Source organism: Rothia sp. HMSC069D01 (genome assembly GCF_001810135.1).
Taxonomy (GTDB): Bacteria; Actinomycetota; Actinomycetes; order Actinomycetales; family Micrococcaceae; genus Rothia.
Genome location: NZ_KV800108.1, coordinates 280,465 through 337,303 on the forward strand (window position 1 = coordinate 280,465; position 56,839 = coordinate 337,303).

57 protein-coding genes (1 of these 57 cut by a window edge) are annotated in these 56,839 nt (G+C 60.9%); 52 read left to right on the forward strand and 5 right to left on the reverse strand.

Annotation, left to right across the window (positions count from 1 at the left end; genetic code table 11):
* Window positions 1–121 precede the first annotated feature (121 nt).
* From HMPREF2710_RS05550 to nusB, 13 genes are all read left to right on the forward strand, one after another.
* Window positions 122–1,636, forward strand: coding sequence for a replication-associated recombination protein A (locus HMPREF2710_RS05550; RefSeq protein WP_070599975.1), 1,515 nt, complete (start codon window positions 122–124; stop codon window positions 1,634–1,636).
* 697 nt (window positions 1,637–2,333) lie between these two features.
* Complete coding sequence (gene rpsD, locus HMPREF2710_RS05555; RefSeq protein WP_005508739.1) at window positions 2,334–2,966, forward strand: 30S ribosomal protein S4; 633 nt, start codon at window positions 2,334–2,336, stop codon at window positions 2,964–2,966.
* Between the two features lie 305 nt (window positions 2,967–3,271).
* A complete protein-coding gene (locus HMPREF2710_RS05560; RefSeq protein ID WP_070506242.1) occupies window positions 3,272–3,718 on the forward strand; it encodes a DUF948 domain-containing protein in 447 nt (148 codons plus the stop codon).
* Window positions 3,718–4,212 (forward strand): peptide chain release factor 4, encoded by a 495-nt coding sequence (locus HMPREF2710_RS05565; protein WP_070506243.1) that lies wholly within the window; start codon window positions 3,718–3,720, stop codon window positions 4,210–4,212. Before HMPREF2710_RS05560 ends, HMPREF2710_RS05565 begins: the two co-directional genes overlap by 1 nt.
* 132 nt (window positions 4,213–4,344) lie before the next feature.
* Complete coding sequence (gene alaS / locus HMPREF2710_RS05570; protein WP_070599978.1) at window positions 4,345–7,032, forward strand: alanine--tRNA ligase; 2,688 nt, start codon at window positions 4,345–4,347, stop codon at window positions 7,030–7,032.
* 2 nt (window positions 7,033–7,034) lie between these two features.
* Entirely contained in the window at window positions 7,035–7,598 is a 564-nt protein-coding gene (ruvX, locus tag HMPREF2710_RS05575; protein ID WP_012903482.1) for a Holliday junction resolvase RuvX, read from the forward strand.
* Window positions 7,595–8,788 (forward strand): endolytic transglycosylase MltG, encoded by a 1,194-nt coding sequence (mltG, locus tag HMPREF2710_RS05580; protein WP_070599980.1) that lies wholly within the window; start codon window positions 7,595–7,597, stop codon window positions 8,786–8,788. The genes ruvX and mltG overlap by 4 nt, the downstream gene beginning before the upstream one ends.
* Before the next feature lie 273 nt (window positions 8,789–9,061).
* Window positions 9,062–9,997, forward strand: a complete 936-nt coding sequence (locus HMPREF2710_RS05585) for a shikimate dehydrogenase (RefSeq protein ID WP_049343756.1) — start codon at window positions 9,062–9,064, stop codon at window positions 9,995–9,997.
* A gap of 119 nt (window positions 9,998–10,116) precedes the next feature.
* The gene (gene aroC, locus HMPREF2710_RS05590; RefSeq protein WP_049343754.1) at window positions 10,117–11,334 is read left to right on the forward strand and encodes a chorismate synthase; all 1,218 of its coding nucleotides are present in this window, start codon (window positions 10,117–10,119) and stop codon (window positions 11,332–11,334) included.
* Entirely contained in the window at window positions 11,334–12,761 is a 1,428-nt protein-coding gene (locus tag HMPREF2710_RS09255; RefSeq protein WP_246824536.1) for a shikimate kinase, read from the forward strand. The genes aroC and HMPREF2710_RS09255 overlap by 1 nt, the downstream gene beginning before the upstream one ends.
* A 39-nt stretch (window positions 12,762–12,800) precedes the next feature.
* Window positions 12,801–13,922 carry a 3-dehydroquinate synthase gene (aroB, locus tag HMPREF2710_RS05600; protein WP_070599982.1) on the forward strand — a complete coding sequence of 374 codons (1,122 nt, stop codon included), beginning with the start codon at window positions 12,801–12,803 and terminating at the stop codon, window positions 13,920–13,922.
* Between the two features lie 227 nt (window positions 13,923–14,149).
* Complete coding sequence (efp, locus tag HMPREF2710_RS05605) at window positions 14,150–14,713, forward strand: elongation factor P (RefSeq protein WP_005505932.1); 564 nt, start codon at window positions 14,150–14,152, stop codon at window positions 14,711–14,713.
* Window positions 14,713–15,123: a transcription antitermination factor NusB gene (nusB, locus tag HMPREF2710_RS05610; protein ID WP_005505934.1), complete on the forward strand. Its 411-nt coding sequence runs from the start codon at window positions 14,713–14,715 to the stop codon at window positions 15,121–15,123. Before efp ends, nusB begins: the two co-directional genes overlap by 1 nt.
* A gap of 370 nt (window positions 15,124–15,493) precedes the next feature.
* On the opposite strand, the gene HMPREF2710_RS09555 is transcribed toward nusB, so the two are convergent.
* Together HMPREF2710_RS09555 and HMPREF2710_RS05620 are read right to left on the reverse strand one after the other, a co-directional pair.
* Entirely contained in the window at window positions 15,494–16,216 is a 723-nt protein-coding gene (locus tag HMPREF2710_RS09555) for a hypothetical protein (protein ID WP_070599985.1), read from the reverse strand.
* A 177-nt stretch (window positions 16,217–16,393) separates the two neighbouring features.
* Complete coding sequence (locus HMPREF2710_RS05620) at window positions 16,394–17,134, reverse strand: hypothetical protein (protein ID WP_070599987.1); 741 nt, start codon at window positions 17,132–17,134, stop codon at window positions 16,394–16,396.
* A 292-nt stretch (window positions 17,135–17,426) separates the two neighbouring features.
* On the opposite strand from HMPREF2710_RS05620, the gene pyrR reads away from it, so the two are divergent.
* The 19 genes from pyrR (at window position 17,427) to rpsT (ending at window position 39,640) form a co-directional block, all read left to right on the forward strand.
* A complete protein-coding gene (pyrR, locus tag HMPREF2710_RS05625; RefSeq protein ID WP_070599989.1) occupies window positions 17,427–18,095 on the forward strand; it encodes a bifunctional pyr operon transcriptional regulator/uracil phosphoribosyltransferase PyrR in 669 nt (222 codons plus the stop codon).
* Window positions 18,092–19,093, forward strand: coding sequence for an aspartate carbamoyltransferase catalytic subunit (locus tag HMPREF2710_RS05630; protein WP_070599991.1), 1,002 nt, complete (start codon window positions 18,092–18,094; stop codon window positions 19,091–19,093). Before pyrR ends, HMPREF2710_RS05630 begins: the two co-directional genes overlap by 4 nt.
* A gap of 30 nt (window positions 19,094–19,123) precedes the next feature.
* The gene (locus tag HMPREF2710_RS05635; RefSeq protein ID WP_070599994.1) at window positions 19,124–20,425 is read left to right on the forward strand and encodes a dihydroorotase; all 1,302 of its coding nucleotides are present in this window, start codon (window positions 19,124–19,126) and stop codon (window positions 20,423–20,425) included.
* A 141-nt stretch (window positions 20,426–20,566) separates the two neighbouring features.
* Window positions 20,567–21,106, forward strand: coding sequence for a PH-like domain-containing protein (locus HMPREF2710_RS05640; RefSeq protein WP_005508722.1), 540 nt, complete (start codon window positions 20,567–20,569; stop codon window positions 21,104–21,106).
* A gap of 165 nt (window positions 21,107–21,271) precedes the next feature.
* Window positions 21,272–22,459 carry a glutamine-hydrolyzing carbamoyl-phosphate synthase small subunit gene (gene carA / locus HMPREF2710_RS05645; RefSeq protein WP_070599996.1) on the forward strand — a complete coding sequence of 396 codons (1,188 nt, stop codon included), beginning with the start codon at window positions 21,272–21,274 and terminating at the stop codon, window positions 22,457–22,459.
* A complete protein-coding gene (gene carB, locus HMPREF2710_RS05650; RefSeq protein WP_070599998.1) occupies window positions 22,460–25,780 on the forward strand; it encodes a carbamoyl-phosphate synthase large subunit in 3,321 nt (1,106 codons plus the stop codon).
* A complete protein-coding gene (gene pyrF, locus HMPREF2710_RS05655; RefSeq protein WP_070600000.1) occupies window positions 25,780–26,655 on the forward strand; it encodes an orotidine-5'-phosphate decarboxylase in 876 nt (291 codons plus the stop codon). Before carB ends, pyrF begins: the two co-directional genes overlap by 1 nt.
* Before the next feature lie 409 nt (window positions 26,656–27,064).
* On the forward strand, window positions 27,065–27,445 hold the full coding sequence (gene mihF / locus HMPREF2710_RS05660) for an integration host factor, actinobacterial type (RefSeq protein ID WP_005505949.1): 381 nt from the start codon (window positions 27,065–27,067) through the stop codon (window positions 27,443–27,445).
* A 41-nt stretch (window positions 27,446–27,486) separates the two neighbouring features.
* Window positions 27,487–28,044 carry a guanylate kinase gene (gmk, locus tag HMPREF2710_RS05665; RefSeq protein WP_005505951.1) on the forward strand — a complete coding sequence of 186 codons (558 nt, stop codon included), beginning with the start codon at window positions 27,487–27,489 and terminating at the stop codon, window positions 28,042–28,044.
* Window positions 28,045–28,332: 288 nt separating this feature from the next.
* Window positions 28,333–28,791 carry a DNA-directed RNA polymerase subunit omega gene (gene rpoZ / locus HMPREF2710_RS05670; protein WP_005508713.1) on the forward strand — a complete coding sequence of 153 codons (459 nt, stop codon included), beginning with the start codon at window positions 28,333–28,335 and terminating at the stop codon, window positions 28,789–28,791.
* Window positions 28,792–28,821: 30 nt separating this feature from the next.
* Complete coding sequence (locus HMPREF2710_RS05675; protein ID WP_070600002.1) at window positions 28,822–30,246, forward strand: bifunctional phosphopantothenoylcysteine decarboxylase/phosphopantothenate synthase; 1,425 nt, start codon at window positions 28,822–28,824, stop codon at window positions 30,244–30,246.
* 338 nt (window positions 30,247–30,584) lie between these two features.
* Window positions 30,585–31,499: an RNase adapter RapZ gene (gene rapZ / locus HMPREF2710_RS05680; protein ID WP_012903502.1), complete on the forward strand. Its 915-nt coding sequence runs from the start codon at window positions 30,585–30,587 to the stop codon at window positions 31,497–31,499.
* Between the two features lie 108 nt (window positions 31,500–31,607).
* Window positions 31,608–32,660 (forward strand): gluconeogenesis factor YvcK family protein, encoded by a 1,053-nt coding sequence (gene yvcK, locus HMPREF2710_RS05685; protein WP_070600003.1) that lies wholly within the window; start codon window positions 31,608–31,610, stop codon window positions 32,658–32,660.
* A 108-nt stretch (window positions 32,661–32,768) separates the two neighbouring features.
* A complete protein-coding gene (whiA, locus tag HMPREF2710_RS05690) occupies window positions 32,769–33,734 on the forward strand; it encodes a DNA-binding protein WhiA (protein ID WP_005505961.1) in 966 nt (321 codons plus the stop codon).
* Between the two features lie 221 nt (window positions 33,735–33,955).
* On the forward strand, window positions 33,956–35,200 hold the full coding sequence (locus HMPREF2710_RS05695) for a ComEA family DNA-binding protein (protein ID WP_070600005.1): 1,245 nt from the start codon (window positions 33,956–33,958) through the stop codon (window positions 35,198–35,200).
* A complete protein-coding gene (locus tag HMPREF2710_RS05700; protein ID WP_070600007.1) occupies window positions 35,200–37,263 on the forward strand; it encodes a ComEC/Rec2 family competence protein in 2,064 nt (687 codons plus the stop codon). Before HMPREF2710_RS05695 ends, HMPREF2710_RS05700 begins: the two co-directional genes overlap by 1 nt.
* Window positions 37,264–37,417: 154 nt before the next feature.
* The gene (holA, locus tag HMPREF2710_RS05705; protein WP_005505965.1) at window positions 37,418–38,452 is read left to right on the forward strand and encodes a DNA polymerase III subunit delta; all 1,035 of its coding nucleotides are present in this window, start codon (window positions 37,418–37,420) and stop codon (window positions 38,450–38,452) included.
* Window positions 38,453–38,467: 15 nt separating this feature from the next.
* Window positions 38,468–39,115 carry a type II toxin-antitoxin system PemK/MazF family toxin gene (locus HMPREF2710_RS05710; protein ID WP_049360827.1) on the forward strand — a complete coding sequence of 216 codons (648 nt, stop codon included), beginning with the start codon at window positions 38,468–38,470 and terminating at the stop codon, window positions 39,113–39,115.
* A 261-nt stretch (window positions 39,116–39,376) separates the two neighbouring features.
* Complete coding sequence (gene rpsT, locus HMPREF2710_RS05715) at window positions 39,377–39,640, forward strand: 30S ribosomal protein S20 (protein ID WP_049360830.1); 264 nt, start codon at window positions 39,377–39,379, stop codon at window positions 39,638–39,640.
* A 162-nt stretch (window positions 39,641–39,802) separates the two neighbouring features.
* On the opposite strand, the gene HMPREF2710_RS05720 is transcribed toward rpsT, so the two are convergent.
* The 3 genes from HMPREF2710_RS05720 to HMPREF2710_RS05730 all read right to left on the reverse strand — a co-directional run bounded on the left by HMPREF2710_RS05720 (window position 39,803) and on the right by HMPREF2710_RS05730 (window position 41,880).
* Window positions 39,803–40,900 carry a tyrosine-type recombinase/integrase gene (locus HMPREF2710_RS05720; protein ID WP_070600008.1) on the reverse strand — a complete coding sequence of 366 codons (1,098 nt, stop codon included), beginning with the start codon at window positions 40,898–40,900 and terminating at the stop codon, window positions 39,803–39,805.
* A gap of 152 nt (window positions 40,901–41,052) precedes the next feature.
* Complete coding sequence (locus HMPREF2710_RS05725) at window positions 41,053–41,400, reverse strand: ImmA/IrrE family metallo-endopeptidase (protein ID WP_168163101.1); 348 nt, start codon at window positions 41,398–41,400, stop codon at window positions 41,053–41,055.
* An 81-nt stretch (window positions 41,401–41,481) separates the two neighbouring features.
* The gene (locus HMPREF2710_RS05730) at window positions 41,482–41,880 is read right to left on the reverse strand and encodes a helix-turn-helix domain-containing protein (RefSeq protein ID WP_070600013.1); all 399 of its coding nucleotides are present in this window, start codon (window positions 41,878–41,880) and stop codon (window positions 41,482–41,484) included.
* A gap of 102 nt (window positions 41,881–41,982) precedes the next feature.
* Here HMPREF2710_RS05730 and HMPREF2710_RS05735 point away from each other — a divergent pair, with 102 nt between their 5' ends.
* The 20 genes from HMPREF2710_RS05735 to HMPREF2710_RS05825 all read left to right on the forward strand — a co-directional run.
* On the forward strand, window positions 41,983–42,213 hold the full coding sequence (locus HMPREF2710_RS05735; protein WP_070600014.1) for a helix-turn-helix transcriptional regulator: 231 nt from the start codon (window positions 41,983–41,985) through the stop codon (window positions 42,211–42,213).
* Between the two features lie 57 nt (window positions 42,214–42,270).
* The gene (locus HMPREF2710_RS05740; protein WP_070600493.1) at window positions 42,271–42,492 is read left to right on the forward strand and encodes a helix-turn-helix transcriptional regulator; all 222 of its coding nucleotides are present in this window, start codon (window positions 42,271–42,273) and stop codon (window positions 42,490–42,492) included.
* A 10-nt stretch (window positions 42,493–42,502) separates the two neighbouring features.
* Window positions 42,503–42,775, forward strand: coding sequence for a hypothetical protein (locus tag HMPREF2710_RS05745; protein ID WP_070600017.1), 273 nt, complete (start codon window positions 42,503–42,505; stop codon window positions 42,773–42,775).
* Window positions 42,776–42,801: 26 nt separating this feature from the next.
* Complete coding sequence (locus tag HMPREF2710_RS05750; protein WP_070600018.1) at window positions 42,802–43,353, forward strand: hypothetical protein; 552 nt, start codon at window positions 42,802–42,804, stop codon at window positions 43,351–43,353.
* 14 nt (window positions 43,354–43,367) lie between these two features.
* On the forward strand, window positions 43,368–43,574 hold the full coding sequence (locus tag HMPREF2710_RS05755; RefSeq protein ID WP_070600019.1) for a hypothetical protein: 207 nt from the start codon (window positions 43,368–43,370) through the stop codon (window positions 43,572–43,574).
* Window positions 43,567–43,860, forward strand: coding sequence for a hypothetical protein (locus HMPREF2710_RS05760; protein ID WP_070600021.1), 294 nt, complete (start codon window positions 43,567–43,569; stop codon window positions 43,858–43,860). The genes HMPREF2710_RS05755 and HMPREF2710_RS05760 overlap by 8 nt, the downstream gene beginning before the upstream one ends.
* Window positions 43,861–43,896: 36 nt before the next feature.
* Window positions 43,897–44,232 (forward strand): hypothetical protein, encoded by a 336-nt coding sequence (locus HMPREF2710_RS05765; protein WP_070600024.1) that lies wholly within the window; start codon window positions 43,897–43,899, stop codon window positions 44,230–44,232.
* Window positions 44,233–44,234: 2 nt separating this feature from the next.
* The gene (locus HMPREF2710_RS09465; RefSeq protein ID WP_168163102.1) at window positions 44,235–44,408 is read left to right on the forward strand and encodes a hypothetical protein; all 174 of its coding nucleotides are present in this window, start codon (window positions 44,235–44,237) and stop codon (window positions 44,406–44,408) included.
* A gap of 258 nt (window positions 44,409–44,666) precedes the next feature.
* Window positions 44,667–45,161, forward strand: coding sequence for a hypothetical protein (locus HMPREF2710_RS05770; protein ID WP_070600026.1), 495 nt, complete (start codon window positions 44,667–44,669; stop codon window positions 45,159–45,161).
* A 24-nt stretch (window positions 45,162–45,185) separates the two neighbouring features.
* Complete coding sequence (locus HMPREF2710_RS05775; protein ID WP_070600028.1) at window positions 45,186–45,932, forward strand: hypothetical protein; 747 nt, start codon at window positions 45,186–45,188, stop codon at window positions 45,930–45,932.
* Window positions 45,933–45,975: 43 nt separating this feature from the next.
* On the forward strand, window positions 45,976–46,692 hold the full coding sequence (locus tag HMPREF2710_RS09490; RefSeq protein ID WP_070600030.1) for a hypothetical protein: 717 nt from the start codon (window positions 45,976–45,978) through the stop codon (window positions 46,690–46,692).
* Window positions 46,693–46,807: 115 nt separating this feature from the next.
* Window positions 46,808–49,351, forward strand: a complete 2,544-nt coding sequence (locus HMPREF2710_RS05785) for a phage/plasmid primase, P4 family (protein ID WP_070600032.1) — start codon at window positions 46,808–46,810, stop codon at window positions 49,349–49,351.
* Between the two features lie 671 nt (window positions 49,352–50,022).
* Complete coding sequence (locus HMPREF2710_RS09395; protein WP_096740620.1) at window positions 50,023–50,418, forward strand: hypothetical protein; 396 nt, start codon at window positions 50,023–50,025, stop codon at window positions 50,416–50,418.
* Window positions 50,419–50,445: 27 nt separating this feature from the next.
* Entirely contained in the window at window positions 50,446–50,934 is a 489-nt protein-coding gene (locus HMPREF2710_RS05795) for a hypothetical protein (RefSeq protein WP_070600035.1), read from the forward strand.
* Window positions 50,935–50,946: 12 nt separating this feature from the next.
* Window positions 50,947–51,510, forward strand: coding sequence for a DUF7340 domain-containing protein (locus HMPREF2710_RS05800; protein WP_070600038.1), 564 nt, complete (start codon window positions 50,947–50,949; stop codon window positions 51,508–51,510).
* Between the two features lie 387 nt (window positions 51,511–51,897).
* Window positions 51,898–52,221, forward strand: coding sequence for an HNH endonuclease (locus tag HMPREF2710_RS09265; RefSeq protein ID WP_083303501.1), 324 nt, complete (start codon window positions 51,898–51,900; stop codon window positions 52,219–52,221).
* 446 nt (window positions 52,222–52,667) lie between these two features.
* Complete coding sequence (locus HMPREF2710_RS05810; RefSeq protein WP_070600041.1) at window positions 52,668–54,119, forward strand: hypothetical protein; 1,452 nt, start codon at window positions 52,668–52,670, stop codon at window positions 54,117–54,119.
* Window positions 54,116–55,558 carry a phage portal protein gene (locus HMPREF2710_RS05815; protein ID WP_070600043.1) on the forward strand — a complete coding sequence of 481 codons (1,443 nt, stop codon included), beginning with the start codon at window positions 54,116–54,118 and terminating at the stop codon, window positions 55,556–55,558. Before HMPREF2710_RS05810 ends, HMPREF2710_RS05815 begins: the two co-directional genes overlap by 4 nt.
* Window positions 55,559–55,562: 4 nt before the next feature.
* Window positions 55,563–56,639 carry a VG15 protein gene (locus tag HMPREF2710_RS05820; protein ID WP_070600045.1) on the forward strand — a complete coding sequence of 359 codons (1,077 nt, stop codon included), beginning with the start codon at window positions 55,563–55,565 and terminating at the stop codon, window positions 56,637–56,639.
* Between the two features lie 17 nt (window positions 56,640–56,656).
* Window positions 56,657–56,839 carry the 5' portion of a hypothetical protein gene (locus HMPREF2710_RS05825; RefSeq protein ID WP_138187120.1) on the forward strand. It continues 99 nt past the right edge of the window, so the window shows 183 of its 282 coding nt (coding positions 1–183); its start codon is at window positions 56,657–56,659; the stop codon falls past the right edge of the window.

The following is a 56,839-nucleotide window of genomic DNA, read 5'->3' on the forward strand; positions in this document are numbered from 1 at the left end:
AAAACCCACGGCGAAGACACTAACCTATCGAAACCCCATCGAAAACCCATGTGGCTTCACGCCGCGAGCTAAATCCGCACCCCGAACCCACCTCAAGCCTTTGAAACGATAGAGTAAGACTATGGCTGATTCCCTCTTTGATCTTGAATTGCCCGATGACGGGGACCGCGTGAGCTTGATTGGCGCGCCCGCTGAGGAGTCCGCCTCCTCGCGTGCCTCTGCGTCGCGTGCGCATTCTGCGCGTTCGGCGTCTCGTGCACCGTTGGCGGTGCGGATGCGTCCGCGCACGATTGATGAGGTCCTCGGCCAGGAGCATCTGCTGACTCCGGGTGCGCCTCTGCGCGTGTTGGCGGGGGAGAACGCCGGCCCGGCTGGCCCGTCCTCGGTGATTTTGTACGGCCCTCCGGGTACGGGTAAGACCACTCTGGCGCATGTGATTGCGCGCGCGCCGGGTCGTAAGTTCGTGGAGCTTTCGGCGATTACCGCGGGCGTGAAGGATGTGCGCGCGGTCATGGATCAGGCACTGCTCGACCGCGACATGTACGGCACGACCACCGTGCTGTTCCTCGACGAGATTCACCGTTTCACCAAGGCTCAGCAGGATGCGCTCCTGCCCGGCGTGGAGAACCGCTGGGTGATTCTGGTGGCGGCTACGACGGAGAACCCGTCGTTCAGCATTATTTCGCCGCTGCTCTCGCGCTCGCTACTGTTGCGGGTTCATTCGCTGGAGCAGTCCGATATTGAGCATCTGATTGACCGTGCGCTGGCTGACCCGCGCGGTTTTGACGGTGCGGCGGTCATTGACGCGGATGCGCGCGCCCACCTCGCCGCGGTTTCTGGAGGCGACGCTCGCCGCTCCCTGACCTCCCTAGAGGCGGCGGCGGCGATTGCGTTTAGCGAGGCTGAAGCTGCGGGAAATGCCCCTGCAGAAACTGGCCCCGCAGAAACCGGTGCCGAAGAGGCTGACCCTGCCGCGCCCGTGCGCATCACCCTGGCGCATGCTACGGAGGCAGTGGACCGCGCCGCGATCCGCTACGACCGTTCGGGCGATCAGCACTATGACGTGGTGAGTGCGTTCATTAAGTCCATGCGCGGCTCTGATGCGGACGCCGCGGTGCACTATCTGGCGCGCATGCTGGAGGGCGGCGAGGATCCGCGTTTTGTGGCTCGGCGCATCATGATTTTGGCGAGTGAGGATATTGGCCTGGCTGATCCGCAGGCGCTGCAGGTGGCGACGGCTGCGGCGCAGTCGGTGGCGCTGGTGGGCATGCCGGAGGCGCGTATTATCCTGTCGCAGGCGGTGATTTATTGTGCGCTCGCGCCGAAGTCAAACGCGGCGTATAACGCGATTAACCGTGCGATTGCGGATGTGCGTGCGGGTGCTTCGGGTCAGGTTCCGGTGCATCTGCGTGATGGTCATTATGCGGGGGCTAAGCAGTTTGGTCACGGCGTGGGGTATGTGTATGCGCATAATGAGCCGGGGCATGTGGCGGCGCAGCAGTACCTGCCGGATACTCTGCGCGGTACGGTCTACTACGAGCCGACTCAGCACGGTTTTGAGCGTACGTTGACGGAGCGTCGTGAGCGTATTCGCCGTATTTTGGATGCGGCTCCGGTGCAGGATACGACCCGTTAGCTTACGTGGCTCCCATCGAGCCGTCTACTACTTTGAGTGCTGACCACCGGGGGAGTGGTGCGCCTCGGCAGGAAAGCAACCGTATAGAGCAAGCAGCCGTATAGGGATGAGCGCAAACAGAAAGCGGTGCGTAGTACCTCGGTAGTACTGCGCACCGCGTCAGAGTTTTGAGTTGTGATAGACGTCTTGACTATCGGCCTTCCCGGAAGGGCGGACGCCAAGCTTGTTATGGTTTCTAGTCTAGGCGATATGGGGGTCTGATTCAAGCTAATCCCATAGATTCACAGGTTAAAAATAACGAAATGATTACAATCCAACATCTCGACCCCGCAATTTTTCGGGAAAGGTGCACCTAAATAGCGCTGACGGGTGCAAATATTTTCTATTGGGGTCGTGTGGGTAACCATCAAAAACCCACATGTGCCGTGATTTGAACCAAAGAATCCCCAAAAGGCTGGTAAAGCCCGGGCGCATCCGGTAAGCTTGACGGGTCTGGCAATTACTATGCCCGCATTTGTGCGAGCGTCAGTAATGTAGCTGCGGGGTACTCTGCCCCGAGCTCTCCGCCCCACCGCCGTACAGCAACGACCGAACCGGTCGCGTACGGATTCCGGCGGGGTCAACCGAGGAGGCCAGTATTCAACAGACCGAGGCCCCACCCGTGAGGGTGCAGGAGCCTCACATAGAAAGGTAGATTGTGGCTAAGCACAACCGCACCCGCCGTACCGTGCGTCAGTCCCGTGCCCTGGGCATTGCACTGACCCCGAAGGCAGAAAAGTACCTCGAGCGTCGTCCTTACGGCCCCGGCCAGCACGGCCGTGCCCGCAAGAAGGCTGACTCCAACTACGCTACCCAGCTGAAGGAAAAGCAGCGTCTGCGCGCTCAGTACAACATCCGCGAGGCACAGATGCGCCGCGCATACCTCGAGGCAAAGCGTACCGAGGGCCAGACCGGTAAGAACATGGTCGAGCTGCTCGAGACCCGCCTCGACGCTCTGGTTCTGCGTGCAGGCTTCGCCCGCACCATTGCACAGGCACGTCAGATGGTTGTTCACCGTCACATCATGGTTGACGGCGTTCGCGTGGACCGCCCCTCGTTCCACGTCAAGCCCGGCCAGCTGATCCACGTTCACCCCAAGGCTGAGAAGACCACCCCCTTCCAGGCTGCGGCTGCAGGTGAGAACCAGGCAGTTCTGCCCGAGGTTCCCGCATACCTGAACGTTGAGATCGAGAAGCTGCACGCAAAGCTTGAGCGCAAGCCCAAGCGCGAAGAGATCCCCGTGATCTGCGACGAGCAGCTGGTCGTTGAGTACTACTCGCGTCTGGCATAATCTCGATTTTTCGAGAAGCAACCCGTCCTGCACCGTTCGGTGGGGGCGGGTTGTTCCCGTTTAACGCGCGGGTTTTTGGGGTATATACACTACAGGGCAGTGATGCCGCTGAACCTGTGAATCTTCCGTCGCTGGGAGTTTCATGAGAGTTTAGGGGGCGCTTGAAGGATTTTTCGACTAAAATAGGGGATTGAGCTGTGTATACAGTCCTGAACTGTATGCACGATCCGGCTGTACGCCACGGTGGCGTCCAGCCTTGTACGACTATTGATAAGCATCATGCATTGAGCGGAATGGGGTTATAGATGACCGGCGGAGATATTGCGGGCCTGATTGCAGCAGGAGTTTTTGCGATTCTGGTGGCTCTTCTTGCGTTACCCATTATTCGCCTGACTAAGGTGTTTGATGAGCTTATCGTGACGATTCGTTCGCTGAACCAGAGCACCGGCCCTCTCATTGAAGAGGTGACCCGTACTGTGGTGACCACCAATGAGCAGCTGGAGAAGGTTGACGACATCACCTCGAACGTTTCGGATGCGTCCGCGAACGTTTCTGCGCTGTCCTCGCTGGTGACCTCGACTGTGGGTCAGCCGCTGATTAAGGTTGCGTCCTTCTCGTACGGTGTGCGTCAGGCGTTCCGCGGCGGCAAGACCGGCGATGCACACGGCACCGCTGGCAACACCGGCAACACCCACACTGGCGGCCAGTACGGTTCGGCTCAGTCCTCTTACTCTGCAGGCGGTGAGAACTAATGGGTCTGCTTCGTTCAGCTCTTCTGCTCGGCGCCGGCGCGGCGGTTGGTTACTTCGCTTCCAGGCGTGCCACCTCCGAACCTGCTCAGCGTACCCCCGGCAGCGCCCTGCTCATGCGTGAGCACGGTGAGCTTGCCCTCAACCCGGAGTCTCATATGGGAAAGTTCTTCGATTCGCCGATTGGCAAGCCCCTGCAGCCGTATGCGTTGCGTGCTGTTGAGTTCGCCGCCCGCGTGCGTGAGGGCATGCAGGAGAAGGAGATGGAGCTCAACGCTAAGGTGGAGCGCCAGAAGCAGGATCTGCGTCCTGGCTCCCTGGATACATGGGACCGCCAGATGAGCTCGGCTGAGATTGAATCCACGAACCGCCGCCTGGCTGAGCGTGAACTCATTGAGGTGGAGGCTGAGATTGCCTCCTTGGAAGAGGCTCAGAAGCGAGCGCGTGAGCAGCGTATTGCGCGTGACCGTCAGCTCGGCGACGGCTTCTTCAACTAGGTTTTTAAAGGTGGTGTTTTTGTCCGTTAACCACGGTACGAGGGTGGCTCGATTAGCCATTTTGCTCTCGGACAGGCACCATAGGTCAGTAGACTAATTTAGAATTTCGCACAGATTACTCTAAGGAACGAGATGCTCTCACAGGAGATTTCTAAGCGTTGGATCGATTTCTTCGCTTCCCGCGGCCATACTGTGGTGCCTTCGGCATCGCTGATTTCGAACGAGCCCGGCGCTATGTTCACCATCGCCGGTATGGTGCCGTTCATTCCCTACTTCCTGGGCCGTGAGACCCCTCCGTTCTCCCGCGCGACCAGCGTGCAGAAGTGCATCCGCACCCTGGATATTGAAGAGGTCGGTAAGACTGCGCGTCACGGTACCTTCTTCCAGATGGCTGGTAACTTCTCCTTTGGTGATTACTTCAAGGAGAAGGCGATTCCTTTCGCTTACGAGCTGCTGACCACCCCTCAGGATAAGGGCGGTTTCGGTCTGGATCCGGAGCGCCTGTGGGTCACCATTTATGAGGGTGACGATGAGGCCTTCGACATTTGGCACAACAAGGTGGGCTTCCCGGCTGAGCGTATTCAGCGTATGGGCATGAAGGAAAACTACTGGTCCACCGGTCAGCCCGGCCCCGCAGGTCCCGACTCGGAGATCTTCTACGACCGTGGCCCCGCGTACGGTAAGGAAGGCGGCCCGGCGGCTGACGATGACCGTTACATTGAGATTTGGAACCTCGTGTTCATGCAGTACCAGCGTGGCGAGGGCATCGGCAAGGATGACTTCGAGATTCTGGGTGATCTGCCGAAGAAGAACATCGATACCGGTCTGGGCGTTGAGCGTCTTGCCATGTTGCTGCAGGGTGTTGAGAACTTCTACGAGACCGACCAGGTTCGCCCCGTTCTGGACGCTGCTTCTAAGCTGTCCGGTAAGAAGTACCACGGCTCTGAGTCCGCTGAGGACGAGGGCTACGAGGACGACGTGCGTATGCGCGTGGTGGCTGACCACATCCGTTCCTCGCTGATGCTGATTGCTGACGGCGTGACCCCCTCCAACGAGGGTCGCGGCTACATTCTGCGCCGTCTGATGCGCCGTGCGATTCGCGCGATGCGTCTGCTGGGTGTGACTGAGCCCTGCCTGCCCGTACTGTTCCCGGCTTCGCGTGATGCGATGAAGGGTGCTTTCCCGTACGTTGCTGACGACTTCGAGCGTATTTCCCGTATTGCGTACGCTGAGGAGAAGGCGTTCCTGCACACCATTGAGACCGGTACTGAGCGTCTGGAAGAGGCTGTTGCTGCGGCTAAGAAGGACGGCTCCAACGCTGTTTCTGGTGCTGAGGCGTTTGCTCTGCACGACACCTACGGCTTCCCGATTGACCTGACCCTGGAGATGGCTGCTGAGGCTGGCGTGAAGGTTGACGAGAAGGCTTTCCGTGAGCTGATGGCTGAGCAGCGTCACCGTGCGCAGGCTGACGCTAAGGCGAAGAAGGGTGCGTTCGCTGACCTGTCCGAGCTGCGTAAGCTCGTGGACGAGCGTGGCTCCATCTTCACCGGTTACACCGAGCTGCGTACTGAGACTAAGCTGCGCGCAATCCTGGTGGATGGCGTTTCCGTGCCCGCTGCTAAGGCTGGCGACAAGATTGAGGTTGTCCTGGATGAGACTCCGTTCTACGCGGAGGCTGGTGGCCAGGCAGCTGATACCGGTGTCATTACCGGTAACGGCTTCGTCATTGACGTTCAGGACGTTCAGCAGCCCGTGAAGGGTCTGAGCGTTCACCGCGCCGTTGTGCGTGAGGGTGAGGTTCACACCGGTGCCGATGTTGTGGCACAGGTTGATGTTCAGCGCCGCCGCGACGGTGAGAAGGCACACTCCGGTACCCACATCATTCACGCTGCCCTGCACCAGGTGCTCGGCAACGAGGCTACTCAGCGTGGCTCTTTCAACAAGGAAGGCTACCTGCGCTTCGACTTCGCGTGGGGCGAGGGCCTGTCCGAGTCCGCTAAGCGTGAGGTTGAAGAGGTTGCTAACCTCGCGATCCGCGATAACCACGAGGTGATTACCCGTGAGATGCCGATTGCTGAGGCTAAGGCTCTGGGCGCTATGAGCCTCTTCGGTGAGAAGTACGGCGACGTGGTGCGTGTTGTTGAAATCGGCGGCGAGTTCTCCCGCGAGCTGTGCGGTGGTACCCACGTTGGTTCGTCCGCTGAGATTGGTTCGCTGACCCTGCTGACCGAGAGCTCTGTTGGCTCCGGTAACCGCCGTGTTGAGGCGCTGGTGGGTCTGGATTCCTTCAACCACCTGGCTGCTGAGCGTACCCTGGTGAACCAGCTGACCGGCCTGATGAAGGTTCAGTCCTCCGCTGATCTGCCCGAGAAGATTAACCAGACTCTGGCTAAGCTGAAGGCTGCTGAGAAGGAACTGGCTCAGTTGCGCCGCGAGAAGCTGCAGGCTGAGGCTGGCAAGCTGCTGGAGAACGCACAGACCATCGGTTCTGTTCGCGTTCTGGCGCATGACGCTGGCGAACTGGACGCTAACGGCGTTCGTGAGCTGGCTCTGGATCTGCGTTCGCGCTTCGGCTCCGAGGCCGCTGTTGTCGCCGTGGTGGGTGTGGCTAATGGCCGCCCCGTCGTCCTGGTGGCAACCAACGAGGGTGCTCGTGAGGCTGGCGTGAAGGCTGGCGCTCTGGTCCGCGTTGCTGCCGGTGTTCTCGGCGGCGGTGGCGGCGGTAAGGACGACGTCGCTCAGGGTGGTGGCCAGGACGCATCCAAGATTGGTGCTGCACTGGACGCTGTCCGCGACGCTATCGCACAGGCTCAGGCCTAAACATGGCAGAATTCCAGCGCGGAGTGCGGATGGGTGTCGATGTGGGTAATGCCCGCGTCGGCACCGCCCTCAGCGACCCCGACGGCATTCTTGCCACCCCGCTCAAGACGTTGCGCCGCGACGCGAAGAAGAACTCTGACCGCCGCGTTTTGCGCAAGCTGATTGAGGTGAACGAGGTGGTGGAGGTGTTCGTCGGCCTTCCGAAGACCATGCGTGGTGGGGATTCTCCCTCCACGGAAATGGCTCGGGAGTACGCTCAGGCTCTGCGCTCCGAGCTGGATGCCGAAGAGAAAACACACATTAACATTTGGCTGGTGGATGAGCGACTCACCACCGTGAGCGCTCACCGTGCACTGCACGAGGCTGGGGTTTCCAGCCGAGATTTCAAGACTATGGTTGACCAGGTGGCGGCTGTGAACATTTTGCAGTACAGCCTGGATGCCCTCAAAGCGGGGCAGTCCGTAGCCGGGTACAAGGTGAGCGATCCGGCCCACGAAGAAAACCGACCGTCCGAGTCAGAAGGGACCACGGTCGGTGCCGTCAACGAAACGGAGAACCTTCAGTGACCGAACAGAATAAACATCCCGAAGAGAGCGGGCTCGACCTCTTTAGGCCGACAGCCGAGGATGAACGTAAGGGCATCACCGGCATCACGATGGAACAGGAAATCGTGTCGGTGGCTACGTTGCGTGCGCGTAAGCGCCGCCGCCGCGCCATCATGCTGAGCGCTATTTCCTTGTTTGTGGTGGCTCTGGTCATCATTTCGGGTGCCTTGATTACTCGCTATGACCCGTTCAAGACTCGTGACTACTCGGGTGGCGGCAATGGTACGACCGTGACGTTCACGATTCGTTCTGGCCAGTCCACCGCGCAGGTGGCGCAGGAGCTTGAGGCGGCGGGCGTTATTGCTGATGCTGATAAGTTCGTTGAGGTGTACACCAAGGAGAGCAAGGGCAAGTACCTGCAGCCTGGCACCTACGAACTGCAGCAGCACATGAGCAGCTCGAGCGCGATTACGACCATTATCGAGGCGAACAGCAACGTACTGTACCTGGCGATTCCGCAGGGTAAGCGCGTGAGCGAGACCATCGATTTGATTGTTTCTGGCTCCGATGGCGCGTTCACCCGCAAGCAGGTTGAGGACGCGGTCAGCAACTACACCCAGTACGGTGTGCCGAGCAACTTCCCCTCGATTGAGGGTTGGCTGCACCCGGGCGAGTACCGCTTCCCGAAGGACACCGACATCAAGAAGGTCATTCAGACCATGGTTGATAAGACCAAGGCTGACCTGAAGGAAGCCGGCGTGAGCGGCGACCAGAAGACCTTCGAGGTTCTGACCATCGCCTCCATCGTGGAGCTTGAGGCTCAGCCGAAGGACTACGTGGCGGTTGCAGGCATCATTGAGAACCGTCTGAACAACCCCGATGGTGAGACCTCGGGTCTGATTCAGTCGGATGCGACCGTGACTTACGGTCTGGGTGTCCGTTCGTACCACCTGACTGAAGAGCAGAAGGCCGATAAGAGCAATAAGTACAACACTTATGCGAATAAGGGTCTTCCGAAGGGTCCGATTGGTTCCCCGCAGCTGGCTTCGATTAAGGCTGCTGCGGCTCCTGAGAAGAACCCGTACTACTACTGGGTGACCGTCGACCTGGATTCCGGCGAGACCAAGTACTCCCGCACTTACGCTGAGCACCAGCGTTACGTGGAAGAGTACAACCAGTGGTGTTCTAAGCACCCGAACCGCTGTAGCTAAGTTGTAGCTCATTGGTTTAGCTGGTAGCTACGATTTGGTAGCTTTGGACTGAAGGTTCCTTGCTGAGGCGGGTACCGCCTCCACGAGAGTGGGGGAGGTGCCCGCCTTTGCCGTACCCGAATGCTGGGCTGGACTTGGCTGTTGGGCTGTACCTGATTGTTGGTGTCCCTTAAAATGGGTAGAGTGCGCCTATGAACTTGGGTTCGTGGTGTGCATGTCCGCAAGCCCCAAGCGTTGAGAGCGTTCCCCAGCGTTGAGAGCGAAAGAGTATCGATGAAGACTGAACCGTACCGCGAAGCCTCGTATCTTCGCCGCGCCTACGTGCTGGGCCACCCGATTGCCCATTCGCTCTCGCCCGCGCTGCATCGGGCCGCGTACGCGTACCTGGGCGAGGCGAACCTCGAGTACGATCGTCGCGATACCCTGCCCGATGACCTGCCGGCGATTATGCGCGGCGTGCGTAACCCGGTTGGCACCGAGGAAGCCCCGTATATTGCGGGCCTGTCGGTGACGATGCCGTTGAAGACCGCGGTCATCAAGTATTGCGATGAGCTGAGTGAGACCGCCCGCGTGACCGGTGCGGTGAACACGGTGTACCCGCGCGGCGAGAGGGTGCTGGGCGATAACACGGACGTGATTGGCATTGTGAACGCGCTGCTGCACGCGGGTTTGGAACCGGAACCGCTTAAGGATTCTGCCGCGATTGTGGGCGGGGGAGCGACCGCGATTTCCGCCCTGACCGCCCTGCATCAGCTGGGTTACCGCCGCGCGAGCGTGTACGCCCGTTCGCTGCATAAGCTGGGTAGCGTGCAGGAGGCGGCGGACCGCCTGGGCGTGCAGCTGTCGACCGTTGCCCTGGCCGAGCTGCCGCAGAATCTTGCGGAGCGCGGTCATCACCCGGTGGTGTCTACTCTTCCTGCCCATGCGGCGGATGAATGGGCGAGCCAGCTGAGCGGACTGAAGGGCGCCTCCGCGACGCACCGGCCGGTACTGCTCGATGTTGCGTATAACCCGTGGCCTTCGGTGCTGGCGAGCGCCTGGGAGGCTAACGGCGGCACGGTGGTTTCTGGCCTGGAGATGCTGCTGTATCAGGCGGTGGAGCAGGTGCTGCTGTTTACCGGCCGTGAACTGCAGCCCGCCGAACTGCTGGGTCTAATCAATGCGATGTGCGCGGCGGTTGATCTTGCGCCTCGTGCTTCCGTTTCGTGAAAAAAGCGTGCTTTCACTCGCTCAGTAAACAGGCATTTTATACACTATTTATACACGTGAAGAATTATTATTCCTTCCACCTGCGCGCCGGTGCGGGTGACACGAAAAGAGGTTAACCTATGGCTCTTCGTTGGCTCACTGCCGGAGAATCCCACGGCGAGGCGCTCGTCGGCATTATTGAGGGCGTTCCCGCCGGTGTGGAACTCACCAGCGACATGGTGCGTGACGCCCTGGCTCGCCGCCGTCTCGGCTACGGCCGCGGTGCCCGCATGAAGTTCGAGGAGGACCGCGTGCGCATCCTGGGCGGTGTGCGTCACGGCCTGACTCAGGGCGGCCCGGTCGCGATTGAGATTGCGAACACCGAGTGGCCCAAGTGGACCGACGTAATGAGCTCCGACCCTGTGGATCCGAAGCTGATTGAGGGTCGTGCGCGTAATGCTGCGCTGACCCGTCCGCGCCCCGGTCACGCCGATTTTGCGGGTATGCAGAAGTACAACTTCTCTGAGGCTCGCCCGGTGCTGGAGCGCGCCTCCGCACGTGAGACTGCGACCCGCGTGGCTCTTGGCGTGGTTGCCGCCCAGATTTTGAAGGCTCTGGGTGTTGAGCTGGTTTCTCACACCGTGGCTGTGGGTGGCGTGCACGCTCCCGAGGGTGCCCCGGTGCCTTCGCCCCGCAACGTTGACCAGCTGGACGCTGACCCGCTGCGCTGCTTCGACAAGGCAACTTCCGACGCGATGGTTCAGCGCGTGGACGAGGCGCACAAGGACGGCGAGACTCTCGGCGGTGTGGTTGAGGTGCTCGCGTACGGTATGCCTCCCGGACTGGGTTCGTACGTGCACTGGGACCGCCGCCTGGACGCGCGCCTTGCCGCAGCGCTGATGGGTATTCAGGCTATTAAGGGCGTTGAGGTTGGCGACGGTTTCGCGACCGCTGACCGCCCGGGCACTGCCGCTCACGATGAGATTTCCATTGGCGAAAACGGTGTAACCCGCGATACCAACCGTGCAGGTGGTATTGAGGGCGGCATGAGCATTGGCGACCTGCTGCGTGTGCGCGCGGCAATGAAGCCCATTGCGACCGTGCCGAAGGCCCTGAAGACCATTGACACTTCCACCGGTGAGGAGGCTCGCGCCCACCACCAGCGTTCGGATGTGTGTGCTGTTCCCGCCGCCGGTGTGGTGGCGGAGGCTATGGTCGCCCTGGTGCTCGCTGAGGCGGCACTGGAGAAGTTTGGCGGCGACTCCATTGGCGAGACTCGCCGCAACATGGATTCCTACCTGGAGGCCATTCCGGCGTCTCTGGCGTGGGAGTCTAACGTGGCTGGTTGGGACGCGTAGTGCCCCTTCCGGTTGAGCCTGCGGGCGTTCACCCCGTCGCGTCGAGCCCCCTGGCGCGTATTGCTGCGGCTGCGCAGCGTGCGCGAGGGGGCGCTTCGCCGCGCCCGGAAACCGGCGCAGAATCCGGTGCGGAACCCGGTGTATCTGCCGCGGCTGAGCGGGTTGTTGAGGCTGCGAGCGCTGAGGTTCGTGAGACTGTTGCGCGTGAGGCCACCGCCTCGGTTTCTTCCGCGTCAGTTTCCTCTGCGCGCACGGCTTCTCGCGTGCCGACCCCGGCCGACCTGATGCGTTCGGGTGTTCGCCCCCTGCCCGCCGCTCCCGTGAGCGCGCGGGGCGTGCGTCTGTACGCCTCCTCGGTGTCTGAGGATGCCGACCCGGCGCTCGGCCTGGACGAGGACCTGCGCCTGAAGCTGCTCAGCGCCCTGCAGGGCATGGCTGAGGAGGAGCCTCGCGAGGAACCCGCGAAGGCGGAAGTTCCCAAGCCCGCAGCTCCAAAACCGGCCGCGCCCAAGCCGACTGTGCCTAAGCCGGCACCTCCGAAGCAGGCTCAGCCCGCGGCGGGGGAGAGCGCAACCTCTGCCCCCGTTCCTGCTCCCGCGCAGAAGGCCGAACCCCAGCCCGCGCCGGCACAGACCGAAACTTCCGCGGCTCCCGCGCCCAAGCACGCTGTGGCTAAGCCGCTACGTCCGACCCCGGCGCTATTCGGCAAGGTGCAGGTTTCTGCGGCTGAGTCTGTGGCTGAGGAAATCGTGGCGGTGGACTCCGCCGAGGCCGCGGCCGAGATTGAGGCGCGCGCCGCATCCGAGGCGGAGCTGAACGCCGAGCTCGAGGAGTCCACCCGCATCCACCCGCAGCAGGTGCGCGAGATGCACGAGAACTTTGCCGAGCAGTCGCGCCCCATCGTGCTCATTGGCCCCATGGCGGCCGGTAAAACCTACATCGGCACGCACCTGGCGCGCTTCTACGGCTACGAGTTCCTCGACGCCGACCAGCTGATCGTGGAACGCTACGGTGAAGTCTCCGAAATTTTCGAGATTTTCGGTGAGGCGTATTTCCGCGAGCTGGAACGCAAAACCATCGAAGAGGTCCTCACCTCGCCCGTGTACCGCAACACGGTGTTCTCCCTGGGCGGTGGCGCGCCCATGACCGACTCGGTTGCGGAGCTCCTCAAGGACGAGTGCGTGGTGTACATCCTGGTTGACGCCGAGACCGTCACCCCGCGCATTACGGGCAATAAGACCCGCCCGCTGCTGCAGCCGAACCCGGTCGAGCGCTGGACCGACATTTTTGAGCGTCGCCGCACCCGCTACGAGGAGCTGGCGCACTTTACCCTGGACGCTCGCGGCGGCCGACCCATTACCGAGATGACCGCAGAGATTCAGGCGTACGTCACCGCCAGCCGCAAGGCGCGGGCGAACAACTCCTGACCCCCCTCCTACCCCCACTCTCCTGTGAAAGGACACACGATGAGCACTCAGCCCACCTTTGGCGCTTCCGGCGAAGCGGATATCACCCGTATTCCGGTGACCGGTAGCTCCCCGCGCGAGAACTACGAGGTTCTCATCGGCCACAACCTGCTCGGTAAAATCCCCGAAATTCTGGGCAACCGCACCAAGAAGGTGCTCGTGATTCACCCGCGTGCCCTGCGTTCCACCGGTGAGCTGGTCATGGAAGACCTGCGTGCCATGGGCTACGAATCGTTCAGCGCCGAAATCCCGGACGCTGAGGAGGCCAAGCACTACCAGGTGGCGGCGTTCTGCTGGCAGGTGCTCGGCCAGAACGACTTCACCCGCACCGACGCGATCATCTCTGTGGGAGGCGGCGCCATTACCGACCTGGCCGGCTTCGTCGCGGCAACCTGGCTGCGCGGCGTGCGCGTTATTCACATTCCGACCACCCTGCTCGGCATGGTGGACGCTGCCGTGGGCGGTAAGACCGGCATCAACACCGCCGAAGGTAAGAACCTGGTCGGCGCGTTCTGGCCGCCCGCCGCGGTGCTCTGCGAGATTGGCACCCTGCGCACCTTGCCTGAACATGAGCTGCTGACCGGCATGGGTGAGGTCGTCAAGTGCGGCTTCATCGCAGACCCCGAAATCCTTGACCTGATTGAGGCGAACCCGAACGCCGTACGTGACTCGCAGTCCGCCGTGATGCGTGAACTCATTGAACGTAGCGTGCGCGTGAAGGCGGAGGTCGTCTCCGAGGACCTGCGAGAATCCGGCCGCCGTGAAATCCTGAACTACGGCCACACCCTCGCCCACGCCATCGAGCGCAACGAACGCTACCAGTGGCGTCACGGCGCGGCAGTGTCCGTCGGCATGGTCTACGCCGCCGAACTGGCGCTGGCAACCGGCCACGCCGACGAAGAACTCGTGGCACGCACCCGCCGCATCCTCGAATCCCTGGGCCTGCCCACCTCCTACAAGGCAGACGCATGGCCCCAGCTGCTCGAAGCAATGCGCCGCGACAAGAAGGCACGCGGCAACCTGCTGCGCTTCATCATTCTTGACGGTTTGGCTCGCCCGCGCGTCTACGAGGTGCCGGACGACTCAATCCTGTACATGACCTACCAGGAAATTACTGAGTAGGTGGTGAGTCCCGTACATTTACCGGATGCACATGGCACATGCCCGCCGCATATGGCAGTCAGCATGCGGTAGCCGGGCGGGGCGCCACAGAAAAACTGTGGCGCCCCTGCTAGGCAAACTCGTGCGCATCCTGTAGAATGTACGGGACATATTTTTGCTCATTGAAAACTTAGCGCCTCGCCGGGTACCACTACGGCGTGAGCGTCGATGACACGAAGGAGAGCCCCATGGCATCCACTACCGATATTAAGAACGGCGCCGTCCTGAAGATTGACGGCAACCTCTGGTCCGTCGTTGAGTTCCAGCACGTTAAGCCCGGTAAGGGTGGCGCGTTCGTTCGCACCAAGCTGCGTAACGTTACCTCCGGCAAGGTCGTCGACCGCACCTTCAACGCTGGCGCTAAGATTGAAACCGCAACCGTTGACCGCTCCGACTACCAGTACCTGTACCAGGACGGCGACGACTACGTCTTCATGGACATGAAGACCTACGACCAGATCAACGTTCCCGCAACCGTTGTCGGCGACGCAGCAAACTACATGCTCGAGTCCCAGACCGCAACCATCGCAATGCACGAGGGTAGCCCCCTGTACATCGAGCTGCCCGCATCCGTGGTCCTCGAAATCACCTACACCGAGCCCGGCCTGCAGGGTGACCGCTCCACCGGCGGCACCAAGCCCGCAACCGTTGAGACCGGCTACGAGATCCAGGTTCCCCTGTTCCTGGAGACCGGCACCAAGGTCAAGGTTGACACCCGCACCGGTGAGTACCTCGGTCGCGTGAACGACTAATGAATTCGCGTACTAAAGCCCGATTGCGCGCCCTCGAAGTGCTCTTCGAGGCGGATCAGCGCAACGAAGATTATATTGAGGTACTCCGCCGCCGCCGACTGTACACGGTAGCGCAGATTTCTGCTTACTCTGAGGAAATCATTCGTGGCGTTCGCGACCACGATGAAGAGATCCGCGAGTTTGTGGAGACTTACGCCCGTGACTGGTCCTTCGAGCGTATGCCCGCCGTGGACCGTGCCGTGCTGCGTATTGGCACTTGGGAGCTTCTGTACAATGACGAAGTTCCGGATGCTGTCGCAATTTCTGAGGCTGTCGGTCTGGCGCGTGTGCTGTCCACGAATGAATCTCCGAAGTTCGTGAACGGTCTGCTGGATAAGCTCCGTCAGGTGAAGCCGACCCTGCTCGCGTAAGACGTCCCGCCGCGGCCTGCCCGCCAGCTTTTATGGCTGGTTGGTTTGCCGCCGTTGAGGATGCACCCGCAGGGAGCGTACGTGAAACCCCCACCGTACTGTAGTTCGCTACAGGACGGCGGGGGTTTTCTGTGTCTAGGTTGCGTTTGGTTGGTGCAGTTCTGCGTGGGGTTCCGTATTGGGTGCGGATGCGCTCGCAGGGTTTGTTAGCAACAGTTGAGGTTTCATCGGAGCCAGTGGGTAGGGTAGGCGGCAACAGTCGAGGCTTCACCAGACAACGCAGGCGGGGGAGTGCCCCCTCTGCGGCGCTGAGCGCCTTGAGGACGGAGCCCCCGCCCCGCGTGCCCGGTATGCGCTCGTGCAGTATCAGTTACTCACCTTGAGCGGGTGCGGTTGCCTCGTTCGTAGCGTCTGCTTCGCCTCCGCAACCGTTATGAAGGGTTTCAGACTTGATAACAACGAACGCGTTATCTTCAGAACGGCGAACAACAAAGACCCGTCGCGTTAGCTGCGGGTCCTTAAATTTCTTACCCTCAGCAGAGCGAACGTTGCTCCAGTCTTCACAGAACGTGATGGTTGCGCCGGTGTTGTATGAGACAGAACCATCGTCGTTCATGGTTCCATAGGTGACTGGATCGATGTTATTGAAGGCAATTTCGCCCTTGATAGGACCGTGGTTTTCTTCTGTGAACTTTTGAATATTCTCCACTTCTTCCTTTGTGTCTTCCAGGAAGTTTTTATGCACGTATCGGAGCAGCTCTTCATCGCTCGTGTGCTCCAGGCTCCCATGCATCCATGCATTCCAAACGCGTCGGTACTGTTCCAACGCATCGTATGAAGCCTTGAGGGTCGCATCTGCTGCTTCCTTCGACGGGTTATCCAGATCAACGTTCGCACGAATCAGCACGGGCTCATAACCCGTCGGAGTGGGCGAAGGAGTGGGAGTTGCAGAAGCTTCCGCGCTTGCCGACTCAGCGCTCGCGGAGGTGGAAGCGCTCGATTCTGCGCTGACCTGCGCACCACCGGAACAAGCGGACAGGGTGAGCATCATTGCCGCAGAAAGCGCGGCAATAGAACTACGGTTAAACATCATTGTTGGTTCTTTTCTGGTGTGTGGTTGTGCCGATATAGACGGGTAAGGGAAAGGTGACTGGCTGTTGGATACGCAACCGGAGCCCGCAGGCGGGGGAGTGCCCCCTCTGCGGCGCTGAGCGCCTTGAGGACGGAGCCCCCGCCCCGCGTGCCCGGCATGCGCCTCGGTCAGTATCAGCTACTCACCTTGAGCAGGTGCGGTCGCCTCGTTCGTAGCATCTGCTTCGCCTCCGCAACCTTTATGTACGGTTCGCATCTTGGCAATAACGAACGCACCATCCTCTGCACGGCGAATAAAAGTGATTTCTCGCGTCTGCAGAGGTGAATCAACTTTCTCACCATCTACCCGGCGAAGATCGCTCCAGTCTTCACAGTAGGTGATAACCACGCCGGTATTGTATACGCGTGACCCGTCATCCTTAATGCTTCCGTAAATCTCTTTTGTCTTAGCATCACGGAAGATAATATCGCCGTTCGCGGGAGCTTCCTGAGAGAGCTCATAAAAATTCTCTACAGTCTTCTTTACGCTTCCGAGCACGTCTTTATGTACGTACCGGACCAGCTCCTCATCGCTGGTGTGTTCAATATCCCCGTGCCTCCAGGCATTCCAAAGGCGGAAATGCTGCTCCAATGCGGCGTGTGCAGCTTTATTGGTTGCCTCAGCGGCTTCCTTCGTGTTGCTATTCACGTCAATGCTTGGGTAAATCAGTTCGATTTCGGAGCCAGACGGGCCGGTCGGGGTGGGCGAAGGCGTGGGAGTCGCAGTGGGAGTCGCGGAAGCTTCAGTGCTCGCCGACTCAGTGCTCGCGGAGGTGGAAGCACTCGATTCTGCGTTGACCTGCGCGCCGCCGGAACATGCGGACAGGGTGAGCATCATTGCCGCAGAAAGTGCGGCAATAGAAGTACGGTTAAACATCATTGTTAATTCTTTTCTGGTGTGTGGTTGTGTAAACCGCAGAATTATCCACGCAACAACGTGTGGAATTCAGCGGAATGTTATCGGTTGATGTCATTACCCTAACATACATCTGCAGAGCGCACACCCTGCTTTATTCTTTGTCCATTTAGAGACTCGGTGTGCGCTTCATTTCTGCAGCCGCCTCACCGTGAGCGGACTCTCGCCGAACCTGAACGTAGCCTGTGAACTGTGGTACCCTACTAGAAGCACAAAACCTTTAAATCCGTCCCGTGAGGCGGGGAAGGAGACGGCTATGCCTGGGTCAACTGTACCCACATCCGGCGCGAATCAGGGGCGAAATGTAACCGCAGCCCCCCATTCGGCAACCCCTCAAAACGCCTCCGAGGACGCGACCACCGTCGGCCGCACCATCCTCAGCGAGGACGAAATCCGCCGCGCCCTCACCCGCATCGCCTACGAAATTATTGAAACCAATAAAGGCGTAGAAAACCTCGTACTCATCGGCATCCGCTCCCGCGGCGTACCCCTCGCCGTACGACTCGCCGCCCGCATCCAAGCCATCGAGCCGAACTTCAACGCAGAAACACGACTCGGCGCCCTGGACATCACCGCCTACCGCGACGACCAGCGAACCGGCGGCACCACCTCCCCAGATACCGCAGGGGAGAGCATCATGCCCAGCATCGGCATTGAAGGTAAAACCGTAGTCCTCGTTGACGACGTCCTCTACTCCGGCCGCACCGTACGCGCCGCACTCGACGCACTCAACGCCCACGGCCGGCCCGCCCTCGTACGCCTGGCGGTCCTCGTAGACCGCGGACACCGCCAGCTACCCATCCGCGCCGACCACGTGGGCAAAAACCTGCCCACCAGCGCCAGCGAAACCGTACGCGTCGTACTCACCGAAACCGACAACGCAACAGACCGAGTTGACATTATCCAGCTGGGAGGGCTCTCATGAAGCATCTGCTCGACACCCGCGAACTAACCCGCGAAGAAGCCATCGAAATCCTCGACGTCGCCGACTACATGGCGCAGGTCAAGGCCGAAAACCGCACCCTGAACGTGCTGAACGGCAAGACCGTCGTCAACCTCTTCTTCGAGGACTCCACCCGAACCCGCCTCTCCTTCGAAGCCGCAGAGAAGCGCCTGGGCGCCGCCGTCACCAACTTCTCCGCATCTGGTTCCTCCGTGTCTAAGGGCGAGTCGCTCAAGGACACCGCGCAGACCCTCAAGGCGATTGCCGCGGATGCGTTCGTGATCCGCCACTCGGCATCCGGCGCACCGCAACGCCTCGCCGAGGCAGGCTGGACCGACATCCCCGTACTCAACGCGGGCGACGGCACCCACGCACACCCCACCCAGGCACTGCTCGACGCCGTATCCCTGCGCCAGTACAAGGCAGAACGCGACGGCCTCGACAGCCCCCGTGGTACCGACCTGTCCGGCATGCGTGTTCTCATCGTCGGCGACATCCTGCACTCGCGCGTGGCACGCTCCAACCTCTGGCTGCTAACCACCCTCGGCGCGCAGGTCGTCTTCGTCGCACCGCCGACCCTGCTGCCGCTGAACACCGCCTCCTGGGTTGAAGAAGCCGGCGTGGAAATCTTCCACGACTTTGACGAAGCCATCGCCACCAACCCCGACGCCGTCATGCTGCTGCGCATCCAGAAGGAACGCATGAACGCCGCGTACTTCCCCTCCGCAGAGGAGTACACCGAGCTGTGGGGCCTGACCGCCGAACGCTTCGCAACCCTGCAGGCGCAGCCGCAGCCGGTCGCAATCCTGCACCCGGGCCCCATGAACCGCGGCCTGGAAATCTGCACCGAAGCCGCCGACGCCACCAACTCCTGGGTCCTGCGCCAGGTCAGCAACGGCGTGGCGCTGCGCATGGCGGTGCTCTACCTGCTTCTGACCGACGGCTCCAGCGCCAAGCTCTACGCCGGCGACGAATCCTAAACGACCTTCCTAACGAGAGGAACCAACACCATGAGCAAGTACCTGATCAAGGGCGCAAGCCTCTACGGCGAAAAGGTCGCCGACATCCTCATCGAGGACGGCGTGATTAGCCGCATCGCAGAGAACATTGACGCCGCAGACGCACAGGTCGTCGAGGCGGCAGGCCAGGTGGCGCTGCCCGGCCTGGTCGACATCCACACCCACCTGCGTCAGCCCGGCTACGAGGCATCCGAAACCGTCGAGACCGGCACCCGCGCAGCAGCCCTGGGCGGCTACACCGCAGTGTTCGCCATGGCAAACTCCATGCCCGTGGCAGACACCGCCGCAGTCGTTGAGCAGGTTGACCGCCTCGGCAAGGAATCCGCATGGTGCCGCGTGCAGCCCATCGGCGCAGTGACCGTGGGTCTGAAGGGCGAGCGCCTCTCCGACATCGGCGGCATGGCGAACTCCACCGCGAATGTGCGCGTGTTCTCTGATGACGGCATGTGCGTGTACGACCCCGCCGTGATGCGCCGCGCCCTCGAATACGTCAAGACCTTCGACGGCGTTATTGCGCAGCACGCGCAGGAGCCGCGCCTGACCGAGGGCGCCCAGATGAACGAGGGCAAGGTGTCCGCTGACCTGGGTCTGGCCGGTTGGCCCGCCGTCGCTGAAGAGGCAATCATCGCCCGCGACGTGCTGCTGGCCGAGCACCTGGACTCCAAGCTGCACATCTGCCACCTGTCCACCAAGGGCTCCATTGAGGTTGTGCGCTGGGCTAAGTCCCGCGGCGTGCAGGTCACCGCGGAGGCAACCCCGCACCACCTGCTGCTCACCGACGAGACCGCACGCACCTACGACCCGATTTTCAAGGTGAACCCGCCGTTGCGCACCGAAGAGGACGTCATGGCGCTGCGTCAGGCTGTTGCTGACGGCATCATCGACGTGATTGGTACCGACCACGCACCGCACCCGGCAGAGACCAAGGAATGCGAGTGGGCGTGCGCCGCGAACGGCATGACCGGCCTGGAGCAGGCACTGTCCATCATCCAGATGACCCTGGTTGACACCGGCATGATTACCTGGCGCGATGTGGCACGCATCCTCTCCGAGGAGCCCGCGAAGATTGGTCGCCTGGACCACGAGCAGGGCCGCCCGCTTGCCGAAGGAGAACCGGCAAACATTGTGCTGGTCGACCCGAAGGCAACCCGCGTAATCAAGCCGGAGGAGCAGGCCACCAAGGGCAAGAACAACCCCTACCGCGGCATGGAGGTTCCCGGCTCGATTCGCGCAACCTTCTACGCCGGCCACCCGACCGTGCTGAACGGCAAGCTGGCCACCCCGCGCAAGTAACCCGCGAGGCGAACGTACGTGGTGACTGCCCCGCGGTGGCGGGCCTGAACCTGCCACCGCCTCGCCGGGAGCACCGCCCCCAACCTCACCAACCCAGGCCGAGATTATCGACCGAGACCCCAACCGAAAGAGAGAACCTTCGTGGGAAAGTTCCTGACCGCCGTCATCTGCATCGCCCTGGTCGCCCTGTGCATCTACGGCATGTGGCACGGATGGCGCTCGCGCCTGGCACGCCAGGCGAACATGTTCGGCTCCCTCAAGGAAGTTCCCGAACGCTACGAGGGTATGACCGCTGACGCCGCTTTCGAGGGCGAGTACGTCAGCACCACGATTTTCGGTAACTGGCTGGACCGCGTGGGTTTCGATTCGCTCGGCTTCAAGAGCAAGTCCACCCTGCTGATTTACCCGGACAGCATCATCTTCACCCGTAACGGCGCGAAGGACCTGTGGATTCCGGCGAAGAAGCTCGCAGTCATCACCACCGACCGCGGTATGGCGGGTAAGGTTGTGGAGAAGAACGGCCTGGTCGTGATTGGTTGGACCCTGGACGGTCACCGCGTGCAGACCGGCTTCCGCACCCGCTACGCCGAGGATAAGCAGGCGGTACTGCGAGAGCTGCGCCGCATCGCTCCGAACGCGGTGGATGCGCCCGAGAAGTGGGCGGCAGAACCGGAAGCCTAAAACCCGGCGCAATATCGCGGTGTAATATCCCGGCGCACCCACACCCATAGATTTTGCCTGAGGTCAGGCGAACACCCGCCGAAGGCACCATAGACTACCCCGGAACCTGCACGGTAGAGGCCGTACAGGAAGCGGGGGAGAACACCAGAGAAAAGGAAGAAGAGCATGACTGACATGACACGATCCGGCGCCCTGCGTACGGACCGCGCGCTGCTCGTCCTGGAGGACGGCACCGTCTACCGCGGCTACGGCTACGGCGCAACCGGCGCGTCCCTGGGCGAGGCGGTTTTCGCGACCGGCATGACCGGCTACCAGGAAACCCTGACCGACCCCTCCTACGCGGGTCAGATTGTGGTTCAGACCGCTCCCCATATTGGCAACACCGGCGTGAACACCACCGACGCTGAAGCCCCCAAGATTTGGGTTGCCGGCTACGTGGTTCGTGACGCCGCACGTGTGGCATCCAACTGGCGTTCTGAGCGCACCCTTGACGAAGAGCTCATCGAGCAGGGCATCGTCGGTATTCAGGGCATTGACACTCGCGCCCTGACCCGCCGCCTGCGTTCGAGCGGTTCGATGCGTGCGGGCGTGTTCTCCGGTGAGCACGCAGAACGCCCCGAAGCTGAACTGCTGGAGGAGGTGCGCGCCTCCGAGCCGATGGCAGGCCGTAAGCTCGCTGACTCCGTTTCGGTTGACACCGCCTACACCGTTGAGGCGCACCAGTTCAACTGGTTCGCACCTCCGGTCGCAACCATCGTCGCCCTGGACCTGGGCATTAAGGCGATGACCCCGCAGCGTTTCGCTGAGCGTGGCGTGCGCGTGCACGTGCTGCCCGCAAGCGCAACCCTCGAGGACATCTACTCCTACAACCCCGACGGCGTGTTCTTCTCCAATGGCCCCGGTGACCCGGCAACCGCTGACGAGCAGGTTGAGCTGCTGCAGGGCGTGCTGCGTAAGGGCACCCCGTTCTTTGGTATCTGCTTCGGTAACCAGCTGCTCGGCCGCGCCCTGGGCTTCGGCACCTACAAGCTGCCCTTCGGCCACCGCGGCATCAACCAGCCGGTCATGGACAAGACCACCGGCAAGGTTGAAATCACCGCGCATAACCACGGCTTCGCTGTGGACGCGCCGATTGGCGACTACGTAACCGCACCGAACGCCGAGTTCGGTCAGGTCATGGTCTCCCACGTGGGTCTGAACGACAACGTGGTTGAGGGCCTGACCTGTAAGGACATCCCCGCGTTCTCCGTGCAGTACCACCCCGAGGCTGCTGCGGGCCCGCACGATTCCGCCTACCTCTTTGACCGTTTCATCGACCTGATGGTCGCAACCAAGACTGCAAAGGAAGCATAAATGCCTCGTCGTACTGACCTTAATAGCGTCCTCGTCATCGGTTCCGGCCCCATCGTCATCGGTCAGGCAGCGGAATTCGACTACTCCGGCACTCAGGCGCTGCGCGTGCTGAAGGAGGAGGGCGTGCGCGTCATCCTCGTGAACTCGAACCCGGCAACCATCATGACCGACCCCGAGTTCGCGGACGCCACCTACATTGAACCCATCACCCCCGAGGTGATTGAGAAGATTATCGCTAAGGAAAAGCCGGACGCAATCCTGCCGACCCTGGGTGGTCAGACCGCACTGAACGCGGCTATTGAGCTGGGTGAGCGTGGCATCCTCGAGAAGTACAATGTTGAGCTGATTGGTGCAAACATTGAGGCGATTAACCTCGGTGAGGACCGTGAAGCATTCAAGGGCGTGGTGGAACGCGCCGGCGGCGAGTCTGCACGCTCGGTGATTGTTCACTCCATGCCGGAGGCGCTGGAAGCCGCTAAGGAGCTGGGCTACCCGATGGTGGTCCGCCCCTCCTTCACCATGGGTGGTCTCGGCTCGGGTATGGCGTACAACGAGGAAGACCTCTACCGCATCGCCGGCGCCGGTATTCAGTACTCGCCGACCAGCGAGGTCCTGCTGGAGGAGTCCATCCTCGGCTGGAAGGAATACGAGCTGGAGATGATGCGTGACACCAACGACAACGTCGTGGTCGTCTGCTCCATCGAAAACTTTGACCCCGTGGGCGTGCACACCGGTGACTCCATCACCGTGGCACCCGCGCTGACCCTGACCGACCGTGAGTTCCAGAAGCTGCGCGACATCGCGATCAACGTGATTCGCGAGGTGGGCGTGGACACCGGTGGCTGCAACATCCAGTTCGCTATCGACCCGAAGACCGGCCGCGTCATCGTCATTGAGATGAACCCGCGCGTGTCCCGTTCCTCGGCGCTCGCATCGAAGGCTACCGGCTTCCCGATCGCGAAGATTGCGACCAAGCTGTCGCTGGGCTACACCCTGGACGAGATTCCGAACGACATCACCCAGAAGACCCCGGCTTCCTTCGAGCCGACCCTGGACTACGTGGTCGTGAAGGTTCCGCGCTTTGCGTTTGAGAAGTTCCCGGCTGCTGACCCGACCCTGACCACCACCATGAAGAGTGTTGGTGAGGCTATGGCTCTGGGCCGTAACTTCACTGAGGCTCTGCAGAAGGCGATGCGTTCGCTGGAGCAGAAGGGTGCGTCCTTCTCGTTCAAGCCGCTGTCCCTGTCTGAGGCTGAGCTGGCTGAGCTGATTGAGAAGACTAAGGTTCCGACCACTCAGCGTATTTACCAGGTTCAGCAGGCTCTGCTGGCCGGTGCTACCGTGGAGCAGCTGCACGAGGCTACCAAGATTGACCCGTGGTTCCTGGATCAGCTGGTGCTGCTGAATGAGGTTGCCGGCGTGGTTCACGCTAAGCGTGACAACCTTGACCCGGAGACTTTGAAGCTGGCTAAGCGTCACGGTTTCTCGGACGCTCAGATTGCTGAGATTATCGGCTCTTCTGAGGATGTTGTGCGCGGTGTTCGCCACGCTCTGGGTATCCGCCCGGTCTTCAAGACTGTTGACACCTGTGCTGCCGAGTTTGAGGCGTTCACTCCGTACCACTACTCCTCCTACGACCTGGAGGATGAGGTTGCGCACCACGAGAAGCCCTCGATTATGATTCTGGGTTCGGGCCCGAACCGTATCGGTCAGGGTATCGAGTTCGACTACTCCTGTGTGCACGCTTCGCTGGTGCTGCGTTCGCTCGGTTACGAGACCGTCATGGTCAACTGCAACCCTGAGACGGTTTCGACTGACTACGATATTTCGACTCGCCTGTACTTTGAGCCGCTCACCCTTGAGGATGTGCTTGAGATTGTTGAGTCGGAGCGTCGTACCGGCGGCCTGATGGGCGTGTTCGTTCAGCTGGGCGGTCAGACTCCGCTGAAGCTGGCTCGTGCCCTGAAGGATGCGGGCGTGCCGATTCTGGGCACCACCCCCGAGGCTATTGACCTGGCTGAGGACCGCGGCGAGTTCTCCCGCGTGCTGGAGGAGGGCGGCCTGATTTCGCCCAAGAACGGTACCGCGTTCACTTTCGAGGGTGCTAAGCGCATCGCTGACGAGATTGGTTACCCGGTTCTGGTTCGTCCTTCGTACGTGCTGGGCGGCCGTGGCATGGAGATCGTCTACGATGAGGCGAACCTGGCTCGCTACCTGGAGAACGCTACCGAGGTTTCGCCTTCGCAGCCTGCTCTGATTGATAAGTTCCTTGAGGACGCTATCGAGATTGACGTTGACGCCCTGTTCGACGGTGAGGAGCTGTACTTGGGCGGCGTCATGGAGCACATTGAGGAAGCCGGTATTCACTCGGGTGACTCCTCTTGTACTCTGCCTCCGATTACTCTCGGCCCGGACATCATCGCGAAGGTGAAGGACGCTACCGAGAAGATTGCTCGCGGCACCGGTGTGCGCGGCCTGATTAACATTCAGTTCGCGTACGTGTCTGAGAACCTGTACGTGATTGAGGCGAACCCGCGTGCGTCTCGTACTGTTCCGTTCGTGTCGAAGGCTACCGGCGTGCAGATGGCTAAGGCTGCTGTGCTGATTGGTCTGGGTAAGAGCATTGCGGAGCTGAAGGCTGAGGGTTACCTGCCGTCGAACATGGATGGCGCATCCTTGCCGGAGGAGACCGCGATTGCTGTGAAGGCTGCGGTTCTGCCGTTCGCTCGTTTCCGCACTCCCGAGGGTGTTGTGGTGGATTCGCTGCTGAGCCCGGAGATGCGTTCGACCGGTGAGGTCATGGGTCTGGATAAGCACTATGACACCGCGTTCGCGAAGGCTCAGGCTGGTGCTGGTTCGCCGCTGCCGACCTCCGGTAAGGTGTTCATTTCGGTGGCTAACCACGATAAGCGTAACGTCATTATTTACGCGAAGATGCTGGAGTCGCTGGGCTTTGAGATCGTTTCGACCGGTGGTACCGCTGAGATTCTGCGCCGTAACGGCCTGAACTCGGTGATTGTGGCTTCGAAGTTCGCTGAGGCGAATGGCGACCACTCGATTGTGGACATGGTCCGCAACGGTGACATTGACCTGATTCTGAACACCCCTGCCGGTGGTGCTGCTCGTAGCGATGGTTACGAGATTCGTGCTGCTGCGGTTTCGGTGGGCTGCCCGGTCATGACCACCATTTCTGAGTTCGCTGCGGCTGTTCAGGCGATCAATGCTCTGCGTGAGCACAGCTGGGACATCATGAGCCTGCAGGAGCACGGCGTTCAGCTGGCTGCCGCTGTGGATGCTCGTTCCGAGGGTGGCGAGGCGTAATGTCCGCTACTTTTGGTGATCGTCTGGCGAAGGCGATGGCGGAGCGCGGCCCGCTGTGTGTGGGTATTGACCCGCATCCGAACCTGCTGGAGCAGTGGGGTCTTGAGGATTCTGCTGCCGGCCTGGCTGCTTTTACTGAAGCGGTCTATGAGGGTTGCGCCCCGTTTGCGGCGGCGTTGAAGCCTCAGGTGGCGCTGTTTGAGCGTCACGGTTCGGCTGGTCTTGCTGTGCTGGAGGCACTGTTCGCCCGCGCTGCCGCTGATGGTGTGCTGATTGTTGCTGACGCTAAGCGCGGCGATATCGGTTCGACCATGAAGGCGTACGCGGATGCGTGGCTTGGCTCGTCTTCGCCGCTGGGTACCGATTCGGTGACGCTGAGCCCGTACCTGGGCTTCGAGTCGCTGCGTCCGGCACTGGATTTGGCTGATCAGAATGACCGCGGCACGTTCGTGCTGGCGCTGACCTCGAACCCCGAGGGCAAGAGCGTTCAGCACGTGGGCGCGTCGGAGTCTGGTCATTCTGGCGAGTCTGAGGGCGCTGTGGCTAAGCGTATTATCGCTGCGGCTACCGCTGAGAATGCTTCCCGCCAGTGGGAGCAGATGGGCCCGTGCGGTCTGGTGGTTGGCGCGACCGTTGGTCAGGCGCTGGTTGATTTGGGTATTGACCTGAGCGTGTTCAACGGCCCGATTCTGTCGCCCGGTTACGGCGCTCAGGGTGCCTCGGCCGCTGACCTGTACCGTGTGTTCGCGGGCATTGAGTCGCAGGTGCTGGTGAATTCCAGCCGTGGCGTGCTGGCTGCTGGCCCGTCGGTTGAGGGTTTGGCTCAGGCTGCGCAGGCGGCTCGTGATGACCTGTTGGCGGCTCGCGGCGCGTAGTTCGCGTGTTGTGTGAGAGGGGCGTGTGCTCCGGGTGGATTCTGTTGAGGGTCTGCTCGGGGTGCGCGCCCCTTGTGCGTACCTCTTGTGCGAGCCTGTTTTATCGCAATTTTTGGGTACATCTACATGCATAATTTTGCCGCCGCCCGCTCGCGCCGATGCGAGTTTTCTCACCTCTGTAGTGGGGGAGTGTGTTTCCGTCAAGACTCACGCCCGCGGTTCCGCTTTTGATAGGGCGAATACTCCGCTATGCTATAGGGGTACTCTCTGATATTTACGTGCTGACGTGCGTAGACGCATTGTTGGTGCGAGGGTGAGTGCCGCGGGTGGAACGAGGGCTCTTGTGCTATCCGTGTTACATTAGTTGATAAGTAAAATTCTATAACTCGCAGAAATGGGGGACCCAACCATGCCGCTGACTCCGCTAACTGAGGATGCGCGCGCCTCCGCCCGCGAGAAGGCAGTACTTGCCCGAGCACACCGCCAGGAAATTAAGCGTGCACTGAGTGACCGTGAACTTTCCGTGCGTCAGGTGCTTGATATGGTCGATTCCGACCCTGCACTGGCTAAAATGCCGGTGGGGCAGATGCTGCGCGCACTTCCGGGCATTGGTGCCGTTCGAGCTGAACGCATCATTGAAGAACTTCATATTGCACCGACTCGCCGCCTTGGCGGCCTTGGTGTACACCAGCGTCGCAAGATGGTGGAGTACTTCAACCGTAATTCGCGGTATTTGAACCGTGCACGTCGCAGGACTAATACTCTGCCTCCTGAATCTTCTCAGTCCTAACACATCGTGCCTTCAGCCGATGAAGGCGCAGTAAGGAAGCTATGTCTCAGCCGACTCTCACCGTACTGGCTGGCCCCACTGCTGTTGGCAAGGGTACGGTGTGCCAGTACATTCGTGAGAACTACCCGAACGTGTGGTTCTCTGTTTCCGCTACTACTCGTGATCCTCGCCCCGGTGAGGTTGACGGTACTCACTACTATTTCGTTTCGATGGAAGAGTTTGACCAGATGATTGCTGACGGTCAGATGCTTGAGTACGCTGTGGTGCACGGTAAGAACAAGTACGGTACTCCGCGCGCTAAGGTCCAGGAGGCCCTGGACGCTGGCCGCCCGGTGATTCTTGAGATTGACCTGCAGGGTGCTCGCCAGATTCGCGAGACCATGCCTGATGCCCGCCTGATTTTCTTGGCTCCTCCGAGCTGGGATGAGCTGGTGTCGCGTCTGGTGGGTCGAGGTACCGAGAGTGAGCAGGAGCAGGCTCGTCGCCTTGAAACCGCGAAGGTTGAGCTGGCTGCTGAGAAGGAATTTGACGTCACGGTCGTCAACGACTCTGTTGAGCGTGCGGCGAAGGAGATTGCTGAGCTGATTGGCGCCGCCTAATCTGCATGCTTTGCGTTTGCGGTGGGGCTAGAGTTTCTTCCGACCTGTAGTTCTGCCGTGAGGCGTTGTGAAGGGTGGGGGTTTCGAAGAGTTTTCTTCGGAGCCCCCACCTTTTTGACTGGCCTGATACCTTTTTGTCCGGGCTGGTACGTGCGTTTTAGCCGTTGAGAGGGTAGAATGGTTCTTTAGTTTTGACCGTGCCCTCAGTGTGCCCGGTTTGCGCCATAGCGCGAACGGTGTGCGGGGGCGTTCGGTACGTACATTCCATCAAGCTATTTGGAGTTTTTAGTGGCAAACGAAATCAAGGAACACGAGGACTACAACTTCGTTGACGGTGTCGCTCCCGAGGGCATCGTGAGCCCCAGCGCTGACGCGCTGATTGAGAAGGCGGAGTCCAAGTACGGCCTGGTGATTTTCGGTGCCCGCCGTGCACGCCAGATTAACGCGTACTACGCTAACCTGCAGGACAATACTGCTGCGCACGTTGGCCCGCTGGTTGACGCTGAGTCGAACGAGAAGTCCCTGTCGGTGGCAATGCGTGAAATCATTGCTGACCGTGTTGTGGCGGAGCACCGCCCGGACGCTAAGTTCGACGAGGACGGCTACCCGGTTCCCGAGGATCTGTCCGCTGTGATTGATTTCAGCGCGGCTGAGTTCTCTGGCGCTATCGAGGAGGAGTACATCCCCGCAGGTAGCGAAGAGGTTATTGCTATCGAAGAGGTTATCCTCGACGAGTCCGCTGAGTAATCTGCTTCTACAAGGATTCTTTGACGTACCATGCGCATTATCGTTGGTATTGGAGGGGGCATTGCTGCGTACAAGGCGGCGATGCTCCTTCGTCTTTTTGCGAAGAATGGCGACGAGGTAATCGCCATGCCCACCCCGAACGCGACGAAGTTCGTGGGTGTTCCCACTCTGGAGGCGCTGAGCGGCAACCCCGTCTCAACGGATGTGTTTGACCGTGTGCCTGAGGTGAACCACGTGCGCCAGGCTGAACAGGCTGACGCTGTGGTGATTGCCCCGGCGACTGCTGATTTGCTGGCTCGTTTGGCGGCTGGTCGTACGGATGATCTGTTGTCCTCTACGGTGTTGACGACGCACGCCCCGGTGATTTTGGCGCCGGCGATGCACACCCAGATGTGGGAGCATCCGGCGACTCAGGCGAATGTGCAGACTCTGCGTTCGTGGGGTTATCACGTGATTGAGCCTGCGATTGGGCGTTTGACGGGCCCGGATTCTGGTCCGGGCCGCATGCCTGAGCCGGAGGATATTTTCGCGGTCGCGCTGGATGTGATTGCCCGCTTCCCGAAGGGTCAGGTGCACCCGGTGTACACGCCCGGTTACGCGCCGACTGAGCCCCTGTACACGGGTACGGAGCAGGAGCGTATGGCGGCGGCGCGTGCGGCGACGCTGACTTCGGCGCTGCTGGGGCAGGTTGATGCAGGCCAGGGTGAACCCAGCCAGGCAACTGGCGCATCCGAATCGCTGCATGGTCCTCTGTCCGGTCGCCTCGTGGTCATTACCGCCGGCGGCACCCGTGAGGCGCTGGACCCGGTACGTTTCCTCGGCAACCGTTCGACCGGCAAGCAGGGTGTGGCGCTCGCGGAGGCGGCACGCGACCTGGGCGCGACCGTGCACCTGATCGGTGCGAACCTTGAGGTTCCCGCGCCGGAGGGTGTGCAGGTGACCCGCGTGGTGAGCGCCCTGGATCTGCGTGAGGCGACACTTGAGGCGAGCGCGGCGGCGGATGTGCTGATCATGTCTGCGGCGGTGGCTGATTTTAGGCCCGCCGAGTTTGCCGAGTTCAAGATTAAGAAGAGCGCCGATTCTGAGGATGCGCCGGTGATTCAGCTGGTACGCAACCCGGATATTCTGCGTGAGGTCGTGGTGCGCCGCCAGCAGGCTCGTAAGGCGGGGGAGAGCACCCTCGGCCCGAAGCTCATTGTTGGTTTTGCGGCGGAGACCGGTTCGGCGGAGAAGACTCCGTTGGAGCTGGGTCGTGAGAAGCTGCAGCGTAAGGGCACGGACTTCTTGGCGGTCAATACGGTGGGCGTGAATCGTGGTTTCGGCACGGACGATAACACGATTACGTTGCTGTCGACCCTGAATGATGAGGCGCCGGTGTTCTCCGGTTCGAAGAAGGAACTGTCGGTGCGCCTGCTGGAGCATGTGGCGGCTTTCCTGCCTGAGCTTTCTGCCTGAGTTTTCGTCTAAGGCAACCTGGCGCATCCGCGTAAAGTTTCGCAGCGTTTATAGTGTGGAGCCCGTGCGGTACTTCCTGTGGGAGGTATCGTGCGGGCTTTGCTGTACCCTCCGTAGCTCTGCCGCCTGCCTCTTTCTGTAGACCCCTCGGGGAGCATTATGTGCAAGCACTTGTGATGCGGGTTTCTTTCTTCTGGGGTTCCTTCTGGGGTTCCGCCGGGGGAGCATCTCATATTTCTGTCATAGTGGTGAAATTTCTGACCGTACCCCTGAACCGTCAGATAAAGGTCTAGTATCATGGCATAGAGAGTATTTCGCGTTGAAGGGGAAGAAGCACCATGCCCGAGAATCAGAGCAAGCCCGCCACGGTACAGCCCGCCCAGAGTGAGGAGCGTCCTCAGATTCTGGTGATCACCGGTATTTCCGGTGCAGGCCGCAGCACCGTCGCAAACGTACTGGAGGATGAGGGCTGGTACGTTATCGATAACATCCCGCCGCAGATGCTTGGTTCCCTGGCTGATTTGGTGACCCGCGACGGTGCGCGAGTGCCGAAGGTGGCGCTCGGTATTGACGTCCGCGCCCGCGCACTGTTCTCTGATTTGCCCGCTGCAATTGAGACTTTGCGCAAGTCCGATATTGACTTCTCCATGCTCTTCCTTGACGCCAAGGACGAGACCATTATTGCCCGCTACGAGGCTCAGCGCCGCCCGCACCCGCTGCAGGGTGAGGGCCGCGTCCTCGACGGTATCCGCGCTGAACGCACTCTCTTCGAAGGTCTGCGCCTCGCTTCTGACCGCACCATTGACACCACCGGCATGAACGTGCACGAGCTGGCTCGTACCGTGCGTGAAATGTTCGCTGAGGGTGCGGATAAGAAGCTGAACCTGACCGTGATGAGCTTCGGCTTCAAGTACGGTGCGCCTTCGGACGCTAACTACATGGCTGATATGCGTTTCATCCCGAACCCGCACTGGGTTCCGGAGCTGCGCCCCCTGACCGGTCAGGACGCCCCGGTGCGCGACTACGTGCTGGAGCACGCAGGCACCGAGGAATTCATCAGCAACTACCTTGCGGCTCTTCGCCCCGTGCTTGAGGGCTACCGCCGTGAGGGTAAGTACTATGCCACCATCGCAATTGGCTGCACCGGTGGTAAGCATCGTTCCGTGGCTGTGACGGAGGAACTGGCTCGTCGTCTCTCTGCTTTCGGTGAGCTGAACGTGAATGTTCAGCACCGCGACAAGGGTCGCGAGTAAGTTCCGCCCGGCGCGTCCCAACCACCGCGTCGTGTTTCATTAGCCGCCGTCCGGCCCCGCACCCGTGGGGCCGGCATACCATTCCTTCCGGGTATGTGAGGTATTACTATGTCCACCCATTCGACCAGTTATGACACTCAGGGTATTCCGCGCCTGCCGGCTCTGCCGACTCAGGCTTTGCGCCTGTTGAAGACCACGCACCGTTCGCCGAAGGTCACGGCGATGGGCGGCGGTCACGGGCTGTACGGTTCCCTGTCTGCGTTGCGCCATGTCACGCCTGATTTGACGGCTGTTGTGACGGTTGCTGATGATGGCGGCTCGTCGGGTCGTTTGCGTGAGGAGATGGGTATTCTCCCTCCGGGGGATTTGCGTATGGCGCTTTCTGCGCTGTGTGATGACACCGGTTGGGGTCGCACGTGGCGTGATGTGATGCAGCATCGTTTTAGCGCGCCCGAGGGTTATGAGGGCGAGTTCCCGCTGGATTACCACGCACTCGGTAACCTGCTGATTGCGACTCTCTGGCAGCTGCTCGATGACCCGGTTGCCGGTCTGGACTGGGCGGGCGCCCTGCTGAATGCGCGCGGCCGCGTGCTGCCGATGGCGCTGGATCCGATGGTCATTTACGGCACTGTGCTGCGTGAGCATAACGGCGGCGGTATTGAGCGTGTGAAGGTGGTCGGCCAGGTGAACCTCTCCAAGGAGGAACGCGTTCACGATATTGGTCTGTCTCCCGCAAATGCGCGTCCTTGCCCGGAGGCGCTCTCCGCTATTGAAGAATCCGACTGGATTGTTTTGGGCCCGGGTTCGTGGCGTACGTCGGTTCTGCCGCATCTGCTGCTGGACGCTCAGCGTGAGGCGATTATCCGCACGGAGGCGCGCCGCTGCGTGGTCATGAACCTCTCCGACGATAAGGAGACGGTCGGCTTCACCCCGGCAACGCACCTGGATTTGTTGCGCCAGTACGCCCCGAAGCTTCACCTTGACGCGGTGATTGCTGACGCTGACATGCAGGCTGATCACCGTTCCGAGCTGGAGCGTGAGGCTTCTGCGATGGGTGCGAAGGTTGTGTGGGCGCATCTGCGTTCGAGCTCCCAGCCGAATGTGCACGACCCGCTGAAGCTTGCGGCTGCGTATAACGAAGCGTTTGAGCTGAGCTCCTAGGTTTACTGGCTTGGGTTTGCTGCTCAAGTGTGTTGCTTGAGCTGGCTGTTATGTGCGCCCTTTTTCCTGATTTTTAGACTTAAACACTACGCCTAGAAGGACCTGTTCATGGCATTAACCACGCTCGTCAAGGACGAACTCGCCAACTACGAGGCAACGAAAGTCTCTGCTCGTAAGGCAGAAATCTCTACGATTCTGCGTTTTACCGGAGGCCTGCACATTGTCTCGGGGCGAATTGTGGTGGAGTCTGAGGTCGACCACGAGGCAACCGCCCACCGCATGCGCCGCACCATCGCGGAGATTTACGGCCACGACTCTGAGCTGACCAGCGTCAGCGGTGGTGGCCTGCGTCGAGGCGGCCGCTACATTGTGCGTGTGGATCACGGCGGTGAGGCGCTGGCTCGCCAGACCGGTCTGCTGGATCTGCGCGGCCGCCCGGTGCGTGGCCTGCCGCCGGCCGTGGTGAACGGCTCCCTGCAGGACGCCGAGGCGGTCATGCGCGGCGCGTTCTTGGCGCACGGTTCGCTGACTGAGCCGGGTCGCTCCTCCTCCCTGGAGATTACCTGCCCCGGTCCGGAGGCGGCGCTCGCGCTGGTGGGTGCGGCTCGTCGCCTGGACATTATTGCGAAGGCACGCGAGGTGCGCGGCACCGACCGTGTGGTGGTGCGTGACGGCGAGACGATTTCGCAGCTGCTGGAGCGTATGGGTGCGACCGGCACCCTGACCACGTGGCGTGAGGCGCGTACCCGCAAGGAGGTTCGTGCGACCGCGAACCGTCTGGCGAATTTTGATGATGCGAACCTGCGCCGTAGCGCTCAGGCGGCTGTTGCGGCGAGCGCCCGCGTGGAGCGTGCCCTGCAGATTCTGGGTCATGAGGCGCCGGATCATCTGCGCTATGCCGGTGAGTTGCGTGTGCTGCATAAGCATGCGTCGTTGGATGAGCTGGGTCGTCTGGCTGATCCGCCGATGACGAAGGACGCGATTGCGGGCCGTATTCGTCGCCTGCTGGTGATGGCTGATAAGCGTGCTTCGGAGCTGGGCGTTCCGGGTACTGAGTTGCCGCGTGAGGACTAAGCGAAGGCTAGATTCTGCTCTTAAACGGTGCGGGCAGCTCGTGTGGCTGAGGTGTTTGTGACGGTTTTATGACAAACCAAGCCCCTCCGTTTTTGAACAAAAACTGCATATTTTTCAAAAATGAGCCTGTGGATGGCCCCTTTCGCGTTGTGCGAGGGGAGTTATCCACAGGTTCTTTGCGTGTGCTCGTGCGTTCGCGCGCGTGAGCCTAGGGTAGGGGTATGACGAGCATGACCCCCAACCACGAGCAGAACAACCTGCAGAACCCGAGTGCTGCACCGAACAACGGTGCTTTGCAAGACAACGCACCCCAGCAGGGCGGCGCGCAGCGTAGCGCCCGCTCCCTGATGAACAGCCTCTACCGCAGCCCCCGCGCCCGCAAGAACGGTACGCCGGATGCCGAGGACACCGTGCCGCTGGCTATTGCCGCTGAGGTAACGCCCGCGGAGGCGCCTGCCGAAGAAGCTGAGGCACCGCAGCCTGAATCTTCGCTGCCTAATTCTTCTCAGTCCGGCACCGCACAGCCCAGGGCGAGCCAGCCCGTACCTACCAGCAAGCCCGCGGCATCCCAGCCGGAGTCGAATGGTTGGGCTGACTGGGATCAACAGCCCGATTGGAACGAGGTGGACGACTGGGCGGAGTGGGAGCAGGCTGATCAGCCCGGCACCACCCGCAGTGCCCGTTGGGGCTTGTCGCCGCGCGTGCTGCTTCTGGTGGCGGTGTTGGTGTTGGTTGCCGTGGTGTGGGGTGTGACCCAGTTTTCGGCGGCGCCGCGTGCCGAGCAGCTTGCCTCCCCGAGCGCTTCCGCCGAGTCGGTGCAGGCGGTGGGCGCCCAGCAGAGCCCCGGTGCTCAGCCCGGCGCCCAGTCTACTGCCCAGCCGGGCGCTCATCCGAGTGAATCTGCGCAGGGTGGCGCCTCCGGTGAGGCTACCGTGCGGGTGCACGTGGCGGGTGCCGTGAACAACCCCGGCGTGTACACGTTGCCCGCGCAGGGTCGTGCCGTGGATGCGATTGCCGCCGCCTCCGGTGCCGCCGCGGATGCTGACCTGGACCGCGTGAATCTTGCCGGTGCGCTCAGTGATGGGGTGCAGATTTATGTGCCGCATCGTGGCGAGACGGCTGCTCCGGCGCAGATTCAGCCTAACGGTGGTACGGCGAATGCGGGTCAGGGTAACGCGGCGAATGGTGCAGCGCAGAACGGCGCTTCGCAGGGTGGCACTCAGCCTCAGCCTGCACGCACGCTAACTCCTGCAGGCAGTGCGCAGAAGGGTTCAACCCCGGTGAACATTAACACCGCCACCGCTGAGGAGCTGCAGACCCTGCCGCGTATTGGTCCGGCGATGGCTCAGCGCATTATTGCCTGGCGTGAGGCGCACGGCGGTTTCCGTAGCGTGGATGAGCTGGATGCGGTGCCCGGCATTGGTCCGTCGATGCTGGAGAATTTGCGCCCGCTGGTGACGGTCTAATGCCCCGGCAGAATCGCTTGCAGAACCCCAGGCCGAACCGCGTGCAGAACCGCCAGCAGGTAGGGGAGCGGGAACTCTTTCCCGGTTCCTTGCGCCTCACCCGGCACCTCACCGGGTCGGCGGCTACGGCGTATGACCGTGCCCGCTACCGCTGGAGCATCGGCGCTGAACGGTGGCGTACTCGCCGTGATGAGCAGGAGCTGCGCGCCCAGGGAAGCCTCATTCACCTGGACCTTCGTCTGAGTTTTACGGTGCTGGCACTGTGGGCTTTTACCGCGGCGGCGCTGACCGTGGGCACGTGGCGGGTGGTGCATCCGCTGGCGTGCGTGCTCATTGCCCTGCTGGGGTGCCTGGCGATTCTGCTGTTCTTTCCGCCGCGTGCGGCAATGCCCTACAGCCTGCTCTTTCGCACGACCGGTCAGCTGGTTTTTCTGGCGTGTATTGTCACGGTTCAGGCGGTGCTTTTGTGCGCTACGGGGGTGGATGCATCCCGCGCCACCCTACAGCAGGCGCAGGGCGCCTCGCTTCGTCTGAATGGCACGGTGGAGCAGGTTCGCCGCGTGGATCCGCGCACTACTCTGGTGGTCATTAAGCTGGAGGAAATTCAGGGGCGGAGCGTGCGTGCGTTGGTGAATGAGCGGGTGCGTGTGTATCGGCGTGACGGTTCGGCAAAGAGCGCCGCGCAGCGCCTGGAGGCACGTTCGGCGGCGAGCTCGGCAGCTCAGCAACAGGGGAGCGGTACCGCGCGCTCGCAGGCGATTTATCCAGGCATGAAGGTGACCGCCCTCGGCACGGTGGAGTTCAACGGTTCCACGGCGAAGCTGAGCGGCGCGACTATTTTTCCTGCGCCCGCCTACGGTACCGGGTCGAACGCTGTCACCCGGACGGCGGCGGAGCCGTACCTGTCCACGCTCAAGGAGCAGTTGCGCACCCGCGCCCTAGACACCCTCGGCACGGAGTCTGCGGCACTGGTTTTGGGCACCGCCTACGGGGACGATTCGCTGATGAGTTCCACCGCGCGGGAGGAGTATAAGCTCAGCGGGCTCAGCCATATTACGGCGGTGTCCGGGGCGAATATTGCCATTGTGTTTTTGGGTGCGTACCGGCTGGTGCTGGCGGTTCGTCCGTACCGTTTCGCCAGCGCATACCTGCTGTTCCGTTCCTGGATGCAGTGGTTGCGGGGGAGATGCACGGCTCGTTCTCGCCGCCCCGCCCACTCTCAACAATCGGCCTACCCTCAACAACCTACCCCGCCAAATGCCCACGCCCTGCCGCCGCTCGTGCACCGGCTGAGCACCTTCGCCATTCCGCACCGCGTCATGGTGCTGTGCGGGGTTGCGGCGGTGCTCGCCTACGCCATGCTGCTGGACTCTGAGGGTTCCGTGATTCGTTCCCTCGCCATGGGTCTGCTCGGTGCTTACGCGATGCTGCGCGGTTCGGGTCGCCAGTCTTTGGCGGCTCTGCAAACCACGGTGCTGATGTGTCTGCTTGCCGCCCCGCACCTCGCCGTGGATATAGGGTTTGCCCTGTCGGTGACGGCAACTTCCGCGCTGATTCTGCTGGGTCCTCCGCTGATTCGCCTGCTCATGCGCCTCATGCCGGTGTTCTGCGCGGAGATGCTCGCCGCGCCCATCGTGGCGTCCCTGTGGTGTACTCCGCTGATTTTGGCGATGAGCGGTACGGTGCCGCTCTATTCGGTTCCGGCGAATCTGGTGGCGGCTCCTTTGGCGCCGTTGAGTATGCTCGCCGGGCTGGCGGCGCTCGGATTCATGCTCCTGGGCCTGCCCGAGCTGGCGGATGTGTGCCTGCGTGCCGGTGGGCTTGCCGCGCAGGGTATCGAGTGGGCGGCGCATACTGCCGCGCACGCGCCGGGTAACCCGTGGGAGCTCGGTTCGAGCGTGCCCGCGGTGGTGGGCAGCGCCCTCTGCGTGCTGGCGTTGAGCGTTGCCCTCTGGTGGGTGGATGCGCGCCGCTACCGTGCGGTCACGCACCGGCAGTATTTGCGGGTAGTACCGCAAATCGCGCCCTCCTATCAGCGCCCCAATCAGCCCGCCCGGTCTTAACCGACTAACCGTGACCGACTACCGCTAACCACCGCTAGGAGGCATCTGAGAAGAAAACGCTATGATGGATACTCGAGACTCTACCCGCGCCGCACCCCGCGCGCAGCGGGGCCGAGTTCAGCCCGTACCCTGCAGATAAAGGCGAGTGATAAGCGTGTCCGAGCGTAAGCGTTCAACCCAGCGTGGTGGTTCCCGAGGCTACGCCCGCCGAGGCGGCCCCGCCCTCGACACCGCGTGGCGTACCGTCACCCCGGCACCCGCCGTCATGCTCTACGGCCCGGAGGAGTACTTCGCCTCCCGTGCCGCGGCACGCCTGCGTGAGCTGTTCCGCAGCATCCACCCGGAGGTGGACCGCGTTCAGATTAACGCCGCCACCTACACGGCGGGGGAGCTGATCCTGCACGCTTCGCCCTCCCTGTTCGGTTCGGCGAAGATCATTGAGGTTGAGAACGTCGCCTCCATGAGCGACGAGTTTTTGACCGATACGCTCGCCTACCTGAACGCCCCCGAGCCGGACATCATGCTCATTCTGAACCACTCGGGCGGTAACCGCGGCAAGAAGCTCATCGACCTGGTGCGTTCCCAGTTCGTGCTCATTAACTGCAAGGCGCTCAAGACCGACCGTGAGAAGAGCGAGTTCTTGGCGGGGGAGTTTGCCGCCGCTCAGCGCCCGATTACCGGCGGCGCTCTGGCGTTGCTGACGGCCGCCGCCTCCGACACTGCTGAGCTTGCCGCCGCATGCCAGCAGCTGCTCTCAGACGTACCCGGCGACATCACCGAAGAGGCTGTGAACCGCTACTACGGCGGCCGCACCGAAGTCACCGCGTTCCGCGTCAGTGACGCCGCGATTTCCGGTAACGCCCCGGAGGCTCTGCGTCTGCTCCGCCACTCTCTCGCCACCGGCACGGAGCCGATTCCGATGCTGGGCGCGCTCGCCATGCGTATCCGTAATATTGCGCGCGTGCACCACGTGCGCATGAGCGCTAACGAGCTGGCGCGTGAGGTGGGTATGTCACCGTGGCAGGTTGAGCAGGCTCAGCGTGACGGCCGCCGTTTTACCGGCGCCCAGTTGGCGCATATTGTGCAGCTTCTGGCTGATGCGGACGCCCAGCTGAAGGGTGAGTCGCAGGACGCGGTGTATGCGGTGGAGCAGGCTGTTTTGGCGATTGCTCTACCTCCGCGCCTGTAGTGCATAATAGAGCCCATGCTCGAAATTCTGAAGAAAATTTTCTTTGCCCTGCTGCCCTTCCTGCAGAAGGCGGCAGAGGATGCCCTCAACGACGCTACTGCGTCTAAGGGCGGCTCCGAGTCCTCCCAGAAGAGTGAATCCCGCAAGGATGAATCTCGTCAGCGTGAGGCTCGTACCTCCGGCTCTTCGACGCCTAAGCCGAGCGCCTCGAAGTCTTCCTCGGCACCTAAGCCTTCCGCACCGGCTTCGACCGGCGCATCCGACGGTTCGGATTACCCGGGCGATTACCGCGACATAATCAACTTTGAGTACTCGCCCTCCCTGGACGGCGACGCTGACCCGGGTGAAATCGTGTGGACGTGGGTTCCCTTCGAGGAGGACCACTCGCAGGGTAAGGACCGCCCGGTGCTTCTGGTGGGTCGTGACGGTGAGTACCTGCTGGCGCTGATGATGACCAGCAAGGACCACAATAACCGTGAGCACGCTGACCCGAACTACCTCGATATTGGTTCGGGTCCGTGGGATCCGCAGGGCCGCGCTTCTGAGGTGAAGCTGAACCGTGTGATTCGTGTTCGCCCGGATGCGATGCGCCGTGAGGGTGCGATTATGCCGGAGGATACGTTCCGCCTGATTGAGCGTGCGTGGACTCGCCATAACGGCTAACGCCCTGTGCCGGTAGTTTTGCCGGTGGCCGGCGCCGGTAATCTGCGCCGGATGTGGAGGCTGCGTGTAGTGGTTTTCACAGTATTTTTCTCTCCGCGGGGGTCTGTCGTGGAGGCTGTTCATCTGGTATTATGTGTGGTTGAGTGTCCGATGGTCATCGGGCACTGCTGGCCGGTTGCCATAGGCATCCCCACGCCGCTCAGTCGATGATCGGCCAGCGTCGCCCTCACCGACCAATAAGACAAGAAAGAAAGTTTAATTGTGGCTAACATTAAGTCTCAGAAGAAGCGTATCCTCACCAACGAGAAGGCTCGCCTGCGCAACAACATTGTAAAGTCCGAGCTGAAGACCGCGACCCGCAAGGTCAAGGCTGCTGTTGAGGCACAGAACAAGGAAGCAGCTGTTGAGGCTCTGCGTTTTGTGAACCGTAAGCTGGACAAGGCTGTTTCCAAGGGTGTTCTGCACAAGAAGACCGCTGCAAACAAGAAGTCCGGTCTTGCTACGCTGGTAAACAAGGCTTTCTAATGTGAGAGCGCACACGTAACAGGTGTGCAAACTATATGAACCCCCGTATTTCCTCTAGTTGACTAGGGGAAATACGGGGGTTCTTCTTTTTTGTGCCAGGTTTAATACTGGTTTATTTTTGGGGTTTGCTGGTTTCAAAATGGCGAGTAAATAGCGACCAAATTACGCCCCCGCCAGCCCCTCCAACACGTCAGCAAAGACCGCCTGCCGGTCACGCGCCACATACGCGCTCAAGGTCTGCGCCTCCGAGGCGTGACCAAGCTGCGCAGACGCCTCAGCCAATCCGAGACGCTCATCAAGGAAGGTTGCTGTGGTCTTGCGGAGCACATGCCAGGTCACCCACTCTAGCTCAGAGCCTGCCAGCGCCCGCTGGAGGTAGTTTCTCGCTGAGTTGTAGGCGAGTGGTGCCCCGCCTTGCTCGAACACGTGCACAGCGCCGTCACAGGCTTCTGAGTGCCGTCTGCGGAGCACATCGAGCACAAAGGACGGCACCTGCAGGGTGCGGGGCTCGTGAGTCTTTGTGTCAGCCTGCCAGCCGCCCTTCTGAATGAGCGTGCCGGCGACCGTGACAGTCCCCGCGCCCAGGTCTACGTCCTGCCAGCGTAAGCCCGCGCCCTCACCCCACCGGCACCCAGTACCCAGCAGAACATCCACCAGATCGGGTAGATACCCCGAGTAGGCGCGGGTTGCAGGCAGGGCGGCGACCAGTCTGCGCAATTCGCCGACCTGTTCGAGGGTGAGGGCGCGGACTTCCTTCTTCTTGCCCTTGACGGTGCGGGTTGCCAGGATAGGGTTATGAGGGAGCGCGCCGAGGCGCGTCGCTTCGTCCAGTGCCATCTTTAGCACGAGCCGCTGATTGTAGCGCGCGGTGGGAGCCTTGATAGTGGTGAGGTAGGCGTCTAGTGTGCCGGCGGTCAGCTCCCTCAGCTGCAGGGAACCTAACGCGGTTGAGGCTTGTCCCGCCCACAGGCTGTAATTACGTGTCGTGTTGGTGGCGAGCCCGTCGAGCCCGTCGAGCCAGCGGTCGAGCGCGGTCTTGAGGGTGGTGGAGCCGCTGAGGGCGGCACCTGCGGCGGGGAGTGCTGCCAGTTTTGTTTTGAGTTTGTGTTCGGCTGCGGCTTTAGTGGGAGCCTGGGCGGTGATGTTGCGGCGCACGCCGCGGGCGTCCCGGTAGTTGGTCCGAGCACGCCACACCTTCGGGCGGATGCGGGCGAGGTTGATGACGCCGTGGGTGCCGATGGGGAGCGGGTCGCGAACCAATGGTGTGTCCTTTCTGGTTGCATGGGCGCGTTTTCGCACCTATACTCGTGCCCGCACCAGATGGTGTGGAACCACGTTTTTCTTCCTTACGTAACCACGCGGAGAGCGGCAATCTTGCCTCAGAGTAACGACTCTGGGACAAGGTTGCCGCTCTATTTTTGTGCCCTCAACCAGGCCTCAAGGATGCGGTCGGTGACTTCGAGCTCTGCGGCGGCGGCAGAGAGCGAATCAGGTGCGATTGCCAGGGCTGTTGCGACTGCGTCGGGTGTGAGGAGCCATTCTGCGGCGATCTGGTCGGCGCGCCGTTCGCGCTTGAGTGCGGCGATAGTGTCGAGGGGAGAGTGAGTGTCGCCCTGGGTGGCGTGGGCGAGCTCATGAGCAAGGACGCAGCGTCGTTGCCGGTACAGGAGCCCTGGCGCGGTGATGATGGTGCGGGTCTGCTCGTCCCAGAGGGCGAGGGTCCCGGCGGGTGGTTGGGCGTCGATGATGCGGATGCCCAAGCTCGCGGCGTGGGCATCTGGACTATATGGGGTTGGGTGAGTCATGAGAAGTTGGTGAATAGGGGAGTGGTTGGCAGGGGGTTAGGCGCTGGCGGGGTCTTCGGTGATGATTTCGTCTGCAGGGTGTGCCGCCAAAGCATATCCTGCCTGCTTTGCGGCTTCGGCACGCGCCAAAATCTGCGCAGCCAGCTGAGCATCAGTAAGGGGAGCACCCACTTGTTCTCGCATTGCGTTGTCTGCCGCTGAGACAATAACCGTCATGTCCACATTGAGTGCGGCGCAGATGGTCTTGAGGTCACGAACGGGAAGCGAGCCTTCTGACCGATATACGGATCGGCTGAGCTTACTCTTGGAGATGCCAGTTTTGGCGGCGAGAGTCAGCAGGTCTTCACCTCGCCGAACCATCCATACCTTGATTTCACGGTTCACCAAGTCGTTGAAGAGCTCTGCTTGGGATTGCAGTTCTTTGATGTCTGTCATGGGAACAGTCTACAAGATTTCTAAAAAAAATTCCTGTTTCAGGTTGCACATTCCAAAAAATAGGAATATGATAGTTGCATATCAACGAAAGGAGGCACTGAGATGCAGAAGGAAACCTTCAGCGAGAACATGCGAATGGCATTAGCAATGAAGGCTAAGACGCAGCACAGTCTAGCCACAGCATCGGGGCTTCACCCCAGTCGCATTAGCGCTATCGCTACAGGTAAGGCCGACCCTCGCATTACCGAAGCATGGAAGATTGCGGAAGCCCTGCAGATACCTATCACATGGCTTTTTGAAGACCACTCCGCAAGCATGGGCACCACCGTCTAATTTTTTTTATCCACCATTCCTAAAAATAGGAGCTATTCCTAGAAAGGGATGCACGAAATGCTAACCATCCCTCACGAGGGGCTGACCATCTGGTCCCCCGATGAACTGGCCGAAGCGCTCGGAGTTTCCGCCACCACCCTCGCCGATTGGCGAACGGCACGCACCGGCCCCGAGTTCATCCGAACCACCACGGGACAGCGCGGAGGGCGCGTCTACTACACCTCAACCGCAGTAACCGCCTGGCTGAGCAAGCTACCTGTCACTCACACCAACAACTAAGGAGCCAGTAATGAACCCGCATGAAGAGCCTCTCTTCTCACCCGAAGAGAACAACACGCTCCAAGAAATCGGAGAAAGAACCCTCCGCGTGATCCGGCAGATCGCCGCGGGGATGCACCTAGGCAACGTCGAAGTGGCTATCACCTACGACTCCAGCATCGACGTCAAAGAATTCACCATCCGAGGGCTCCTTTTGCCTCTCTCACCAGAGGAGGAGGAAGAGGAGCGAAAGAAGAGGGAGGAAAGGGTTCGTAAGTTACTCGACCAATTGAAGCAGGTATAACCGCACCACCCAGGAAGGACTACACAATGACCGCCAAGACCAAGCGCGACCGCGCAGCAGGCCGCCAGCACCGCCACACCGCAATCCAAACCATCGTCAACAACCACCAAGGCATCATCGACGACATCGCCAGCATCGACAACAACATCGCCGCCCTGCAAGAGAGGACATGCGACCTCGGCAACAGGGTCGACAGCTGGTACACCAAGCTCAACCAAGCCAACAAAGACGCCCTGGCAAATGTCGCCTACACCATGCGGTGCGTCGTCGAGAACGAACGTAAGGCAGCCGAAGTTGAAGCCGCCGTCGGCATCCTCCAGGAGTCCAGCAAGGAACACCAGACAGGCATCGCCATCCTCAACCACACCAGCAAGGAACACCAGGAAGCCATCGCCCAGCTCATCGCCTACACCAACAAAGTGCACGGCAAGCAGACCGCACTCAACCAGGAAATCAACCTCCTGCAGGCAGAAATGGACGACACCAACCGCCGTCTCTTCCAGCTCGCCTGGATCACTGTCGGCCTCTGGGCAATCGCCGCCCTCACCATCTTCGCCTACCTCATCACCACCCACTAAGGAACCCCCCGACCATGGACACCGCAACCCTTCGTGCCGCACGCGCCCTCGTCTGGGCATGCGTCGCCGCGTCCATCCTCATCACAGGTATCGGCACCGCACAGGAAGACATTGCCCTGCGCGCCATCATCTTCACCGCCGCACTCATCCCCGCAGCCGCCGCAATCCTCATCGGCTCATTCATCCACGACCACACCACAGGAGACACCAACAATGGCTAACCCCGACCTGCCTCACAAGACCGCATACGAAGCCTGCAACCCCAACCACAACCTCATCTCCGAGGTGCAAGTCGCCGAGGACGAAGGCATCAAGATTCAGACGCTCCGCCAGTACTCGCACGCCTCCATCAAGGCCGCCGTGGGTACCCGCCTCGACCCGGTCTGCAAGGATGAGGCAGGTATCCGCTGGTACGTCAGCGAAGACGTCGCGGCGTGGAAGGTCAAGCGTGCCGAGACCAAGGCGCGCTGCCGAAACCACATGCAACTGCCATACCGCCGCCGCTAACCCCGCCCTCAGCAAATCAGGAAAAGAAACACCACCATGGGACACATCGCAGATAGCCTCCCGCACCCCAACGACTGGGAGGGAGAGAAGCCCCTCTACTCGGCAGCCGAAGCCGCCGTATTCCTCGGCGTCAAACCGCTCACCATCACCAACCGCGTCTACCGGCGCACACTCACCCCAGTTGCGTGGAGCAAAGACACCGGGTACTGCTTCACCCGCGCCACTCTCGACCACGCGCTCTATCGCGCCGAGAAAGCCCTCCGTCAAAAGCGCGAGTACCGGCACATCATCCCCAGCAAAGAGCAACTCACCCCGCCCCGCTTGAAGCGCTCCAGCATCGACTGGAACAACCCCTACGAAGGAAGGAAATAACCATGCCCACCATCTTCTCCGGCGTTGAAAACCGCATCGCCCAAGCCGCCCGCATCACCACCACCGTCAACGCCCTCAACGAAGCCAACGAGGCACTCGACGCCAAAGTGAACGCGGCACTCTCCCTGTCCGTGCTCGCCGCAACTGTCAGCCTCATCGCACTCAAGAGGCGGTAAAACATCATGGCTGTCAAGAAACTCTGCGGGGCATGCGGGCAGGATGCACTAGAACGCAACCCCAACTGCGCAGCCTGCGGCAACAGGCACGCACGCTGGTGCAGGGCAGGAGACCCCCGAGGCATCCCCACACCCCGCAAAAACGTCTGCGCCGCCTGCGGGCAACCCGCCCACCAAACCAACCCCGACTGCAAAACCTGCATCAAACGCGAACAACGCAGAGCTAAAGCAGAAGGCCGCGAACCCTGGATTCCCTTCATGACCACGAAGGCGATGGCGGCACCCCCAGTACCCGTCACCACGCTCACCAAAGCGCGTGACGTCCACAACCACGAGGTTCTCACCGGCTGGCTCACCGCCCGCCGCAACCGCCTCAACCCCACCCGAAAGAAGGAGAAAGAAATGACCACCCACACCACCCTCACCGGCGCAACCATCACCGACGAACAGCTGCAGGCACTCGCCCTCGAACTCGTCAACATCCAGGCAGACATCGCCCACCTCAAGGAAGAAGCCGCCAAGATCGAGGCGACCCTCAAGGCCCTGCCGAACGGCAAGTACACCTGCGGCGACGCGACCCTCACCGTCTCCCACCCCCGCCGATTCAACGAGAAGAAATTCGTCGAAACCTACCCGGTCGAGTCGTTCCCGCAGTTCTACCAGACCGTGCGCAAGGTCGATTTGAAGACCCTCGCCCCGGCGCTGAAAGACCAGTTCGCCGAGGACTCCACCGCACGCCTCACCATCCGCTAACCACCCATAGGAAGGAAACGCACGTTGGTCACCCCCACCATCGCCAAACCCCCCACCGGGGCAGGGCAAGCAGAAGCCTACACCGCCGACATCACCGTCGCAGGCATCATGGGCATCATCACCGACTCCATCACCGCCCACCCCCGCAGCCTCCAGAAACGCATCGGCCCCTCCGAGATCGGCATGGACTGCACCCGCAGGCTCATCCACAAACTCGCAGGAGACACCGAACCCGACCGCGGCATCGCCTGGAAACCCACCGTCGGCACCGCCTGCCACACCCAAATGGAGGAATGGTTCGGCGCCCACAAGGACGAAGGGTACCTCGTCGAGAACCGCGTCACCGTCGGCCAGATTGGCGGTACCGCGATCACTGGCTCAACCGACCTGTTCAGCGTCAACGACAAGACCGTCGTTGACTGGAAGTTCGTCGGTCCCGCCATGCTCAAAAAATACAAGCTGCACGGTCCAAGCCAGCAGTACAGGGTGCAGGCTCACCTGTACGGTACCGGCTGGGTCAACGCCGGCTACGAAGTTCAACAGGTCATGATCGCGTTCTTGCCCCGTGACGGTGAACTCGGCGACGCCTACTTCTGGTGGGAACCCTACCAGCCCGAGATTGCAGAAGCTGCGCTCGCTAAGGCAAACCAGCTGGTCAGCCTCATTAACGCAATCGGTAAGGACGCGACGCTGGCGATGTACCCGCTCTGCAATGAGAGGTTCTGCCCCTGGTGCCCTGCTGATAGGGCGAAGCAGAACGCCACCATCTAACCCCCAAATTTTTTATCAACCCCCTTTTGAAAGGAAAACCATAATGTCCGCTTTCGATTTCTTCGCACCCCGCGCCAGCCATTCCTGGAAGTTCACCAACCCCGGCGACACCCACACCGGCACCATCACCGAGGTCAGCGATGCACGCCAGGCCACCGAGTACGGTTCCAATGAGCTCGCCTACTGGGACAAGGAACGCACCCGCCCGAAGATGCAGGTCGCAGTCACCCTCGACACGACCGAGCGTGACCCGCAGGACGCCAATGACACTGGCAAGCGCACCCTCTGGGTTGTTGAGGACGGCCGCTCCGGCTCCATCCTCTCCGCCATCCGTCAGGCAGTGCACCAGGCAGGCGCAGGCGCCATCGACATTGGTGGCCAGCTGACCGTGACCTTCAGTGGTTTCGACCCGAACAGCAAGAACCCGGCGAACCCCCGCAAGATCTACACGGCGGCATACCAGGCTCCGGCACCGGCTGGTGGCATGTTCACCAACCAGGCACCCGCACAGCCCGTCGCACAGCCCGCAGCGGCACCTGCCCCGGCGGCACCGGCACCGGCTCCTGCTGCGCCTGCACAGCCTGTAGCGGCACCTGCAGCCCCGGCACCGGTCCCCGCCGTACCCGACGCAGTACGCCAGGCAGTCACCGCCCTCATCGCCACCGGCCAGGCTGATGAGCAGATCGCCGCAACCCTCGCCGGCACCGGCCTGCCAGTCACCGCAGAAACCGTCGCCACCATCCGCGCCACCGCCGCATAGCGCCGCACATCTACCTTCACCGGTAACCCCATCAGTGCCCCGCGCGGACTTCCACACACCAAACCGCGCGGGGCACACCCACCCCAACCAAACCAACCAACCTGAAGGACACACTATGGGAACCCCCGTCACCCTCGAAACCGCCCTCCACCTACGCAACCACCGCCTCTCTATCATCCCCACCCGCCCCGACGGCACCAAAGCACCCGCCCTACCCTGGAAGGCATACCAGACCGCCCCCGCACCGCTGGCCGAAATCAACGAATGGTACCGGGACGGCAACCGGCGTAACCTCGGCATCGCCATCGTCACCGGCGCCGCCTCCGACCGTCTTGAAATGACCGAAATCGAAGGGCGCGCCGCAGCCGACCTCCCCAAGATCGCCGCCGCCATGACCAGACACGGCCACGCCCAGCTCTGGGAACGCCTCAACAGCGGCTGGCTCGAACTCTCACCCTCCGGCGGCTTCCACTGGATCTACCGCCTCGAAGCGGGCGCCAAGGTACCCGGCAACACCAAACTCGCACGCAACGCCGCCGGTGAAGTCCTCGCCGAAACCCGCGGCGAAGGCGGATACTTCATCGCGTCTCCGACCCCCGGCAGCCACCACAAGAGCGGCAACCCCTGGCAGGTACTCGCAGGCGGATGCGAAACCGTCCCCACCATCACCGAAACTGAGCGCGCCGCGTTCCACAAGGCAATCACCGACACCCTCGACGAAACCCCAGAACGCCCCGTAACGCTCTTTAGCACCCCCAAGCCCACCACCACCCGCCCCGCTGCTGAAAGCCCGGCTGAGGGCGGTGTGAAGCCCGGAGACGACTACGAAGCAAAGACCGACTGGGCAGACATCCTCACCCCCCACGGCTGGACACTCCACTCCACACTGTCTAGCGGTGAGCGGTTCTGGACCCGACCCGGCAAACACCCCCGCGACGGGCACTCCGCATCCACCGGCCACGCCGACGACCGCGACCGCCTCTACGTCTTCTCGTCCTCCGTCCCCGACTTCCCTGTTGAAGAACCCATCACCAAATTCCGCGCCTACTCACTGCTCAACCACGCAGGCGACGACACCGCCGCCGCCCGCGCCCTCGCAGCCGCAGGTTTTGGTGAGAAAGCACCCATCACCGTGAAACTCGCAGACATCCTCCCCGCCCGCCACCCGGCACCACCCACACCGCCACCCGCCCCCGCAGGAGAACCGGCAGAGGTGCCGGCGGTGAGGGAGCAGGCACCCGAAACAGCAACCACCGCCGCAGAGGAACCCACCACCGCCAGTAGTGACGGCGCAACCGCCATTACCGACTGGACCGAACTCGGCCTCATCCGCGCCTTCACCCACCTCTTCAACAACCACATCCGCTACAACATCGACCGCGGCCGCTTCTTCCACTGGACCGGCACCCGCTGGGAAGAACAGCCTGATACGGGCGGCGACACCAAGCTCGCACTGCTCAACTTCGCAGCCGCCCTCAACCCACCCGTCACCGACGAAGGCAAACCCGACAAAGAAGCACACGCACTCATCCGCTACGCCCGCTCCCACCGCGGCTCCACCGCCCTACTCGGACTCCTCAAAGTCCAGCCGACTATCGCAGTACCCGCCTCAGCCTTCGACACCCACCTCGACGAACTCAACACCCCCGCCGGAATCATCAACCTCAGAACAGGAGAACTCATGCCACACACACCAGAGCGCATGCACACCAAACAAACCGCCGTGGCACCCGCAGGCACCAGCTCCACCTGGGAGCGGTTCCTCGCCACCACCTTCAACCACGACACCGCCCTCACCGGCTACATGCAGAGGCTCGCCGGCTACAGTGCGACCGGCCTGCAGCGTGAGCACGTCTTCGCCTTCGCCTACGGCACCGGCGGCAACGGCAAATCCGTCTACTACGACGCCATCACCGGCGCACTCGGCGACTACGCCGCAACCTTGCCCGCTGGGTTCCTGATGAAGAAGCCCTTCCAAGAACACGCCACCGAATTGGCGCGCCTCAACGGCAAGCGCTTCGTCGTCGGCTCCGAAACCAACGCAACCGACACCCTCGACGAAGCCAAGCTCAAGATGCTCACCGGCGGCGACCGCATCACCGCCCGCTTCATAAACAAGGACTTCTTCGAATTCACCCCCACCCACCACCTGCACCTGATGGGCAACCACCAGCCCGCAGTCGAAGACGGCGGCGAGTCCGTGTGGAGGCGCATGAACCTCGTCCCGTTCGTCCACACTGTCCCCGCCGAAGAGCGTGATGAGCTCCTGCCGGAGAAGCTGCGGCAGGATGCGGCGGCAGTGCTCGCATGGATCATCCAAGGCGCAGTCGCATACTTCCGTGACGGGCTACAGCCGCCCGAAGCAGTCCGCGCCGCCACCGAAGCCTACAAGAGTAGCCAGGACACGGTCGGTCAGTTCCTCGCCGCCCGCTGCGACCTCTACCCCGGCAACCGGCACTACACCGTGGCGGTCACCGACCTACGCCAGGCCTACCACATCTGGTGTGCGGAGGAAGGGCTGGAGCCGGTCAAGGGTAGGGCGCTCGCCTCGCAGTTGAAGGTGCACGGGGTGCTGGTCGGCCGAGACGCACCGCGCGCAACAAACAGCGGCGGGCGCGTGTTCGGCGGCCTGCAGCTCAAAGATTCTGACATTTGGTAGTGACACAAAGTGACACAAAGTGACACAACTTTTAACCCTTGTGTCACTGAGGTTTTCCCAAGTCAGACCATAAATCAGTGACACAAGTGACACAACTTTTGCAAGTAGATGACAAACACATACGCGCGCACACACGCCCGTTACAGCCATGCATATAGAACCTTGTGTCACTTGTGTCACTGAAAACCTGCCGACAAGGCAAAACACCCAGTGACACAACTTTTCCATGCACCCCGAAAGACCCACCATGCCCCGAAAACCTGCCAAAAAACAGCCCGACCTCCTCGACCAACTCCCAACACCACCACCAGGCACCCCCGAATGGATCCGACACGAACAAAACACCCAGCCCAACCCCCGCCAAGCACGCCAAGCACACATCAACACCTGCACCCGCTGCGGAGCACTCATCCTCACCGGACTCACCGGACCCACCACCGCAATGCCAACCCAAGCAGACCCCACAACCACCACCAACCAAACAACCATCCGCGCCACCCTCGCCCAAGGACGCCGCGCCTACCAACTCGAAACCACCGACACCGCACTACACCTCAACGAACTGCACGCACCACCAGCCCCCGGTATCACCGCAGTACCACACCACATCTGCCACTACACAGCCCCCGGCTACACCCCAATACTCAACCAACACCGAAAGGACACCACCCATGACCAGCCACCCTTCTGATGTCGAACCTGCCGTCCCCTTCGACCACAAAACCGACCGCTATGAAGGCATCATCAACGGCGAACTGCTCGCTGCTAAATGGTTCAACAGCCCAGGCGGCTTTATTGCAATCATCAAGGAAACAAGCCCCATTACCGGCGTCACTGAAATCTGCCACGTCAACATACCTTGCCAGAACGTAAGAGAAGGCGTCCCGCATGAAAGCGATGCACTCCAAATCCGCATCCAAGAACACACGCCAGAGAACAAAATCCTCACCTCCCGTCACGTCGCCCGCTACCGAGCAAACGGGTATGGCAACTACATAGAAATGACGCACTGGCTCGTAATCCTCGTCCCAGAAAGTCGCGTCCACGAACTCTCCATCATCAGCTAACCCACTAACGCCGAAAGGACACCACCAATGACGCTCCACCCTTCTGAAACCCCGCCCGCAACCATCACCCTCAAAAAGACCCCCCACAGCAAACCAATCCTCCGCTGGATCCCCCTCGACGGAAAAACCCTCCTCTCCATCAACCGCTCCAACGGCACCCACTGGCGCACCTACCGCAAGAACGCAGACGAGTGGAAACACGCAGCCAACCACGACATCCACCAATGGAAGAACGAGCACCCCAGCCACCAAATCCCCACCCTCACCCACGCACAAATCGACATCTGGATCTACAAAGCACGCCGAGGCCGCTACGACCCCGCCAACCTCTACCCAACCGCCAAAGCCATCATCGACACCTACGTCCAAGCGGGGCTCCTCCCAGACGACAACCACGAACACCTCGACGGACCCCACCTACACCACGGAGGCTTCGACAAAGAAGCCCCCGGCCTGCTCATCGTCATCACACCCCTACACCACCAGCCCGAACCACCAACCCACCCACAACACTAAGGAAACACCACCATGCTCTCCCTGGACTCGCTGCTTCACGAATTCACCAACTACCACACCGCCACCCACACCTGGCACGGAACCACCCTCTACATCCGAGCCCTACCACTGCTGCAGCAACTCGAACACGCCATCACCGAACGTCCCAACAGTGGACCCGGCGGCGGCGGATTCAAATCCACCAGCCCCTGCAACGACCACGCCCTCCTCATCAAAGCCGCCATCGAACACCAAATCAGGTACGACCTGCCCGCCACCTACCAGATCTACAAGCACGCCACCCTCGCCGACAAACTCATCAACTGGGCGCGCCACGTCGATACCGACTACGCCACCACCAAACTCACCGGCTGGCGAGAAGCCATCAAAGCACTCGACGAAACCGCCATCCCAATCCGAGTCCCCTGCCCCAACTGCGGCGCCGAATGGGTCGTCACCGAAACCAGCGAAGGAGGACAACGAGTGGGTGAAGCAATCCACTTCCACCTACGCGCCGAAACCGCCATCTGCACCGCCTGCAAAACCACCTGGCACGGCATCGACACCATCCGCACCGCACTCATTGCAACCGTCTGAAAACTTGTGTACACTGTGGCCCAGCTTCATGGTGCCCAAAAACAATTAGCGGGCACATGAAAGCGGCGGATCACAGACGACACTCAATGGTTAGCAACGTGTAGTTACTTCAGTCGGAGCCCCTGCCCACCACGGACAGGGGCTCCACCTGTACCAGAAAACAAAAGAATGCCCCCCCGTCACAATCACCACCATATAGGGGGGCATCATATAGGGGGGGTGCCCATCAGCAACCACCCCCTACCCACCATCACCGGAAACAGGCGCGGGGAGTGACAACTGCGGCTAAACACCGCGACCACACACACCGCAACCAACCTGCAACACTCCGCAAAGCAACCACCACCAACCCACAAACAAACAGTGGAACAAGGAGGGAGTGAAACAATGGCGACCAGCCGCACCGGCACCGCCCGCTGGAAGAACCTCCGAAAACAAGAACTCGCCGCAGCCTTTGAACGCGGCGACATGCTCTGCCCTATTTGTGGCGTCGCCTACGACTGGCACCGAAGTAAACAGCCGAATTCGCCCGAACTCGACCATGTAACAGCCCACGCCGAAGGCGGCAAGGACGTAGCAGAAAACACGCGAGTCATCTGCCGACGATGCAACCAGCGACTCGGCGGAAAGCTTGGAGGAAAACGCTCTCAAGCTCTCAAAACAATACGAATCGCAGAACCGCTTAGACCAAGAACAACGCTGATCTTTTAGCCCTCTCCGAACAGCCCAGCTCAGGGCATCAGCCGCCATAAAGGGGGGACCTAATGCCAAGGGTGAACAGTCTAAACAAACAGTGGCAGGGGAGGTACCCCTCCCCGGGGAGATGAAGTCGCGCCCTACGGCGATAGCGATATTTTTGCGCTGAATTTCCACATAGTGAGAGGGGGTGACCGTGAGTAAAAGCGGGAAGCCTAAGCAGCTGCCTCCTGTAGAGCACGGGGCAGAAGGTGAATTGGTCTCTGCCATTGATGCTGGAGTTGGTCGCCTCGCAGAGCTACGAATTTTGAGGCGTATCGTTGCAAGTCATCTGGAACACCCCAACACGCTAGCGCGTGACCTTGCTGCGCTCGCACGCCGTTACCAGGACTTGACGAAAGAGATTGAAGAGCTGGAGACCCTAGAAGAGACCCTTGGTGTCGAAGCTAGGGAGGCAGGGTATGTCGAAGACGTCGCTTTCGACCCGCAAGCTCTCTGACCTTGCGCGACACCTAGTTATCCCAGCGGGCATTGAAACAACAGCCTGGCCTCATCTGGCGCAGGCTCTTCGTCGTATGCGCTACCCTCTGGACACCTGGCAGATGTCGCTGGGGAAGCTCCTGGTGGCAAAGCGTGCAGATGGTATCTATGCGTGTGGCGTTGGTGGTGCGGTGTTTTCCCTGCCGCGTCAGGTGGGTAAGACCCACACCATTGCTGGTCTCATCTTCGGGCTGTGCGTGGCGTTTCCCGGGACATTTGTCCTGTGGTCTGCTCACCGTGCTCGTACCCATAATGAGACGTTCCGTTCCATGCAGGGAATTGCGAATAAGCCGGACATTATGCCGTTCATCGGGCATGTGCACCGTGCAGCAGGCTCTGAAGGTATTGAGTTCGCCAATGGTTCCCGAATCCTCTTCGGTGCGAGAGAGAACGGGTTCGGTCGTGGCTTTGCAAAGGTTGACGTGCTGGTCTTCGATGAGGCGCAGATTCTTTCTGAGAAAGCCATGGATGATATGGTTCCGGCGACCAACGCGGCCCCAAACGGTCTGGTGATTATGCTGGGCACTCCGCCGCGTCCCAACGACCCGGGCGAAGTCTTCCGGCAGCGCAGAGAGGATGCGCTCAAGGGGGATAAAGACACCCTGTACGTAGAGTTCTCTGCAGACCCCGATGGGCGCCTGGATGATAAGCGGCAGTGGGCAAAAGCTAACCCGTCCTACCCGGAGCGCACTAGCGCTACAGCCTTTGGGCGACTGCGTAAAATGCTCGGCTCTGATGAGTCCTTCCGTCGTGAAGCTCTTGGAGTCTGGGATGAGTTGGCAGGCGTGACTAGCGCGTTCACCCCGGACGCGTGGAACGCGTTGGAAGGTACTGCACCAGAAACCGGTCGTGATGTGTACGGTGTGCGTTTCTCGCCGGATGGGTTGGAGGTCGCACTCGCTGTGGCACGCCGCCCCGAAGAGGGGCCTGTGTTCATCGAGGGTATCCGTTCCGAGCCGCTCTCTGCAGGCACCGGCTGGCTCGTCGATTTCCTTGCGTCTAAGCAGGAGCGCGCAGCCCAAATCGTTGTTGACGGCAAATCAGGCGTGGGCTATCTGATTCAGGCGCTCCACGATGCCGGGGTGAAGAACAAGAAGCTTATCTGGCAGCCCTCCCTAGACCAGGTCATTGCGGCACATGCTATGTTCGATCAGGCTGTTATCAGTCACGATGTTGCCCATAGTGCTCAGCCAGAAATGACAGTCCAGGTACTTGCCGCCTCCAGGCGAAAGATTGGCAGCCGCGGTGGCTTCGGTTGGCAAGCACCAGAAGGCGGTAGTGTCACGATGTTCGAGGCGGCAACCCTAGCCTACTGGGGAGCGAAAGTCACACGGCGTAACCCCATCAAGAGAAAGCAGGTGATTAGCGTATGACCGCGTATATTCCTAGCGTGCAGGCAATCCCTGCTGAGCTCCTCACCGAGACTGAGCGTCGCCAGGTACAGGCGATGATTGACCAGCTCGGCTCCAAGCGAGCCATGAACGCCCAGCGGCAGGCATACTACGACCAGAAGATGACGCTCCGAGACCTCGGAATTAGTCTTCCGCGGCAGTTCCTGAATATCGGGTCCGTCCTCGGCTGGCCGGGTAAGGTCGTTGACGTACTGGCAGACCGTATCCGTTTTGAACGGTTCGTATCCACCTCAGAAGAGGATGACCCGCACGGGTTGAATGCTCTTGTAGCCGACAACGGTTTCCAGGAGGCGTTCTCTCAGGCTGTCAGTAGCGCGCTCATCCATTCCTGTGCCTTTATTACGGTGACTGAAGGAGACCCTAGCAAGGGTGAACCCGAAGTGCTCTGGCTCCCTCGCTCCGCGCATTGGGCAACTGGAATCTGGAACCCCCGCACGCGCTCGCTCTCAGCTGGTCTGACTGTTTCAGAAATCCGCAAGGACGGCACCACCTCGTTCATCCCGACCGAGTTTGTCGCGTACTTTGCAGATAAGACCGTGCAGGTAGTCTTCGATGACACCACAGGGCGCTCCGCGGTTGAGGTCATTCCCAACAAGACCGGCCGCCCTCTGCTGGTGCCCATTATTGTGGGAGCTGACCTGCGCAATCCTTTTGGGCGCTCACGTATCTCTAAGGCTGTTATGTCGTTGACCGATTCGGCAATCCGCACGATTGTTCGCTCGGAAATCGGCGCGGAATTCTATGCCTCCCCGCAGAGGTACATGCTTGGTGCCGATGAAGAGGCTCTGACCGGCTCGAAATGGTCCGCGTTGACCTCTCGACTGCTGACTATCAGCAGGGACGAAGAAGGCGAAGTCCCGACCGTGGGGCAGTTCCCGCAGATTAGCATGCAGCCGCATACTGACCAGTTGCGTCAGTGGGCGTCTTTGCTGGCTGCGGAGTCTCAGATTCCGCTCGATGAGTTGGGTTTCCCCTCGGATAATCCGTCGAGTGACTCAGCGATCCAGTCGCAACGTGATCCTTTGCGTTTGGCGGCTGAACGCGCGATTCGTGGGTTCAAACAGTCTCTACGGCAAGTAGCGTTGCTGTCTGTTGCTTTGCGTGAGGGCTCTACTGAGGGCGTGTCGCTGGTAGAGCCGTGGTTTGCCCCGACGGTGCATGTGTCGGATTCGGCCGCTGCAGATGCTGTGCTGAAGCAGGTGCAGGTTATGCCCTGGCTGGCTGAGTCTCAGGTCATCTTGGAGAAACTTGGGTATGACGACGCGAGCATCCAACGTCTGTGGGCGGATAAACGTCGTGCGCAGGCTTCTCAGACCATCGCGCAGCTGGTGTCTTCTCGTCAATCTAAGCCCGAAGAGGCGGCTGGCCCAGGTGAGGTAGAAGAGCTTGTAAAGGAGTGATTCTATGGTGGCGCGTACTGATGTATCTGTACTTGCGGATACGCTCAATGAGATTGTGAACGGTGCGCGCCGCGACCTGGCAGAGATTGCCCAAGCCCTTATCGATACCCCGGATGAGATGAAGCGTGAGGTCATGCTGGAGAGCATGTACGGGCTGGTCTCTGACTATGGAGATGCTGCTGCGGTGGAGTCACTGGGTTGGTATCTTGCGGTGCGTGCTGAGGCTGTGGGGCTTGATGACGGATTCCAGCCGGCTCTTCCTGACCAGATGCCCGAGGATGTGGTGAACGCTTCGACCCGGTGGGCATTGGGAGAGCTAATGAGAGGTGAGGACCTGGATAAGGCTCTTAAGTCTTTGAACGGGGTTCTTGACCGCCTGGTGAAAAAGCTGGGGCGTGAGAGTATTGTTCACGCTGCTGATTCTGACCCGAAGAAGCCCCGCTGGGCGCGTGTTCCGCACGGGCAAACCTGCGCATGGTGCTTGATGCTGGCATCTCGCGGGTGGGTGTATCTGGATGCCCAGTCGGCGGGTGCTGCTCGACAGTGGCATGCTGATTGTGACTGCCAGATTGTGCCTGCGTGGGGGAAGAAGACTCCGAAGATTGCCGGGTATGACCCCGATGCATTGCACGCCCAGTATGAGGCTGCTCGTGATGCTGTGGTTGCTCGTAAGCAGGGTAAGCATGGGTATTCGCCCTCGTTGGCAGAGGTGGCTTCGTCATGGCGGGAGATGTATAACCGTGGGCGTGGTGAGAGCGTTCAGATGCCTAAGGTGCTGCGGGACTATTCGTCAGGGTGGCCTGAGTATTTGGAGTTGTTGAGGCCTGGGCAGTGGCAACATATTTTGGCCCGTCATGGTGAAGGTGGGAACGCTCCTACTACATTTGGCACGTTAGATCCTGGGGATATAGCTATTCTTCTGTTAGGTGTAGTTCAAACTCCTAGGTCTGAATGGGAACCTGGGAAATTTCCCGAGACGTATGTAATCACGAAAGAAATACCCAGAATAGGAAAAATCTTAGTTGCTGTAAGTAAAGAAGATGATAAACTGAAGGTCGAATCGATTTATCCGTTTAGGTAGTCTGGGCGTGAATGTATATGCTAGATTGGGAAGAAGCTAAGGTCCTTTCTGGGTACATGGTTTCTCTTCCTATTGTGCGCAAAGATAAGTGGGCTACTCACTTTGATGCCGTGGGGGAGTGGGAAATGTCTTTGTCGTGCTCCGCTGCTGATTGTGTAGAAGCTGGGTTGTCGATGCCGAAAGATGTTTTAGAGAAGGCA

Coding starts and splice junctions, on each gene's coding strand:
- carB (WP_070599998.1), top strand. CDS start 22,460: ATGCCTCGTCGTACTGACCTTAATAGCGTCCTCGTCATCGGTTCCGGC.
- carA (WP_070599996.1), top strand. CDS start 21,272: ATGACTGACATGACACGATCCGGCGCCCTGCGTACGGACCGCGCGCTG.
- pyrF (WP_070600000.1), top strand. CDS start 25,780: ATGTCCGCTACTTTTGGTGATCGTCTGGCGAAGGCGATGGCGGAGCGC.
- HMPREF2710_RS05820 (WP_070600045.1), top strand. CDS start 55,563: ATGGTGGCGCGTACTGATGTATCTGTACTTGCGGATACGCTCAATGAG.
- HMPREF2710_RS09395 (WP_096740620.1), top strand. CDS start 50,023: ATGACCAGCCACCCTTCTGATGTCGAACCTGCCGTCCCCTTCGACCAC.
- HMPREF2710_RS05770 (WP_070600026.1), top strand. CDS start 44,667: ATGACCACGAAGGCGATGGCGGCACCCCCAGTACCCGTCACCACGCTC.
- nusB (WP_005505934.1), top strand. CDS start 14,713: ATGAATTCGCGTACTAAAGCCCGATTGCGCGCCCTCGAAGTGCTCTTC.
- HMPREF2710_RS05795 (WP_070600035.1), top strand. CDS start 50,446: ATGACGCTCCACCCTTCTGAAACCCCGCCCGCAACCATCACCCTCAAA.
- HMPREF2710_RS05730 (WP_070600013.1), bottom strand. CDS start 41,880: ATGACAGACATCAAAGAACTGCAATCCCAAGCAGAGCTCTTCAACGAC.
- HMPREF2710_RS05800 (WP_070600038.1), top strand. CDS start 50,947: ATGCTCTCCCTGGACTCGCTGCTTCACGAATTCACCAACTACCACACC.
- HMPREF2710_RS09490 (WP_070600030.1), top strand. CDS start 45,976: ATGTCCGCTTTCGATTTCTTCGCACCCCGCGCCAGCCATTCCTGGAAG.
- HMPREF2710_RS05710 (WP_049360827.1), top strand. CDS start 38,468: ATGCTCGAAATTCTGAAGAAAATTTTCTTTGCCCTGCTGCCCTTCCTG.
- HMPREF2710_RS05620 (WP_070599987.1), bottom strand. CDS start 17,134: ATGATGTTTAACCGTACTTCTATTGCCGCACTTTCTGCGGCAATGATG.
- HMPREF2710_RS05560 (WP_070506242.1), top strand. CDS start 3,272: ATGACCGGCGGAGATATTGCGGGCCTGATTGCAGCAGGAGTTTTTGCG.
- HMPREF2710_RS05675 (WP_070600002.1), top strand. CDS start 28,822: ATGCGCATTATCGTTGGTATTGGAGGGGGCATTGCTGCGTACAAGGCG.
- aroC (WP_049343754.1), top strand. CDS start 10,117: ATGGCTCTTCGTTGGCTCACTGCCGGAGAATCCCACGGCGAGGCGCTC.
- gmk (WP_005505951.1), top strand. CDS start 27,487: ATGTCTCAGCCGACTCTCACCGTACTGGCTGGCCCCACTGCTGTTGGC.
- HMPREF2710_RS05745 (WP_070600017.1), top strand. CDS start 42,503: ATGAACCCGCATGAAGAGCCTCTCTTCTCACCCGAAGAGAACAACACG.
- HMPREF2710_RS05630 (WP_070599991.1), top strand. CDS start 18,092: ATGAAGCATCTGCTCGACACCCGCGAACTAACCCGCGAAGAAGCCATC.
- efp (WP_005505932.1), top strand. CDS start 14,150: ATGGCATCCACTACCGATATTAAGAACGGCGCCGTCCTGAAGATTGAC.
- HMPREF2710_RS05585 (WP_049343756.1), top strand. CDS start 9,062: ATGAAGACTGAACCGTACCGCGAAGCCTCGTATCTTCGCCGCGCCTAC.
- HMPREF2710_RS05735 (WP_070600014.1), top strand. CDS start 41,983: ATGCAGAAGGAAACCTTCAGCGAGAACATGCGAATGGCATTAGCAATG.
- HMPREF2710_RS05765 (WP_070600024.1), top strand. CDS start 43,897: ATGGGACACATCGCAGATAGCCTCCCGCACCCCAACGACTGGGAGGGA.
- rapZ (WP_012903502.1), top strand. CDS start 30,585: ATGCCCGAGAATCAGAGCAAGCCCGCCACGGTACAGCCCGCCCAGAGT.
- HMPREF2710_RS05785 (WP_070600032.1), top strand. CDS start 46,808: ATGGGAACCCCCGTCACCCTCGAAACCGCCCTCCACCTACGCAACCAC.
- alaS (WP_070599978.1), top strand. CDS start 4,345: ATGCTCTCACAGGAGATTTCTAAGCGTTGGATCGATTTCTTCGCTTCC.
- HMPREF2710_RS05565 (WP_070506243.1), top strand. CDS start 3,718: ATGGGTCTGCTTCGTTCAGCTCTTCTGCTCGGCGCCGGCGCGGCGGTT.
- HMPREF2710_RS09465 (WP_168163102.1), top strand. CDS start 44,235: ATGCCCACCATCTTCTCCGGCGTTGAAAACCGCATCGCCCAAGCCGCC.
- HMPREF2710_RS05700 (WP_070600007.1), top strand. CDS start 35,200: ATGCCCCGGCAGAATCGCTTGCAGAACCCCAGGCCGAACCGCGTGCAG.
- HMPREF2710_RS05695 (WP_070600005.1), top strand. CDS start 33,956: ATGACGAGCATGACCCCCAACCACGAGCAGAACAACCTGCAGAACCCG.
- HMPREF2710_RS05740 (WP_070600493.1), top strand. CDS start 42,271: ATGCTAACCATCCCTCACGAGGGGCTGACCATCTGGTCCCCCGATGAA.
- HMPREF2710_RS09265 (WP_083303501.1), top strand. CDS start 51,898: ATGGCGACCAGCCGCACCGGCACCGCCCGCTGGAAGAACCTCCGAAAA.
- ruvX (WP_012903482.1), top strand. CDS start 7,035: ATGGCAGAATTCCAGCGCGGAGTGCGGATGGGTGTCGATGTGGGTAAT.
- whiA (WP_005505961.1), top strand. CDS start 32,769: ATGGCATTAACCACGCTCGTCAAGGACGAACTCGCCAACTACGAGGCA.
- HMPREF2710_RS05550 (WP_070599975.1), top strand. CDS start 122: ATGGCTGATTCCCTCTTTGATCTTGAATTGCCCGATGACGGGGACCGC.
- mihF (WP_005505949.1), top strand. CDS start 27,065: ATGCCGCTGACTCCGCTAACTGAGGATGCGCGCGCCTCCGCCCGCGAG.
- aroB (WP_070599982.1), top strand. CDS start 12,801: ATGAGCACTCAGCCCACCTTTGGCGCTTCCGGCGAAGCGGATATCACC.
- HMPREF2710_RS05815 (WP_070600043.1), top strand. CDS start 54,116: ATGACCGCGTATATTCCTAGCGTGCAGGCAATCCCTGCTGAGCTCCTC.
- yvcK (WP_070600003.1), top strand. CDS start 31,608: ATGTCCACCCATTCGACCAGTTATGACACTCAGGGTATTCCGCGCCTG.
- HMPREF2710_RS09555 (WP_070599985.1), bottom strand. CDS start 16,216: ATGATGTTTAACCGTAGTTCTATTGCCGCGCTTTCTGCGGCAATGATG.
- pyrR (WP_070599989.1), top strand. CDS start 17,427: ATGCCTGGGTCAACTGTACCCACATCCGGCGCGAATCAGGGGCGAAAT.
- HMPREF2710_RS05750 (WP_070600018.1), top strand. CDS start 42,802: ATGACCGCCAAGACCAAGCGCGACCGCGCAGCAGGCCGCCAGCACCGC.
- HMPREF2710_RS05635 (WP_070599994.1), top strand. CDS start 19,124: ATGAGCAAGTACCTGATCAAGGGCGCAAGCCTCTACGGCGAAAAGGTC.
- HMPREF2710_RS05755 (WP_070600019.1), top strand. CDS start 43,368: ATGGACACCGCAACCCTTCGTGCCGCACGCGCCCTCGTCTGGGCATGC.
- HMPREF2710_RS05810 (WP_070600041.1), top strand. CDS start 52,668: ATGTCGAAGACGTCGCTTTCGACCCGCAAGCTCTCTGACCTTGCGCGA.
- HMPREF2710_RS05760 (WP_070600021.1), top strand. CDS start 43,567: ATGGCTAACCCCGACCTGCCTCACAAGACCGCATACGAAGCCTGCAAC.